Source organism: Pantoea sp. AG1095 (assembly GCF_003208415.1).
Lineage (GTDB): Bacteria > Pseudomonadota > Gammaproteobacteria > Enterobacterales > Enterobacteriaceae > Pantoea > Pantoea leporis.
The window spans coordinates 172,165-229,835 of record NZ_QKMJ01000006.1 but is presented as its reverse complement, the minus strand read 5'-3'; the positions used below and the strand labels follow the sequence as shown (position 1 = coordinate 229,835).

The following is a 57,671-nucleotide window of genomic DNA, read 5'->3' as shown; positions in this document are numbered from 1 at the left end:
TGCATCCGCTGTGCGTTGAACTCTGGCCGCGCCTGCCACAGCCGGAACTGTTGCTGATGGCTGCGCTGCTGCACGATATCGCCAAAGGCCGCAACGGCGATCACTCCATTCTCGGCGCGCAGGATGCGCTCGACTTTGCCGAACTACACGGACTGAACTCCCGCGAAACGCAGCTGGTTGCCTGGCTGGTACGTCATCATTTATTGATGTCAGTCACCGCGCAGCGCCGCGATATTCAGGATCCCACCGTGATTCAGCAATTCGCCGAAGTGATGCAGAACGAAAATCGCTTACGCTATCTGGCGTGCCTGACGGTTTCCGATATCTGCGCCACCAATGAAAGCTTGTGGAACAGCTGGAAGCAGAGCCTGTTGCGCGAGCTGTTCTTCGCGACCGAAAAACAGCTGCGCCGCGGCATGGAAAACAGCCCGGATCTGCGCGAGCGCGTGCGCCATCATCGTCTGCAAGCGCTGGCGCTGCTGCGGATGGAAAACCTCGACGAAGAGCGTTTGCACCATATCTGGAGCCGCTGCCGCGCCGACTATTTTCTGCGCCACACACCGAATCAGCTCGCCTGGCATGCGCGTCATTTAATTCATCACGATCTCAACAAACCGCTGGTGCTGGTCAGCCCGCAGGCCACGCGCGGCGGTACCGAGATCTTTATCTGGAGCCCGGATCGTCCGCACCTGTTTGCGGCGGTGGCCGGCGAGTTGGATCGCCGCAATCTCAGCGTGCATGATGCGCAGATCTTTACCAGTCGCGATGGCATGGCAATGGACACCTTTATTGTGCTGGAGCCGGATGGCAGCCCGCTGGCCGCCGATCGCCATCCGCTGATCATTCAGGCGCTGGAACAAGCCATCACGCAAAACGAATGGGTGCCGCCGCGTACGCGTCGCCAGTCTGCGCGCCTCAAGCATTTCAGTGTCGATACCGAAGTCAATTTCCTGCCGACGCACACCGACCGCCGCAGTTATCTGGAATTGGTCGCGCTCGATCAGCCCGGCTTACTGGCGCGCGTGGGTGAAGTGTTCGCCGATTTGGGCGTGTCGCTGCACGGCGCACGCATCAGTACGATTGGTGAACGGGTTGAGGATCTTTTCATCCTCGCCGATAGTGAGCGACGTGCGCTTGGGGTGGAAATGCGCAATGTGTTGCAACAGAGGTTGACAGAGGCCCTTAATCCAAACGATAAAGTGTGACCGCAATCGATTAATCAAATTTATTTACCGTGCCAGTGCGATGCTGGCACCCGTATTACAGACTTAGGAAATCATTATGCAACAGTTACAGAGCGTTATCGAATCTGCCTTTGAGCGCCGCGCCGACATCACGCCATCTAGCGTAGACAGCGCGACCCGCGATGCTATCACCCAGGTTATTGGCCTGCTGGATAGCGGTGAACTGCGCGTGTCTGAAAAGATCAACGGTGAGTGGGTAACGCATCAGTGGCTGAAGAAAGCAGTGCTGTTGTCGTTCCGCATCAACGACAATCAGGTCATGGAAGGGTCGGAAACCCGCTTCTACGACAAAGTGCCAATGAAGTTTGCTGGCTGGGATGAAGCGCGTTTCAAAGACGCCGGTTTCCGCGTTGTGCCACCTGCTGCCGTGCGTCAGGGCGCATTCATCGCACGTAATACCGTGCTGATGCCTTCCTACGTCAACATCGGCGCTTACGTTGATGAAGGCACCATGGTTGATACCTGGGCGACTGTGGGTTCTTGCGCGCAGATCGGTAAAAACGTCCACCTGTCAGGCGGCGTGGGCATCGGTGGCGTGCTGGAGCCGCTGCAGGCTAACCCAACCATCATCGAAGATAACTGCTTCATTGGCGCACGTTCAGAAATCGTTGAAGGCGTGATCGTCGAAGAAGGTTCCGTGATCTCCATGGGCGTTTACATCGGCCAGAGCACCAAAATCTTTGACCGCGAAACCGGCGAAGTGCATTACGGCCGCGTACCTGCGGGTTCCGTGGTGGTTTCCGGTAATCTGCCGTCTAAAGATGGTAGCTACAGCCTGTACTGCGCGGTAATCGTGAAGAAAGTTGACGCTAAAACGCTCAGCAAAACAGGCATTAACGAACTGCTGCGCAGCATCGACTGAGCTTCTCCTGCCTGAAGATCTTCCCGACGGGCCTGCGTACAGGCCCGTAATTATTTGTTTACACTCCCGCCAGAATTACCTGTTTCGCGCCGCGAATTAACACGTGCGTTTATTTTTCAAACAGTTCATAATCCGCGCCAAGTTAACTCCGGTCGCGCACTGTTCATCCCGGTTTTTGTGTCTACAGTTGATTAAGTATGCCGTAAGCGTTCCGGTTGCCGCGTTTCTGCTGCATCCCGAATGATGATGATAGTCCTGCGCGCTCACCCACTCTTAGATGGAATATAAACGCTATGTACGACAACCTGAAAAGCTTAGGTATCAGCAACCCTGACGACATCGACCGTTACAGCCTGCGTCAGGAAGCTAACAACGACATTCTTAAAATCTACTTCCGCAAAGACAAAGGTGAATTCTTTGCTAAAAGCGTGAAATTCAAATATCCACGTCAGCGCAAAACCGTTGTCGCCGATCACACCAGCCAGGGTTACAAAGAAGTGCAGGAAATCAGCCCGAACCTGCGTTATGTGATCGATGAGCTGGACCAGATTTGCCAGCGCGACCAGGTTGAAGTGGATCTGAAGCGCAAAATTCTGGCAGATCTGCGCCATCTGGAAAGCGTGGTTTCGAACAAGATCGCTGAAATCGAATCAGACCTTGATCAGCTGACCCGCAACAACCGTTAATTTCGCGCTTTAAATAACAGGCCAGCCGATGCTGGCCTTTTTTTATGGCTGCTGATAAGGAAGCGAAAGCAGCCAGGTATCACGCTGTGCCTGCCTCACCGCCCCACTCTTTTGATCTTTCCATTGCGTCTGCATGATCCACTGTTGATAACGCGGCTGCTGCAGGCTGTTATCGGCCATTGAAAGCAGCGGAATGATGCGCTGGCTCACGCGATCACGATTTTTCCACGGCCAGAGTTTAGTGGCATCGCTGTACGGCGCCATCATGTCGAGCGCAGCCAGCAACGATCCGCCCGGCTGCTGGCTATGCCATAAATCGCCTAACCCTGCTTTACCGGCTAGCTGCGCCAATGCGCTAAGCGCCTGCAGATTGAAGTAGCTGTAATGGAAGGATCGCGTGCGCGCTAACTCTGCTGGCTGGCTGCCATCGGCACGAATTTGCAGCGCAATTTTATTGCGCGCCAACTCTACCATCGCTGTGACTGTCTCACGATCGCCCAGATACCACGCGATTCCCGCCACCTGCGTGCAATACCAACTGCCATGATTATTCATCGCCGCCGCTTCTTGCAGTGCTAGCGGATTGTGCCGCAGCCAGTGCAGATACTCGCTAAACCACTGCTGCATCGCTTGCTGATCGGCAGGCTGCCAACCGGGCGCATTGCGTAGCAAAGTCAGCGCATCCACCACGCGCGTGGCAAAGTAGCGCCCATCGAGCACGCCATCATGGCGGCCCGCGGATCGGCCCGGAATGCCTTGAGCAAAGTTAAGATTAGGGTGCATACGGCTGGTGGGATTGATAAACCAGTGACGCATCATCGCCAGCGCTTTGTCGGCATAACGTTGATTGCCAGTGAAGTACCACGCCAGCGTCAGGGCCTGAAAATCGGCGGTAAAGCGCGCCAGCCGCACGCCATCACTTTGATCATTCTTACTGGCAGGATTCACTTCGCCATCACGACGCTGCCACGGCAGGCCGTCGGCGCTGCTGGCATCCGGCCACCAATAGGCGCTCAGGCTTAAATAATCCTGCTTCGAGCCGCTCGGCGGCATCATACCTTTATCGGTGACGCTGGGATTGGGGTGTTGTAGCGCGTTATCCGCTTGCTGTTTAAGCTGATGCCAGGCGTCGAGCGTTGGCGGCGCGGCCTGATGATGTGCCAGCTGCTGCTTAACTTTCTGCAGATCGTTTAACGAGAGAAAGGCCGGATCGTTAGCCACACTTAGCGCGCTATACAGCCACAGCAGCGCAATCCACAGGTTTCTCATTAACTTTGCTCATCCAGTTGAAGAGCCACGTACAGCAGCAAGCGATCGTCAAAATTGCCCAGATCGAGCCCGGTAAGCTCGGAAATACGGTTGAGGCGATACTCCAGCGTGTTGCGATGAATGAATAGAGCGCGTGCCGTGGCGCTGGGTTGCACGTTGTGGCTGAACCACGCCACCAGCGTGCGTCGCAGCAAGCCATTGTTGTCCATGCTTTTCAGCTTTGCCAGCGGGCGTGCCAGTTCGTTGGCCTGCCAGCCGCCGCGTAAACTGTCGAGCAGCACCGGCAGCACCAGATCCTGATAAAAATAGCTGCGCTGTTCCGGCATGCGCTGTTTGCCCACCATCATGGTGGTACGCGCGGTGCGGTACGAACGTGCGATGCTGCCGGGACCGGTAAAGTAGTTGCCGAGCGCGATGCGCATTCGCACCTGGCCGCTCTCCTTCATGCGTTGCAGCAGTTGATCCACGCGACGACGATGATCGTCCTGATCGTAGCGGCCATGTACATTCAGTGCCGGTTTCAGCACCACCATTTCGGTGAGTGAAACAATCGCAATCAGGTTGTCGCGCTCTGGCGTGGTCAGCAGCGTTTGCAGCTGTTGCAGCTCGGACATGGCGCTATCAACGCCGAGCTGGCCGCTGTCCACTTCCACCACCGCCACCACGCGCGGTTGATTGAGATCGATGCCGAGCCGCTGCGCCCATTCGCTGAGCGCTGGCGATAAGGTTTCGCTGCGCACCAGATTCAGCACCAGCTCTTCTCGCAAGCGGCTATCTTGCGCCAGCATGTGTAGCAAACGCGCCTGTTCCAGCATCATTTCGGCGGTCATACACACCAATTCGCCGTAGTGACGCAGCGTTGCCGGTTGGCCGGTCAAACCGATCACGCCGACGATATCGCCATCAATACGCAGCGGCAAATTGATGCCAGGACGCACGCCGTGCAGATGTTTTGCCACCGCTTCGTCGATGTCTACCACGCGCCCTTGTGACAGCACCAAAAGCGCGCCTTCGTGCAATTCGCCAATGCGTTCACGATCGCCACTGCCGATGATGCGACCACGCGCATCCATCACGTTGACATTGCTGTCAATAATTTGCATGGTGCGGGCAACAATATCCTGAGCCAGTCGCGCATCGAGATGATAGGTGGCCATCAAACACTCCGGAGATAAGGACGAACAGACAGAATACGCATCCGTTACGGCGCTGACATTGTGCAACTGCACATAGCCAGCGGGATTATGCGGGATTTGCGGTAAGCGTCACATTCAGTACCGGACATTTGCACAGACACAAAAAAGGCGAGCCAAAGCTCGCCTGTTATCAACAACCTGAAACTTACTGCATCAGCAGATACAGGCTGCTGTCACCGCGCTGTACGTTCAGTGCCAGCACCGAAGGTTTGGTGTCGAGCACTTTACGCAGCTCGCCAAGATTAGCCACGGCTTGCTGGTTGACACCCAGAATCACGTCACCTTTCTTCAAGCCAATACGCGCCGCTGCGCTGCCAGGCTTGACGCTATCGACGCGCACGCCTTTCTGGCCGTTGGTATCAATATTGCTGAGATCGGCACCTTCAATACCGGTGTAAATGGTGGCGGACTGCACTTTATCCTGCGAGCTCTGCTGCAGTTCAACGGTGACGTTCACCGGTTTGCCTTCGCGCAGCAGACCCAGCTGCAGCTTGGTACCGACCGGCAGCGAGCCGACTTCGGCACGCAGCGCTGCAAAGCTGGTCAGCGCTTTACCGTTCATCGACACCACCACGTCACCCGCTTTCACGCCGGCTTTCGCCGCAGCAGAGTTCGGCAATACCTGGCTAACAAAGGCGCCACGCTGCGCATCGACTTTCATCGCTTTCGCCAGCTCTGAGTTCAGCTCGGTGCCCATAATGCCCAGCTCGCCGCGTTTCACCTGACCGTACTCCACCATCTGCGCGGTAAGGTTTTTCACCATTGAGCTAGGGATCGCAAAGCCGATACCGATGTTGCCGCCGTCCGGCGCCAGAATCGCGGTGTTAATCCCGATCAGCTCGCCGTTAAGGTTTACCAATGCGCCACCGGAGTTACCACGGTTAATCGCCGCATCGGTCTGAATGAAGTTTTCGTAATTTTCAACGTTCAGGCCGCTGCGGCCCAGCGCCGAAACAATCCCCGAAGTCACCGTTTCGCCAAGGCCGTACGGATTACCAATCGCCACGGTGTAATCACCGACGCGCAGGTTGTCGGAGTCGGCAATCTTAATTGCGGTGAGGTTTTTCGCATCCTGCAGCTGAATCAGCGCGATATCTGATTGTGGATCTTTACCGATCACTTTGGCGTCGTAACGACGTCCATCGCTGAGCTGCACCTGGATTTTGGTCGCGTTATCCACCACGTGGTTGTTGGTCACCACATAGCCTTTATCCGCGTTAATTACCACACCGGAACCCAGCGCACGGAACTGCTGTTTCTGCGCGTTAGCACCGCCATCCGCGCCGCCGTCACCACCGCCGTTTTGACACATGGGTGAGCTTTGGAACGGTGAACCGTCCTGGCAGAACGGAGAATTATCACCAAAGAATTGCTGGAACTGCTGCGGCATACGCGGCGTTTTAACCGTCGTCGAGCCTTCCACACTGATACTCACCACGGAAGGCATGACTTTTTCCAGCATGGGTGCCAGGCTTGGCAACTGCTGGCTGGAAGAAGAAGCGGTCTCTGCGGCAAATACACTCACAGGGCTCAACGTCGCCGCGCCGAAACTCAGCGCCAACGCCAGCATAATTGTGTTTTTTTTCATTTATCTGTGTCTCTCTAAGAATTACGGCCAGACCATTGCTGTGGTCGTGATGATGAGATTAAGTTTTTAGCGCGAAGTTCCTAATAAAGTTTTAGGTAAAGGTAAAAAATTGTTCTTCATCTTTACAATTGTGCGCTTATTCAACCGCCATTAAACGACGATATTCATCCCAGGCATAATTGTCCGTCATCCCACTAATGTAGTCCTGAATCAGACGCGCACGATAATAACGTTCCCACAACAAGCGCTGATATTTATGCTCAACAATTAATGAGCGCATGTGTTGTTGATAGGCCTTTCGATGTTTGCCGGAAAGCTTATGAAACAAGCGGGTTTCAATCGGATGCTTTGCCAGAAAATCCTCGTTCATCAAGGTGGTAAATTGCTCGTAATCCAGCAACAGCAGTGACTGATATATTTCGAGCAAACCTTTAATTACCCGATAACCCTGCAATTCCAGTTGTTCAACTTCCGGATGATTAAACACCTGCTGACGCGCAACCGTTTTAAATAGTTTTAGCAAGCGACCTTCTTCACCATCATCTTCCAGTAAAGCGTGATTAAAATCACCTTCGAAAATAGCCGGTAAGTTGTCGATGAAACGCTTAACCGCATGGCTAACCAGCACGTTTTGCACGTTAACCCGCAATGACATAAAGAATTGATCGCTGATACTGCGGCGTTTTTTCTGATTAGCCTCTTTCCAGGCATCACCGATAGTACGGCTGAAAACATCGCCGTTTTTTACCGCGCCCCAGGCATCCAATAAATGCTTATACAACGTTTCAACATGGAAGATGTCTTTTTCTACGGCGTCATCCAAATCGGCAATGCAATAAGAGATATCGTCGGCGGCTTCCATTATCCAGGTAAGCGGGAAACGATGGTGCTGTTTAATATTGGTCGCTTCACGCAACTCAGCCACATATTCTCGCTCAGATAAATAGAAGCCCGGCTTTTTCATTAACACGCTAAATTCAGCCGGTTTATCGCCTTGCCACCATGCGGGCGCGGTATATTTCAAAATACAGGCGACTTGCGCATAGCTGAGATTGAGTTGCAGCAGCGTATGCACCAGGCGAATCGCCTGCGCGTTACCCTCGAAATGGCATAAATCTTGACGAATCATTGCATTCAACTGGTCAAAAGCGGTGCGCTCAGCCTCATCGGCAACGCCCGCCACCAGCGGATCGACCAGCTCGGCAGGCAGATTTTCGTCGAACCAGTCATTGATCGCCGCCTCGCCAAAATGACCAAACGGCGGATTGCCGACATCGTGCAGTAAACAGGCCATCTCAATCAGGCTTTCGAAGGCACCTTCAAACTCATCCAGCCCATAATTCGCCAGCCCGCCGCCCTGGGTTTTCAGCGCTTGCAGAATCTCTTTGGTGATATATCGCCCGGTTTGCTGCACTTCCAGCGAGTGCGTTAGACGCGAACGCACCGCCGCATTGCGCTCGAGCGGGAATACCTGGGTTTTCTGTTGCAGGCGACGAATGGCGGCGGAGTTAATAATACGTCCGCGATCGCTTTCAAAGTGGCGGGTAATAAAGTATTCCCCTTCGGGATCTTTGCGGCTGGTATAAGGGCGGGTGAAACTGATCTTCTTCCTGAAATTGATCGTCGCCATAATTACCCCTTATTTTTTCGTGAATTCTTCCTCAATCAGCCATGTTAGACTATGCCTCACTTTTGCGGGTTACATCCATTAAATTAGCGAGATTCTTATGAAAGTAGGCTTTATTGGCGCGATGGAGCAGGAAGTTACACTGCTGCGTGACAAAATCGAAAACCGCCAGACACTGACGCTGGCCGGCTGCGAAATTTACACCGGTACGCTGAATGGTGTTGAGGTGGCGCTGCTGAAATCAGGCATCGGCAAAGTGGCTGCCGCGCTCGGCACCACCTTGCTGCTTCAGCTGTGCAAGCCGGATGTGGTAATCAACACCGGTTCTGCCGGCGGATTGGCGCCAACGCTGAAAGTGGGCGATATCGTGGTGTCGGATGAAGTGCGCTATCACGATGCCGACGTCACCGCCTTCGGTTACGAGCCAGGCCAGATGGCCAGCTGCCCCGCCGCTTTCGTGGCGGATGACAAACTGATTGCCGCCGCTGAAATGGTTATCAAGCAGCTCGACCTCAACGCGGTACGTGGTTTGGTAGTGAGCGGCGATGCGTTTATCAACGGCGCTGCACCACTGGAACGCATCCGCACCACCTTCCCGCAGGCGATTGCGGTGGAGATGGAAGCGACCGCAATTGGTCACGTTTGCCATCAGTTCAAGGTGCCATTTGTGGTGGTGCGCGCCATTTCTGACGTCGCCGATCAGGAATCACACCTCAGCTTCGACGAGTTCCTCAGTGTTGCGGCAAAACAATCTTCTTTGATGGTAGAAAACCTGCTGGTTCAGCTGGCGCGTGGCTAAAAACCTGCTGCTTGGGCTGTTGCTGCTGTGCAACAGCCTGTTCGCTGCCGCGCCGCGCGTCATCACTCTTTCGCCGCATCTGACGGAACTGGCCTTCGCCGCAGGCATTACGCCGCTCGCCGTCAGCGCCTTCTCCGATTATCCCGCGCAGGCCAACGCGCTGGAACAGGTGGCGAACTGGCAAGGCATTAAAGTGGAACGCATTCTGCAACTGAAGCCGGATGTGGTGCTGGCGTGGCGCGGCGGTAATCCACAGCGGCAAATTGAACAGCTGCAGCGTTTCGGGGTCAAGGTTGAGTGGATCGATCCGCAAACCATTGACCAAATGATCGATGCGCTGGCGGCGTTACAGCGCTGGAGTCCGCAGCCGCAGCAAGCCATCGATGCGGCGCAGGCATTACGCGCGCAGGAAGCGGCGCTGCGCAAGCAGTATCAGCAAAGTACGCCGCTGCCGCTGTTTTTGCAGTTTGGTCAGCAGCCGCTGTTTACGGCTTCGCGTAACACCATGCAAAATCAGGTCATTGAGCTGTGCGGCGGCAGGAATATTTTTGCCGATAGCAGCGTTAGCTGGCCGCAGGTGAGCCGCGAACAGGTGCTGATGCGCCATCCGCAGGCGATTGTGATCGGGGGTGATGCCGCTCGGGCCGCCAGCATCGCGCAATATTGGCAGCCGCAATTGGATGTGCCGGTGATCGCCATCAATGACGACTGGCTGAGCCGTCCGGGGCCTCGCATGCTGCTGGCAGCGAAACAGCTGTGTGCAGATTTACATCCGACAAAAAAAAGCACTAATTAAGATTAAAGATTCGGCATAAATTGTCGTAAATCATAATACAAGGCACAGCGGCCACGTATGCTCTGTGCCCATTTTTAGCGCTAAGCGCAATTTTGTCTTCACCAGGAACTATTTATGACCAGAGCACTGCTGCTGGCCATAGGGCTCGTGATCGCTGCACCTCTGAGTGCGGCCACGTCAACCGGCTCTATTGCCGCTACCTTAACATTATTCTCGCGTTGCGATATCTCACGCCAGAGTGAACACTCTCTGCCCAAAGTGGATTGTGGACGTCACTTCAGCGCGCAGCCGCGCATTACCGAACGAGTATTAAAACGCGATGCTAAACGCCGCGAATCTGCGCGTTTAGTGACTATTGAGTGGTAGGAATCTGGCTACCAGAACGGCAGCCAGAAGCAGCATTAGATGCTGAAGGAAGAACCACAACCGCAGGTGGTTTTGGCATTCGGGTTGGTCACGATAAAACGTGAACCTTCCAGGCCTTCGGTGTAATCCACGGAACCGCCCACCAGATATTGCAGGCTCATCGGATCCACCACCAGCGCCACGCCTTGTTTCTCGATGGTCATGTCACCGTCATTCATTTGATCGTCAAACGTGAAGCCGTACTGGAAACCGCTGCAACCGCCGCCGGTAATGTAAACGCGCAATTTCAGCTCGGGATTTTCTTCATCAGAAATCAGGTTTTTCACTTTTTTTGCTGCTGCATCAGTAAATTGCAAAGGCAGCGCTGCTAAGTCGTCACTCATCTTTTACTCCGGGTAAACGTCGAGGTCAGAAAACGACCTTAATCTCGCTATTATCTGCCAGCCGTCCAGTGCAATCAAGTGTCACGCTTGACACTGCGTGCCGCCGCATGCGCAGGAAAGTATATACCCTAAACTTTAGCGCAAGCCGTTATTCCCGTAGAATGGCGCCAGATTTTTCCCGAACAGCAGGAGCAGAACAATGAGTAAGTCAGAAAACCTGTATGCCGCAGCGCAACGCCTGATCCCCGGCGGTGTGAACTCCCCGGTACGTGCATTTACCGGTGTGGGCGGTGTGCCGCTGTTCATCGAACGCGCTGACGGTGCGTATCTGTATGACGCTGACGGCAAAGGCTATATCGATTATGTCGGTTCGTGGGGCCCGATGGTGCTGGGTCATAACAACGCCAACATCCGTAACGCAGTGATTGAAGCGGCTGCGCGCGGTCTGAGCTTCGGCGCGCCAACCGAGATGGAAGTGAAAATGGCTGAGCTGGTGTGCGAGCTGGTGCCCAGCATGGACATGGTGCGCATGGTTAACTCCGGCACCGAAGCCACCATGAGCGCCATTCGCCTGGCGCGCGGCTTCACCCATCGCGACAAAATCATCAAATTCGAAGGTTGCTATCACGGCCACGCCGACTGCCTGCTGGTGAAAGCCGGCTCCGGCGCGCTGACGCTCGGCCAGCCAAACTCGCCGGGCGTACCGGCCGATTTTGCTAAGCACACGCTGACCTGCACCTATAACGATCTCAGCACCGTGCGTGCGGCTTTCGAGCAGTATCCTGAGGATATTGCCTGCATCATCGTTGAGCCGGTAGCGGGCAACATGAACTGCATTCCACCGCAGCCAGACTTCCTGCCAGGCCTGCGTGCGCTGTGTGACGAATTCGGTGCGCTGCTGATTATCGACGAAGTGATGACCGGCTTCCGTGTTGCATTAGGCGGTGCTCAGGCCTATTACGACGTGACGCCAGACCTGACCTGTCTCGGTAAAATCATCGGCGGCGGCATGCCGGTCGGTGCCTTTGGTGGTCGTCGTGATGTGATGGATGCGCTGGCACCAACCGGTCCGGTTTATCAGGCCGGCACCTTGTCCGGTAACCCGATTGCCATGGCGGCGGGCTTCGCGTGTCTGTCGCAAATTGCGCAGCCAGGCACCCACAGCACGTTGACCGATCTGACCACGCAGTTAGCACAAGGCCTGCTGGCCGCAGCGAAAGCCGAAAATATTCCGCTGGTGATCAACCACGTGGGCGGTATGTTCGGGATTTTCTTCACTGATGCCGATGAAGTGACCTGCTATCAGGACGTCACTCAGTGTGACGTTGAGCGCTTTAAGCGTTTCTTCCACCTGATGCTGGAAGAAGGCGTTTACCTTGCGCCATCTGCTTTTGAAGCGGGCTTTATGTCGCTGGCGCACAGTAATGAAGATATTCAACGCACCATCGATGCGGCACGCCGCAGCTTCGCGAAACTTTAAAACCGTCTGAATGGCGCACTCTACCGTCGTTGTGGAGTCGCCATTCAGGGTTACCCTGATTACGCCCGCCGCAACAGCCAGATAAAATACGGCGCACCAAAGAAGGTCGCCATCAACCCGGCTGGAATTTGATCCGGAAACGCCAGCATCCTGCCGCACCAGTCGGCGAAAATCATCAAGCCGCCGCCCAACAAACCGGCCATCAACACCTGTGGTAACGCACGGCGGAACCCGAGCATGCGCACAATATGCGGCGCCATCAGCCCGATAAAGCTCAGCGGCCCAATAGTTAACGTGGCCGTGGCAGTTAATGCCGCCGCCAGCAGCAGCAGGCTGAGGCGCGAGGTAGTGAGCGCCATGCCCGCTGAACGCGCGGTAGCGCTGCCGAGTGGTAACAACGTTAACCAGCGACTTGCCAGCGGCGCCAGCGCCATCAGCACCACACCCACCACCGCGCTTTGCACGGCCTGCTGCATATTGATGTTGTAGGTTGAACCGGAAATCCAGCTCAGCAAGCCCGCCATGCGCGGATCGCCGCTGGCCAGCAGCACCATCAAAAGCGTGACAAACGCGCTGTTAAGCGCCATGCCCGCCAGCAACATGCGTTCTGGCGAAAAGCCGCCGCGACTCGCCACCAGCATAATAATCATCAGCGTCAATGCCGCACCCAGCGCACCGGCAGGCAACAGCCACGCCACCGCATCGCCCGGCACGAAGAACATCATCACCACCACGCCGCACGCCGCACCCGAGCTAATGCCCAACACTTCCGGGCTCGCCATCGGATTACCGGTAAGCCGCTGAATCAGCGCACCCGCCACGCCGAGCATCATGCCCACAATCAGCGCGGCCAATACGCGCGGTGCGCGCCACGGCAGCAGCTGCTGCAGCATATCGCCGCCCACCCACGCAAAGCCGTGCGCATCGCGGCCAAAGGTAATACCAACCCAACTCAATACGCCCAGAATCAGCAATCCGATCAAACACCAGCGTAAGACCTTCTGCCGCTCAGCCGGCACGCTATCGCCCTGATTTAGCGCCGGCGGCACCGATCCGGTACGCAGGCGCGGCAGCAACCAAAGCAGAATCGGCACGCCGATAAGCGCGGTCGCCGTGCCGGTAGACACTTCACGCCAGTGGCTGGTCAGCCATAGCACGCACTGATCGGCCAACCACAGCAGCAGCGCACCGATCAGCGGCGCCAACATCATCCGGCTGATCAGGCGACGCCCGCCGAGCATCTTCGCCAGCAGCGGCGCGAAAAGGCCGATAAAGCCGATGATACCTGCAACATTGACCAGTTGCGCGCTAAGTAAAATTGCCAGCGCCAGCGCAGCAATACGTGCCGCCGACAGCGCCAGACCGAGGTTTTTCGCTACGCCATCGTCGAGCCCCATCAGCGTCAGCGGACGCAGCAGCGCCAGCGCCACCACAAACGCCAGCAGCAGACGCGGCCACAGCTGCGCCACATTGTGTCCATCCAGCTGGTTGAGCGCGCCGGTGCTCCACAAGAACATGTTCTGCAGCTGATCGTGATTGAAGATCGCGAAGATTTGATTCACCGAACCGGCGTATAAACTCAGCACCAGCCCAGCCAGAATCAGTGTCACCGGCGACAGACGTTTGCCCCAGGCCACGCCGAATACCAAAATACCGACAATTACCGCGCCGCCCATCGCCGCAAACTGCTGCGTGAACTCGCCGCCCGGCAAATGCCATAACGTCGCGACGGTAATTCCCAGCTGAGCGCCCGACGACACGCCAAGCGTGGTGGGTTCCGCCAGCGGATTGCGCAGCACCTGCTGAAACAGCAAACCGGCCAAGCCAAGGCCCGCGCCAACCAGCAGCGACAGCGCCAGTCGCGACAGCAAACTGTGATGAAACACCACTTGCTGGATGTTGTTGACGTCAGGCGCAAAAAACGCCTGCGACCATTGATCGATCGGCAGCGCCTGGCGCAGATTGATCACGGTTAAGGCCAGCGCCAGCAGAAACACCGTACTCAATAGCGCGACGGGAAAAAGACGATTGCGCATCAGTGCGACTCCAGCGCGTGTTCCAGCACGCGGACAAATTTCAGCGCCGAAGAGGTCGCGCCGTAATACCATACCGCCGGCACGCGCTGGAAACGCTGCGCGCGCACAAACGGCAGCGCCTGCCACAGCGCGGTGGCCATCACCTGCTGCATATCGCGATCGTTATCGTGATCGAAGCAGATCACCTGCACATCACCCACTTCCGCCAGCCGCTCCAGCCCAACGACTGCACTGCCCCAGAAGTTGGTTTCGCCCTGCCAGGCATTGCTCAAGCCAAGGATCTCCATCACCTCAAGGAACAAACTGTTTTTACCGAAGGTAATCGCGTGGCGGCTGTCCATCAGCGACATCAGCAGCACCGGACGATCGGCCCACGGCCTGAGGCGTTCACGCGCCGCCGCCAGCTGTTCATCCACATACTGCAGATGCTGCACGGCCTGCGCTTCACGGCCAAGACGTGCGCCGAGCGCCTGCAATGAGTGACGCGCGGTGCTGAGCGGTTTGCCGTCGCCGCTGTTGAGGTCAAAACCCATGGTTGGCGCGATGCGCCGCAGCTTATCCAGCGCCGGACCATAACCATTGGAGTGCAGGATGAGTGAAGGTTCGAGCTGCGTCATCAGCTCCAGATTGGGCTCGGTGCGTAAGCCAAGATCGATAACGCTGGACGGCAGCTGCGGATCGCCGACCCAAATGTTGTAGTTGTGCATGTCGGCCACCCCGAGTGGCGTCACGCCGAGCGCCATCAGCAGCTCCACCGGCAGCCACTCCAGCGCCAGAATGCGCTGCGCATCCGGTACGGCGGCACGCAGCGGCAACGCAGACATCAACGGGGAAAGCGCCAGCGCCGTCAGCAGGCGGCGGCGAGAAATGTCGAACATGGCGAGGCCTTAATAAACGAAACTGACGGGCGCGCCGCCCAGCGGATGCGGCAAAATGCCCATCGGAATACCGTAAATGTTGCCCAGCACATCGGCCTGCATGATCACCTCGGGGCCTCCTTCGGCAATCACTTCGCCACCGCGCAATGCCACCAGACGATCGCAATAGCGCGCCGCCATGTTGAGATCGTGCAGCACCGCAATCACCGTTAGCCCACGTTCGCGGCTGAGACGCTGAATCAGCGCCAGCACATCAACCTGATGGGCGATATCCAGCGCCGAGGTCGGTTCATCCAGCAACAGGCAGCGACTGTTCTGCGCCACCAGCATCGCCAGCCAGGCACGCTGGCGCTCGCCGCCAGAAAGGCTATCCACCAGACGCCCGGCAAAAGGCTTTAATCCCACCAGCGTAATCGCCTCTTCCACCCGATCGCGATCTTCCTGACCATAGCGGCCCAGCGCGCCGTGCCACGGATAGCGGCCAATCGCCACCAGCTCGCGCACCGTCATGCCTTCCGCCGCGGGCAGTTGCTGCGGCAGATACGCCACCTGACGCGCAAAATCTTTGCTGCCCCAGTTATCTACCGCGTCCTCATTCAGCAACACGCGCCCTTCACTCGCCGCATGGTGACGACCGAGCATTTTCAGCAGCGTGGATTTGCCAGAACCATTGTGACCAATCAGCGCGGTGACTTTGCCCGGTGCAAAGGTAAGAGACAGCGGATGCAGCAGCGTGCGGCCTGGCACACGAAAACTGACGTTATCCAGCCTGAAGGTGGTTTCTGCGTGGTGCGGATGCTGCATGATAATCCCTGGTTAATCTGTAGGTCGCCATTGATGGCGACCTACGTAACACGATTAGAAACGGAAAGTCGCAGTACCGACAATCTGACGCTCAGCGCCCCAGTAGCAGGCGTAGTCGCGGTAGCAGCTGGCGACATATTCACGATCGAACAGATTATTGACGTTAACGCCGATGGTGGAACCCGGCATGCCAAAGCGTGCGAGGTCGTATTTCAGCGCGGCATCAACGGTGGTGTAACCGGCTACGTCGAAGTTTTGGTTCACATCGTCGCCGCTGGCGTACAACCCTTTGCTCTCACCCACATAACGCACACCCGCACCCACCGTCACGCCCGACAGCGCCGTTTCATGGAAGGTGTAATCACTCCACAGCGATGCCATATGCTTCGGCACCTGCACCGGTGTTTTGCCTTTCAGGTTAGTGTCTTCGGTGTATTCCGCATCAGTGTAGGTATAAGACGCGGTCATATTGATGTTGGCATTCAGCGCGGCTTTGGCTTCCAGCTCCACGCCACGCGAGCGGATTTCACCACTCTGAATGCTGGCATTTGGGTGGTTAAGGGTATCCGGATCGGCCGTCAGGTTTTTGGTTTTGGTCAGCTGATACACCGCCGCCGTCAACACCACCGGACGATCTTTAGGAACGTATTTCACACCGGCTTCATACTGCTTCGCGCGGGAAGGATCAAAGGCTTGACCATCATAAGTTGAACCTGAGTTCGGAATGAAGGCTTCGCTGTAGCTGAAGTAAGGTGCGATACCGTTATCAAACACATAGTTCAGCCCGCCACGCCAGGTGAAAGCCTGATCGTTCTGGCGATCAACGCTATTGGCTACGCGATCATAGACCGAGTTCATCGCGTAATCATAACGACCGCCGAGGGTTAACACCCAGCGGTTCCACTCCATCTGATCCTGCGCGTATAAACCGGTTTGGCGCTGCTTATTGAGGTGCTGATAAGGATTAGGGAACGGCGTCACGCTGTCGTCGCCATATTGTGGATTAACGGCATTCAGCGGTGATGCGGTACCAAATTGCGCATCAATATCATTACGCGTGCGCTGGAAATCGACACCCAGCAACAGTGTGTGATCAATTTGACTGGTGGTGAATTTGGCCTGCGCCTGGTTATCGACTGCAAACTGGTTGAGCTTTTCATCAGAAACCGCTGAACCGCGGGTGATTTGCTGTGTTGCGGCATTAAAACCATTGCCATAAATGCTGCGATAATCCGTTCTCAGATCCGCATAGCGCAAATTCTGCCGCACCGTCCAGGTGTCGTTGAAACTGTGCTCGAAGTTGTAGCCCACCATCCTGGTGTTGCGCGAAATCTTGTTGCTGTCTTCGCCTTCATCAAAGTTAGTTGGCAGCTTGTAACTACTGCCGTCAGGACGCGTGATGCCCACCACGGTGCCCTGACGCGGCAACCAGCCGTAATAGCCGGTTTCCGGTTCGTTCTGGAAGTAGGTCAGCAAATCGAAACGCGTATTCTCATCCGGACGCCAGCTGAATGATGGCGCAATGGTGTAGCGCTTCTCTTTGTTCATATCCTGCTGCGCATCGGCGCTGCGCGCGAGACCGGTCAGGCGATAGCTGTAAACGCCGTCATCATCCAGCGAGCCGCCGAAATCGAAACCCGTGGAGAACTGATTGTTTGTGCCCATCTGGAACTGCACTTCACGCAGCGTCTCCTGCGTCGGACGCTTACTCACCAGCGACACCACGCCGCCCGGATTGCTCTTGCCGTACAGCACCGAAACCGGACCGCGCAACAGTTCGGCGCGTTCAAGGAAATAGGGATCGATAGCAAACTCAGAGTAGTTATCACCCTGCAGTTTCAGGCCATCAAGATATTGGTTGGTGTTGGTTTCGCTGAAGCCGCGAATAGAGAGCGCATCGATAACATTGGAGCTACCGCGGTTACCGGTCAACACGCCTGGCGTGTAGTTGAAAGCCCCTTTCACGCTGGTGACGTTTTTCATCGCCATCTCTTCCTGCGTGACTACCGAGATTGACTGCGGGTTCTTCTCGATCGGCGTATCGGTTTTGGTGCCGGTGGCGCTGCGTTTGGCCGCAATGGTTGGCGACGGGCCCCACGCTTTCTCTTGCTCGACTCCGCTGCCGCCATCAGCGCTAACCACCACGGTATCTTCTGCCAACGCCTGCACGCTGAACGTACCCATAGTCAGTGAAATAAACCAAGCCAGCGAACGCGGGCGTAAGAAACAAGGATTAGTGTTTCGCGTATTCATAAGTGAGGTCTCTCGAAAAAAGTCGATGCAGGCGAATACAAACGAGAATGATTATTATGACGCACGGATTTTAGGCGAAATAGCGTCATATTCGCAACGATTAATGCCTGTAAGCGCGGCGTTTACAGCCAGATCGCGCATATTCATGATCGCAAATAATAAATCAGCAATAAAAGGAGCGGAGGCCGGCAATCGGGAAATTGCATTGCCGCACAGAGGAAGTTTATTTCATCCCGACGGAGCGCCAAACCAACGATAACAAGTAAAATCATAAACTTAAAAAAATGGCCCGCTAATTGCTTATGTCCTGCATTCTCCTTCCCGCAGACACACTCATGACCGCTATAAACTGGAACATTGTTGATCGCGTTGTCTTCATCAATTTGAAGAAACGCAAAGACCGATTAACCCGCATCACTAAACAACTTAAAAAGCTGGGTTTAACCGCTGAAAAAATCGTTCGCCTGGAGGCGATCAAGCATGAAAAGGGCTACATCGGCTGCACGCAATCGCATATCGCCGCGCTGGAGATGGCACGCGATAACGGCTGGGAGCGCGTGCTGATTCTGGAGGATGATTTTAGCTTCAATGAAAGCCAGAAGAACTACGACAATCTCAACCGCTACTTTGCCGCCCTGCCGCAAATCAACTGGCAAGTGGCTTTTCTGGCGGCCAATTATCGCCGAGTCACGCCGTTAAAGAGCGTGGACTATATCGTGCGCGCTAACTTCGCATGGTGCGCATGCGCCTATATCGTAAATCACCGCTATTACACCACGCTGATTGAAAACTATCACGAGGCGCTGCAGGCGCAATTGCAAGGTGGTGCGCAGGCACAATATGCCCTTGATGTGCACTGGAATAGCCTGATGCAGCAGGATCTTTGGCTGGGCGTATTCCCCAACGCCGGTGTACAACGGCTCGATAAAAGCGATATCGAAAATAGAACGGTAGATTACCGCGCACTCTTCAGAAAACCGTTGAGTCAAATCGTTGCGCCCGCCAAATTCACACCCTCCACTTCAGGCCCAATTAAAGTCGACTTTTACTTCCAGTGGCCACCGGGTTGGACGAACTTTGAATCGGTGATTGAGGCGATGCAGGCCAATCCCGCGTTCGATTGCCGCATCGTGGTGGTGCCTTACCTGAACTGGAAGGCGAGCGATGTTAACGGCGATATTCAGCGTGAGATTCTGGGTGAAAGAGGGTTGGATTACACAGGATTTGAAGACTATCAGTTGGAGCAGCGTCAGCCCGATGTGGTGTTCTTGCAAAACCCTTACGACGAAGCACGCCCCGAAGCCTTTCGCAGCGACTACCTGCATGAGCGCGGCGTGAAAATCGCTTACATCCCTTATGCGCTCGATACCGGAATTGGCGCAGAGAGCATGGTGTATCAATATAATTTGCGTTGTCAAAATCTGGCGACGTGGATATTTGCCCGCTCGGAAAAACATAAAACTGAGTTTGCGCTGCAGTGTCAGGCAGGAAATCGCCATGTGCACGTTACCGGCCATCCTAAATTTGACCACTATCAGCGTCGTTTCCATCTCACGGATAACCTGCCGGCTCAAACGGTAACCACCTTCCTGTGGACGCCGCATTTCGTATTGCCTGGCGACCAGAAGATGTACACCACCTTCAGCCTTTACTGCTCGGCGTTCTTAAAACTGATTGAGCGTCAGGACATTCATCTGATCATTCGCCCCCATCCGCTGCTGAGCCAATGGATAGGTGAAGCCAACCCAACGGCACAAAGTCTTTATCAGCAGTTACAGCGCGCGTCGCAGCAACACACCAATCTGGAGTGGGATCTCGGGCATGATTACACGCTGACTTTTGCGCGTTCCGATGCACTCATTGCGGACGCCGGTTCCTTCCTGCTGGAATATCTGCCGTCGAAAAAACCCATCCTCTACCTCACTCACGAAACCTGTCACGGTTTGAACCGCACTGCAGAATTCATTTATGACGCCTACGACGTTGCCTGGTGTGAAAAGGATATTTTCACCTTTGTAGACAACATTGTCGCGGGTCACGATGCAATGAAAGTGCGCCGGGAACAAGTCCTGCGTGAGGAACTGCAGATAGAAGAGAGAACAGCGGGCGAGAAAATCGCTGAAATTATTTGTTCATCACTCAGACCGCAAGCGGCGGAATAAAAAATGAAAAATGTAGCCATAATACTTTCTGGCGGTACAGGCACCCGCTTTGGCAGCGACAAGCCAAAACAATTCGCCAAGTTAGCGGGACGTGCCGTGATTGAATACACCATCGAACGTTTTGAAAAATCGGCCGACATTGATGAAATTATTATCGTCTCACAAAATGAGTACATCGATTACATGTGGGAGTTGGTGGCAAAAAATCAGTGGCACAAAGTGAGTAAAGTGGTGAACGGCGGTAAGGAACGTTTTGACTCAACATATTCCGCGCTGAAAACCCTTATCAACTATGACGGTCATTGTAAAATCTTACTGCATGATGCCGTGCGTCCATTAATTAGCGACACTATTATTCGCAAATGCGTAGATGCACTTGAATCCTTTGACGCCGTAGATGTGGTGATCCCCTCAGCAGATACTTTAGTAGAAGTTCACGATGATGGCTGCATTGCCAATATTCCTCATCGTGCCAGCATGCGCCGAGGCCAGACCCCTCAGGCATTTCGTCTGGAAAAAATTCGCCAGGCTTATGAGAAAGCAGCGGCCATGGGTAAGTTTACGTTTACCTGCGACTGCGGAGTATTGCGTAATATGCTGCCTGAAACGCGTGTTATTACCGTAGAGGGCGATGAGAACAATATTAAAATCACCCATCCACTTGATCTCTTTATCGCAGAAAAATTGCTGCAGGAGAAAAGCTCACACGCATTGAATTCTGCAAATCTCGATTTCCTGCGCGATAAGCATATGGTTATTTTTGGTGGAGGTAGCGGAATTGGTCTGGAGATGATGAAAGTTGCCACGCTGTGTGGGGCCAAAGTACATATTGCCAGTCGTTCACATAATGATATCGACATTACTCATCTCGACAGCGTAAAAAACTATTTAACTAACATTGTTGCCGAGCATGGCAATATTGATTTTATCGTCAACACTGCGGGTGTCTTGATTAAGAAACCGCTCTCCACGCTTACTCAGCAGGAAGTGATGGCGCTGATTAACATTAATTATCTGGGAGCCGTAAACGTGGCAATTGCGGCAAAAGAGCGGTTAATCTGCAACTCCGGCATGTTATTGAATTTCACATCCAGTTCTTACACTCGTGGACGGGCTTTTTACGCCCTTTACTCATCGGCAAAAGCTGCGGTAGTCAATCTGACTCAGGCGCTGGCGGAAGAGTGGATTGAGGATAAAGTCAAAGTGAACTGCATCAATCCTGAGCGTACCGCCACACCGATGAGAACCGTTAATTTTGGCGAGGAACCTGCAGATTCACTGCTACATGCACGAGACGTTGCAGTAAAAAGCCTGGAAGTTCTCGTGACGCAAAGTACTGGTATGGTTATTGATATTCGCAAAAGTAACTGTAAGAATCAGCCCAGCTAACCACCTATCCCAATAAAAAAGGGCGCCGCAGCGCCCTGTGTTTTCTCAGCAACTTATTTGCTGCCGAACATATCTTTAATCCAACCCGCCACGCCGTCAGAATCTTTCTGCTCATTCTGTGGCTGCTGCTGTTGTTGCTGCTGTTGCTGCTCTTGTTGCTGCTGCAACTGCTGCTGTTGTTGCTGAACCTGCTCTTGCTGCTGCTGACACAGCGCGTTCGGATCCAGCGACCACACCGGCAGCGAACGCCATGTGCTGCTGCCCGTACCGCAGATAAAGTTACCGGCAGAATCGATATTCATCTGCGTGATATCTTCCGGCGGCGTCAGCACCAGCGGCATTGGCGCCTGGTTGTCGAGATAGCGACGATAAAGCTGCATTGCCCCGCTGGCACCGTACAGCTTCGAGGTTTGGTTGTTATCGCGGCCAACCCAGGTAATCGCCACTTCTTTGCCATCAATACCGGCGAACCAGCTATCGATCAGGTCATTGGTGGTACCGGTTTTGCCAGCCAGATGCGCTTTAGGATAACGCGCACCCAGCGCACGCGCAGTACCGTGATCGGCGACCTGCTGCATGGTGTAGAGCGTCAGATACGCCGCCTGCGCCGGTTCAACACGCTGCGCCTGCGGATAGCTCTGATACAGCACCGTGCCATCTTCCGCAATCACCGAACGCACCGCCGACAGCTCAGCGCGGTTACCGCCGCTGGCGATCGACTGGAACGCCTGCGCCACTTCAATCGGCGTCAGGTTCAGCGCACCGAGAAGCATTGACGGCACCGGATGCAGCTGATCTTTCGGCACGCCGAGCTTGTTCCAGGTATCGACCACCGCATCCAGTCCCAGCGTCATACCGAGGTTGACGGTTGGCACGTTCATCGAGTTGGTCAGCGCATCCACCAGCATCACTTTGCCGCTGAAACGACGATCGTCATTCATCGGTTTCCATATGGTGCCGTTCGGCTGTTTCAGCGCAATCGGTTCATCGGCGATCCAGCTGTTGAGGCGATAGCTGTTCGGCTGGCTCAGCGCGGTGAGATAGGTGGCCGGTTTTGCCAGCGAGCCAATCGAACGACGTGCTTGCAGCGCGCGGTTGTAACCGGCGAACTGCGGATCGGCACCGCCGACCATGGCGCGCACTTCACCGCTGAAGCGGTCCACTACCACCATCGCGGTTTCCAGATCTTTCAGGCCACGCTGTTTTTTCAGCGTTGGAATGCCTTCAATCACCGCTTTCTCTGCGGCATCCTGCGAAATCGCATCCAGCGTGGTGAAAATCTTCACGCCGGAGAGATCTTTCATTTTGTCGCCGAGCTTAGCCTGCAGCTCATTACGCACCATCTGCATAAATGCCGGCTGAGGCGTGATCACGCCGCCTTTTGGCTGCACGCCAAGCGGACGCGCCGACAGCATGTCATACAGTTCCTGATCGATGACGTTCTGCTGCTGCAACAAACGCAGCACCAGATTACGTCGCTCCAGCGCCAGTTTCGGGTTACGCCACGGATTGTACAGCGACGCGCCTTTCACCATGCCGACCAGCATCGCTTGCTGATCGAGGCTCAGCTCATCCACCGGACGACCGAAGTAGTAAAGGCTCGCCAGCGGGAAGCCGCGAATCTGATCGTTACCGGTCTGGCCGAGATACACCTCGTTGAGATACAGCTCGAGGATGCGATCTTTGCTGTAGCGCGCATCCATGATCACCGCCATATAGGCTTCACGCGCTTTACGCCACAGCGAACGCTCGTTGGTGAGGAACAGGTTTTTCACCAGCTGCTGCGTCAGCGTGCTGCCGCCCTGCACCGCTTTACCGGCGGTGATGTTGGCGAGGAACGCACGACCAATCGAATACGGGCTAATGCCGTCGTGCTCGTAGAAGTGGCGGTCTTCAGTGGCGATCAAGGTGCTCACCAGCAGATCCGGGAAACCGGCGCGCGGCACGAACAGACGCTGTTCACCGTTCGGCGACTGCAACATGGTGATCAGGCGCGGATCGAGGCGGAAGAAGCCAAAATCGCGGCCGGTATCAAGGTTTTTAATCTCGCTCAGCTCATTGTTGCTAAAGGTCAGGCGCGCGTTGATCTGCCCCTCTTTGCTGTCCGGGAAATCAAACGGACGGCGCAGCAGATCAATGGTGTTGCCTTTGACGCTAAACTCGCCCGGACGGGTAATGCGCGACACTTCGCGATACTGCGTGCCTTCCAGCAGCGCAATCATCTCTTTTTTGTCGTACGACATGCCCGGTTCAAGGCTGACCATGCGGCCATAAACGGCAGCAGGCAGTTGCCACACTTTACCGTCGATGCGGCTGCGGATTTCCGAGTCGAGATAGACGCCCCAGGCGGCCATCACCACCACAAAGACCAGGAAGAGTTTAATCAACCAGCCCAACCAGCGACGTTTGCCGCGTGGCGGACGTTTTTTACTTTTTGGTGGCACCGGTCCACTCTCCTCATCTTCTTCGTCAAAATCGTCCTGATCGATATCATCATCAAGTTCCCTGCGGCGACCCCGCCGCGCACTGCTGCGCGGCGGCTTTGGCGCTTTTCCTTTGCGCCCGATAGGTTCGCGATCGTTCCCAGACATGCTTTTATTCTCCAGGTATTGCTACGGCGGCGGCCGTTACTCTAACTGCTTTCTCATGCGACGCATGGCAGAACCCTCTGAATTCGATCCACAGCGTTTCACGATGAAAATTTCTTGGTCCGCCTTGTGGGTAAGGCGTTGGCCGGATCGTCCGGCCACGGATGCTTTGGATAGCGCCCTTTCATCTCTTTCTGCACTTCGGGATACGCACCACGCCAGAACGCCGCGAGGTCACGGGTGATCTGCAGCGGACGATGCGCGGGCGAGAGCAGCTCTAACACCAGCGGTACGCGGCCATCGGCCACCGCCGGATTCTGTGCTTCGCCAAACATCTCCTGAATCCGCACCGCCAGCGCGGGTGGCTTCTCTGCATCGTAGCGGATCGGCAGGCGGCTTCCGGTCGGCACAGTGTAATGAGTTGGCAGCACAGTATCCAGCCGCTGACGTTGTGACCATGTCAGCAAATGTAATAATGCGCTGACAAGGTTGATGCTCTGCAATCCTTTCAGATCGCGTACCGCGCTCATCTCCGGCAGCAGCCAGCTTTCAAGCGTATCGAGCAGGCTTTCATCGTCCAGTGCCGGCCACGCCTCTTCCGGCAGCCACTGCGCGGCACAGTGCACCCGCAAGCGTAGCTGTTCAGCGTCTTCTTTCCAGCCCAGCACCGACAATCCTTTTTCGCGGATCCAGCGCAGCATCGCCGGATGCAATATTTCCGCCTCCGGGCGCGCCTGCGGCTGCGCTTTTAGGACCAGCGCGCCGATCAGTTCGCGCTTCCAGGCACGTAAAGTGCCTTTATCTTCGTCCCACTCCACGTCGGTACGCTGCTCAATTAAGGTGGGGCATTCGCGGCGCAGCGCGTCGATATCCACCGGCAGCGCCAGTAACATGCGCGCCTCGGCGGCGCTGGCGCCCTGCAGCAGTGTCGGTGCAATCAGCCACTCATAGCGGCTCAAACCATCCTGCTCGTTAAGCATCGCGCCAATGCCGTTCGCCAGCTGATAGCGCGCGCTGTCGCCACGACGCTGCGCCAGACGATCGGCAAAACCGGCGGCCAGCAGCTGCGGGAACAGGTCGGGATTAATGGTGCCGCCGCTGGCGTTGAGGCGCTTCTGCCACTGACGCGCGCGGCGCTGCCAGTGCGACTGCGGATGGTTAAGCGCTTCACGCAGATCGGCGCTGCCGCTGCGTGGCGGATCTTCCAGAATCGCCACCAGCAGCGCGGCGCTGGCGATGGCATCGTTGTTTTGCCCGGCAGCCACCAGAATCGCGCTCAGGCGCGGATCGCTGCCTAGCGCGGCCATTTTTCGACCGCGCGCGTTGAGCTGGTGATTCTCCAGCGCGCCTAGCTGGGTTAACCGCTCGCACGCCGCACGCACGTTGCGCGGCGGCGGCGCGTCAAGCCACATAAGCTGCGACGCATTCTGACATCCCCATTGCAGCAGATCGATCTGCAGCGAGGTCAAATCGCTATTGAGAATTTCCGGTTCACTCTGCGCCGCCGCACGCAGCGCCTGCTCTTGTGGCAGTAAGTGCAGGCAGATGCCAGGTTCCAGACGACCAGCACGACCGGCGCGCTGCGTCATCGACGCCTGGCTGATACGCTGCGTTTGCAGCCGCGTCACGCCGCTGCGCACGTCAAACTGCGCCGAGCGCTCCAGCGCGCTATCGACCACTAAGCGGATACCTTCGATGGTCAAGCTGGTTTCGGCGATGTTGGTCGCCAGCACCACTTTGCGGCGGTCCGCCGGAGACGGCAGGATGGCACGGCGTTGCGCCTCCAGCGACAGCGCGCCATATAAAGGAGAAAGATCCACCTCGTCACTGACCCGCGCTTCCAGCTCGCGCTTAACCCGTTCGATCTCCGCCACGCCGGGCAGGAACAGCAGCAGCGATCCTGACTCTTCGCGCAGCAGTTGCGTCACCTCGCGCGCTACCGCTTCTTCAAAACGTTGCTGGCTGTTGAGCGAAGCATAGCGGCGCGTGACAGGGAAACTGCGGCCCTCAGAGACCACAAAGGGCGCATCCGGCAGCAGCTGACGCAAACGCTGATTATCGAGCGTGGCAGACATCAGCAGAATTTTCAGATCGTCGCGCAATCCTTGCTGCACATCGAGCAGCAGCGCCAGCGCGAGATCGGCCTGCAGGCTGCGTTCATGGAATTCATCGAGGATCACCAGCGAGACGCCTTCCAGCATCGGATCGCGCTGCAACATGCGCGTCAAAATGCCTTCGGTGACCACTTCGAGGCGCGTGTTGGCACCGCAGCAGTTTTCACCGCGCATGCGATAGCCAACGATGCCGCCCGGCTGCTCGCCAAGCTGTTCTGCCAGACGCTGCGCCACGTTGCGTGCCGCCAGTCGGCGCGGCTCCAGCATGATGATGCGGCCGGGCAATGGGGTGTGTTGCAGCAGTTGTAATGGCAGCCAGGTTGATTTACCTGCGCCGGTCGGCGCCGCCAGCAACACCTGCGGCGACTGCGCCAGCGCGTCCAGCAACGCAGGCAGCACCTCGCTTACCGGTAACTCACTCAAACTCAACTCCCAAAATGCCTGTGCTAAGATGGCGCGCATTGTAGCACTCTGAGGCGCGGATTACCGGAGGCTAACCTGGCAACGCAACGTCTGTTTTTTGCTCTTGAACTGCCCGCTCCGCTCCAGCAACAGTTGGTGCAGTGGCGCGCGGATAATTTTGCTGCCGAAGCCGGGAAACCGGTGGCGGCGGCCAACCTGCACCTGACGCTGGCGTTTCTCGGTGAGGTCAGCGATGAGACGTCACGCAAGCTGCAGCGGCTGGCCTCACGCATCGAACAGCCCGGTTTTGCCCTCGATTTGGATGACGCCGGTCACTGGCCACGTCCCGGCGTGGTGTGGCTGGGTTGTCAGCGGGCGCCGCGCGAATTACTGCAGCTCGCCAGCCTGCTGCGCGCACAAGCCGCACGTCATGGCTGCGCACAGAGCCCTCAGCCGTTTCATCCGCACGTCACGCTGTTGCGCCACGCAGCGTCACAGATCGCGCTGCCGCCGCGCGGTTTTCACTGGCGCACCGATATCCGCCATTTTGCGCTGTTCGCTTCGAACGTGACGCGCGGCCGCACACGTTATCAGGCGCTGGCCCGCTGGCCGCTACTATCATCCACAGGAGAGTAAATGGAATTCGATCCGCCGCTTAAACCCGCCCGCTTGATTGCCCGTTACAAACGCTTTTTAGCCGATGTGGTTACGCCAGAAGGTGAAACGCTGACCATTCACTGCGCCAATACCGGCGCGATGACCGGCTGCGCCACGCCGGGCGATACCGTGTGGTATTCGACATCCAGCAGTGCCACGCGGAAATATCCGCACAGTTGGGAACTCACCGAGACCCAACAAGGCCACTGGATCTGCGTGAATACGCTGCGCGCCAATCAGCTGGTGCGCGAGGCGCTGACGCTCGACACGATTCCGGAATTATCCGCTTACAGCCGCTGCCAGCCTGAAGTGAAATACGGCACGGAAAAAAGCCGAATTGACTTCCTGCTGCAAGCGGATGGCCGATCCAACTGCTATATTGAAGTCAAGTCCGTCACCCTTTTACAGGCAGGTAAAGGCTATTTTCCGGATGCGGTGACGGCTCGTGGACAGAAACATCTGCGCGAATTGAGCACCATCGTGGCAGAAGGTCATCGAGCCGTTTTGTTGTTCGCAGTTCTGCATACGGGGATTGAGGACGTTTCCCCGGCACGCCATATCGACGTGCACTACGCAGAACTACTGGAACAGGCGCAGCGTGGTGGTGTGGAAGTTTTAGCGTATCAAGCTCAAATTTCACCGTTAAAGATATTACTTACGCAACCGATTAACGTAGCGTTGTAATATTTAAAGCAATTTGGTGTGATAGGAATGTTCTGGGCGAGGCGCTGAATACGCGATTGTTCAGAGGCTTGTCAAGTAGTGGTCAGGAATAATTGCCAACCTTGATGGCTTCTGCTATTTATAGCGGCCTGTTTTTTCCCTTTATGGGAATCGATAAGCCCTAAATCGTTTAGGTTGCAGGCACACAGTCAACACACATGCAACTTGACGTATCTAGGGAAGTGCGTGTTATCCAGGAGAAACAACATGCAAGAAGGGCAAAACCGTAAAACATCGTCCCTGAGTATCCTCGCCATCGCTGGAGTGGAGCCGTATCAGGTGAAACCGGGCGAAGAGTATATGAACGACGCCCAGCTAGGCCATTTCCGTAAGATTCTGGAAGCCTGGCGCAACCAACTTCGGGATGAAGTAGATCGCACTGTGTCACATATGCAGGACGAAGCTGCCAACTTCCCGGATCCGGTCGACCGTGCTGCGCAGGAAGAAGAGTTCAGCCTGGAATTGCGTAACCGCGATCGTGAGCGCAAACTCATTAAAAAGATTGAGAAAACGCTCAAGAAAGTGGATGACGACGATTTCGGTTACTGCGACTCCTGCGGTGTAGAAATTGGTATTCGCCGCCTTGAAGCGCGTCCGACTGCCGATCTCTGCATTGACTGCAAAACGCTGGCAGAAATCCGCGAGAAGCAGATGGCTGGCTAATGGCCGTAAGCAAATTGCTACCGCACAGCCGGGAAAATCCCTGTTTTCCCGACGTGCGGTACACTTCGTTATGAATCCTTCAAACTGCATTGGGCGTTTCGCTCCCTCCCCTTCTGGTGACCTCCATTTTGGTTCGCTGATTGCTGCGTTAGGCAGTTACCTGAGTGCGCGCGCGCAACAGGGACGCTGGCTGGTGCGCATCGAAGATATCGATCCCCCGCGTGAAGTTCCCGGTGCCGCAACGCGTATTTTGCAGCAGCTGGAACATTATGGTCTTTACTGGGATGGCGACGTTTTATGGCAGTCACAGCGCCACGATGCCTATCGCGCCGCGCTAAGCTGGCTGCAAACGCATCGACAAAGTTACTTCTGCACCTGCACGCGTAGCCGCATCCAGCACCTGGGCGGTTTTTACGATGGTCACTGCCGCGATTTGCAGCTGCCGCCGGACAACGCCGCGCTGCGCCTGCGTCAGCATGCGCCGGTTAGCGGCTTTGACGATCGCCTGCGTGGCCATTTACAGGCTGAAGCGCAGCTGGCGCAGGAAGATTTTATTATCCATCGCCGTGATGGGCTGTTTGCCTACAATCTTGCGGTGGTGGTTGATGACCATTTTCAGGGCGTAACGGAAATCGTGCGCGGCGCGGATTTGATTGAGCCCACGGTGCGCCAGATTGCGCTGTATCAGCAGTTTGCCTGGCCAGTGCCGGATTATCTGCATTTGCCGCTGGCGATCAATCGCGATGGCAACAAGCTTTCCAAGCAGAATCATGCGCCCGCGCTGCCCGCTGGCGATGCGCGGCCGCTGCTGGTGCAGGCTTTACGCTTTCTTGGTCAGCCGGTTTCGGCTGGCTGGCAGGATGAATCGCTGGAAAGCCTGTTGAAACAGGCCGTCGCGCAGTGGAATATCCGCCTGATTCCGTTGCAGAACGGTCTTAAAGAGGATGAAACGACATCACCATTCCTAAATGGTTCTCAACAGGCTATGATTAGCCGCTGATTTTATTAACACCCTTTTTCTCACTGTCGAGGTGTCCCATTTTTACCCGAGTCGCTAATTTTTGCCGGAGAGTCCTCAAGCGTGATGAGGAGGCGCCTGAAGAGGTGGAAGCTGAAAGTCCTGGTCAGATGACTGTCATTCCACGAGAAAGCCACAACATCTCACGCAAAGATATCAGCGAAAACGCCCTCAAAGTGCTCTATCGTCTGAACAAAGCCGGATTCGAAGCCTACCTGGTTGGCGGCGGCGTGCGCGATTTGCTGCTCGGCAGCAAGCCGAAAGACTTTGATATCACCACCAACGCCACGCCTGAACAGATGCGTAAGCTGTTCCGCAACTGCCGTTTGGTGGGTCGTCGTTTTCGTCTGGCACATGTGATGTTCGGTCCGGAAGTGATCGAAGTCGCCACCTTCCGTGGTCATCATCATGAAGAGAGCGAAGAAGATCGCAACAGCTCGCAGCGCGGCCAAAACGGCATGCTGCTGCGCGACAACATTTTCGGCAGCATTGAAGACGATGCACAGCGCCGCGATCTCACCATCAACAGCCTCTATTACAGCGTGGCCGATTTCACCGTACGTGATTACGTCGGTGGCTTGCACGATTTGCACGAAGGCATCATTCGCATGATTGGCGATCCGGAAACGCGCTACCGCGAAGATCCGGTGCGCATGCTGCGTGTGGTGCGCTTCGCCGCCAAGCTGCAGATGCGTATCGCGGCAGAAACGGCCGAGCCGATCCCGCGTCTGGCGACGCTGCTGAATGACATTCCGCCGGCGCGCATGTTTGAAGAGTCGCTCAAGCTGCTGCAGGCTGGTTACGGCTACCGCACCTATCAGATGATGCGTGAATATCAGCTGTTCCAGCCGCTGTTCCCGATGCTGACGCGCGGTTTCACCGCCGAAAGCGACAGCCTGATGGAACGTATGCTGGCGCAGGTTCTGAAAAATACGGATACCCGCTTGCAAAATGATATGCGCGTCAATCCGGCTTTCCTGTTTGCCGCGATGTTCTGGTATCCGCAGCTGGAATCCGCCGAACGCATTGCGCAGGAAAGCGGCCTGACTTATTACGATGCTTTCGCCTTGTCGATGAACGAAACGCTTGATGAAGCCTGCCGCGCGCTGGCGATTCCCAAGCGTATCACCACGCTGATTCGTGATATCTGGCAGCTGCAGCTGCGCATGTCGCGTCGTCACGGCAAACGTGCGTGGAAGCTGATGGAGCATCCTAAGTTCCGTGCCGCTTATGATTTGATGGCGCTGCGTGCCGACGTGGAAAACAATCCTGAGCTGCAAAAGCTGACGCATTGGTGGGGCGAGTTCCAGGCGGCGGCACCGGTGCAGCAGAAAACCATGATGACCACGCTGGGCGACGATCCGGCCCCGCGCCGTAAACCGCGCCGTCCGCGTCGCCGTCCAACCGGGCCTCGCACAAACAGTCCGCAATGACCCGCGTTTACCTCGCTTTAGGCAGTAATCTGGCCGATCCGCTGCATCAGGTTGATGCAGCGTTGGCCGCGCTCGATGCCATTCCGCATACCTCGCGCATCGCCACATCTTCCCTGTATCGCACGCCGCCGTACGGCCCGCCGGATCAGCCTGATTACCTTAATGCGGCAGTGGCGCTGGAAACCGCGCTGGACGCTGAGGCGCTGCTCGATCATACCCAGCGCATTGAGCTGGAACAGGGTCGCGTGCGCAAAGCTGAACGCTGGGGACCGCGCACGCTGGATCTCGATATCATGCTGTTTGGCAACCAGACCATTAACACGCCGCGCCTGACCGTGCCGCACTACGACATGCACAATCGCGCATTTATGCTGGTACCGCTGCTGGAAATTGCCCCGCAATTGTCGCTGCCGAATGGACAAGCCTTATCTGTGATTCTTGCCACCCTGGATCGCAGCGCTATCCGTTTGTGGTCTGAGTAAGCCGTAGTACACTGCGCGCATCAGAAAACTCTGGAGCGTGTGATGAAACCAACAACCCTCTCCCATTTACGCCAACTTAAAACCAGCGGGCGCAAATTTGCCACGCTGACGGCGTACGACTTCAGTTTTGCCCGCCTGTTTGCCGATGAAGGCATTCAGGTAATGCTGATTGGCGATTCGCTCGGCATGACCGTGCAGGGCCATGAATCGACCTTGCCGGTCACCGTGGACGATATCGCCTATCACACCGCCGCCGTGCGCCGTGGCGCACCGCTGGCGCTGCTGATGGCCGATCTGCCGTTTATGAGTTACCCCACGCCAGAACAGACGTTTACTAACGCCGCACAGCTGATGCGCGCCGGCGCCAATATGGTGAAGCTGGAAGGCGGCGAGTGGCTGGCAGAAACCGTGCGTATGCTAACCGAGCGCGCCGTGCCGGTGTGCGGCCATTTGGGCCTGACGCCGCAGTCGGTGAACATCTTCGGTGGCTACAAAGTGCAGGGCCGCGATGAAGCCGCCGCTGAACGTCTGCTGGCCGATGCGCTGGCGCTGGAAGCCGCCGGTATGCAGCTGCTGGTGCTGGAGTGCGTACCGGTGGCGCTGGCGGAACGCGTTACGAAAGCGCTGTCGGTGCCGGTGATCGGCATCGGCGCGGGCAACGTCACTGACGGCCAGATTCTGGTGATGCACGACGCCTTTGGCATTACCGGCGGTCACATTCCCAAATTTGCCAAAAATTTCCTCGCAGAAACCGGCGACATTCGTGCAGCGATTCGCCACTATATCGCCGACGTTGAAGCGGGCCTCTATCCAGCCGCTGAACACAGTTTCCAGTAAATCAGGAGATTTGCAGTGCTGATCATTGAAACACTGCCGATGCTGCGTCGTGAGATTCGTCGCTGGCGTCAGGCAGGTAAACGTATTGCGCTGGTGCCCACCATGGGTAACCTGCACGACGGTCATCTGACGTTGGTCGATGAAGCGCGCGAGCGCGCTGACGTTGTAGTGGTCTCGATTTTCGTCAATCCGATGCAGTTTGATCGTCCCGACGATTTAGCGCGCTATCCGCGCACGCTGCAGGACGACTGCGAGAAGCTGAATCGTCATAGCGTGGATCTGGTGTTTGCGCCCGCGCCCGCCGATGTCTATCCCAAAGGCCTGGATAGCCAAACCTTTGTGGAAGTGCCGGGTTTATCATCGCTGCTGGAAGGCGCCAGCCGTCCGGGACACTTCCGCGGCGTCTCCACCATCGTCAGCAAACTGTTTAATCTGGTGCAGCCAGACATCGCCTGCTTCGGCGAGAAGGATTTCCAGCAGCTGGCGATTATCCGCAAGATGGTGGCGGATATGGGCTTCGATATCGAGATTGTGGGCGTGCCAACGGTACGCGCAAAAGATGGCCTGGCGTTGAGTTCGCGCAATGGCTATCTCACCGCCGACGAGCGTAATATTGCAGCCGGTCTTAGCCAGGTGATGAACAGCATGGCCGAACGTCTGAGCAACGGCGAGCGCCATGTTGAAGAGATTATCGAGCAAGCGGAAGTGGCGTTGCGTGAGAAGGGTTTCCGTCCGGATGGACTGGCGATTTGCGATGCCGAAACCTTACAAGCGCTGAACGTGGACAGCCAGCGCGCGGTGATTTTGATGGCCGCATGGCTCGGCAATGCGCGTCTGATTGATAATCAGCAAGTGGATCTGACGGAGTAGTTTTCCGTTGTTTATTGGCAGCTTAACAAGGTTAGACAGTTATGATTCGCACCGTACTTCAAGGCAAACTGCATCGCGTTAAAGTCACTCAGGCAGATTTGCATTACGAAGGTTCCTGCGCCATTGACCAGGATTTCCTCGACGCCTCCGGCATTCTGCAATACGAAGCCATCGACATTTACAACGTCACCAACGGCCAGCGTTTTTCCACCTACGCGATTGCCGCTGAACGTGGCTCGAAGATCATCTCAGTCAACGGTGCCGCCGCACGCTGCGCCTGCGCTGGTGACATCATGATCATCTGCTCTTACGTGCAGGTCGAAGATGAAGTCGCACGCAGCTGGCAGCCGAAAGTTGCCTACTTCGAAGGCGATAACGAAATGAAGCGCCTCGCTAAGGCGTTGCCAGTTCAGGTGGCTTGATATAACAAGGGCGCGGTTTTCACACCACGCCCTTTTCTTTGGTTGCCATGAATGGCGATCTTTTTGAAGATCACTCCCAAATCTACGTACGTAACCCACGCCCACGCTGAATCAGCGAATACACCAGCACATAAAACACCACGATAAAGGCGATCAGCACAGATAGCGTGAACACCAGCGGCACATCGTTGATGCCGAGGAAACCGTAACGGAAGCCGCTGATCATATACACCACCGGATTCAGCTTCGACACCGCTTGCCAGAACGGTGGCAGCAGCGTCAGCGAGTAGAACACGCCGCCGAGATAGGTTAACGGCGTCAGCACGAAGGTGGGAATCAGGCTGATATCGTCAAAAGTGCGCGCGAATACCGCATTCAGTAGACCCGCCAGTGAGAACAGAATCGCCGTCAGCAGCAGCGTCAGCGCCACCATTGACCACGAATGCACGTGGAACGGCACGAAGAACAACGAAATCGCGGTAACCAAAATCCCCACGCACACGCCGCGCGCCACGCCGCCGCCGACATAACCGGCGATAATGATGTGCGTTGGCACCGGTGCCACCAGCAGCTCTTCAATGTTGCGCTGGAACTTGGCGCTAAAGAACGACGATGCCACGTTGGCGTAAGCGTTAGTGATCACCGCCATCATAATCAGGCCCGGCACGATAAACTGCATGTAGCTGAAACCGTGCATATCGCCGATGCGTGAACCGATCAGATTGCCGAAGATAATGAAGTAGAGCGTCATGGTGATCACCGGCGGCACCAGCGTCTGAATCCAGATGCGGGCGAAGCGATTGATCTCTTTGCTCCAGATGCTCTTGAGCGCCACCCAATACAAGTGCGTCATGCTTTCACTCCTGTTTTTCCCTGTGTCAGGCTGACGAACAGCTCCTCAAGGCGGTTAGCTTTGTTACGCATGCTCAGCACCTGCACGCCCTGCGTGCTCAGCTGGCTGAACACGCTGTTCAGACCTTGCTCACGCATCACTTCCACTTCCAGCGTCGAGGTATCGACCAGTCGATACTGGAAGCCCTCCAGCTGCGGCAGCGGGCTACGCGGCGCCAGATCGAGGATAAAGGTTTCGGATTGCAGCTTGGAGAGCAACCCTTTCATCGAGGTGTTCTCCACCAGCTCGCCGCTCTGAATAATACCGATATTGCGGCACAGCATTTCCGCCTCTTCCAAATAGTGCGTGGTGAGGATGATGGTGGTGCCTTTAATGTTCAGCTCTTTCAGGAAACTCCACATCGAACGGCGCAGTTCGATATCTACGCCCGCGGTCGGTTCATCGAGGATCAGCAGCTTCGGCTCATGCATCAGCGCACGCGCGATCATCAGGCGGCGCTTCATACCGCCCGAAAGCATGCGCGCACGTTCGTTGCGTTTGCCCCACAGGTCGAGCTGATTGAGGTATTTTTCCGCGCGCTTGTTAGCTTCAGCGCGTTCAACACCGTAATAACCAGCCTGATTGACCACGATCTGCATTACGGTTTCAAACGGGTTGAAGTTGAACTCCTGCGGCACCAGCCCAAGCTGGCGCTTGGCGTTGACCACATCTTTTTGCAGGTCATAGCCAAACACGCGCACGCTGCCGCCGGTTTTATTCACTAACGAGCTGATAATACCGATGGTGGTGGATTTACCGGCGCCGTTTGGCCCCAGCAGGGCGTAAAAGTCGCCCGCTTCCACGTTGAGATCGAGTCCTTTCAGCGCCTGTACGCCGCCGGGATAGGTTTTGGTCAGCCCGGAAATTTCCAGTGCATATGTCATTGCGAATCCATACCTTGTTGTAGAGACATCAAAGGCCTATGAAAATGGTAATGCGCACGAGCGATGTCGCGGTCATTAACATTAAGAAATCAATGGAGTTTAGCAGAGAGTCGAGCCAGCCCATAAACCGTTGGCTTACGGGCTGCGCAGTGTATCGCAGGCGGGGAAGTTTAGCCTTGGACGATTGTGCGGTTATTCACCGGTCGGGATAACTTTGCCGATATACGGCAGATGGCGATAGCGCTGGGCGTAATCGATACCAAAGCCGACCACGAACTCATCGGGAATGGTAAAGCCAACATATTCAACCGTGACGTCCACTTCACGACGCTCTGGCTTATCCAGCAAGGTACAAATCGCCAGTGACTTTGGCTCGCGCAGGCGCAGGATTTCACGCACTTTGCTCAGCGTATTGCCGGAATCGATGATGTCTTCCACGATCAGCACATCCTTGCCACGAATATCTTCATCAAGATCTTTGAGGATTTTCACATCGCGGCTGCTCGACATGCCGCTGCCGTAGCTTGACGCCGTCATAAAGTCGACTTCATGCGGCACGTCGATGGCGCGGCACAGATCGGCCATAAACATAAAGGAGCCGCGCAGCAAACCCACCAGCACCATTTCGCTGCCGCTGTTGCGGTAGTGCTCGTTGATCTGCTTGCCCAGTTCGGCAATTCGGGTTGCGATCTCTTGCTCGGAGATCATCACGTCGACGGTATGTTTCATTGCATGCGTCCAGTTACGGTTTTTGGAAAGCCACGAAGTCTATCATAGACGAGCCAGCGTCTAACGCCGCGCACAGAACGCAAACGATTCCGTGGCGAAATTTATCGCGCTGGCGTTAACTGTAGGAACACGTCCGCCCCTTTACCGCCGAGTTCTGGAGTTCCTATGACCGCTTCATCCAGTAAAAAAACCAAGATTGGTACGCGCGATCTGCACCCGGAAACGCAGATGCTGAATTACGGTTACGATCCGCAGTTATCGGAAGGCGCGGTGAAACCGCCAGTGTTTCTTACCTCCACCTTCGTGTTTAACAGCGCCGAAGAGGGGCAGGACTTTTTCGATTTCGTCGCCGGGCGCAAGCAGCCGCCGGAAGGCAAAACTGGTGGGCTGGTCTATTCACGCTTCAATCATCCCAACAGCGAAATCGTAGAAGATCGGCTGGCGGTGTATGAAGGCGCGGAAAGCGCGGCGCTGTTCTCTTCCGGCATGTCGGCGATTGCCACCACGCTGCTGACGTTTGCGCGTCCGGGCGAAGTGATTCTGCATTCCCAGCCGCTGTACGGCGGCACCGAAACGCTGCTGAGCAAAACGCTGCACGATTTGGAGATCAAAGCGGTGGGTTTCAGCGATGGCACCGATGAAGATAAGGTGCATGAAGCGGCGAAGCTGGCATGGCAGCGCGGACGCGTGGCGCTGATTCTGATTGAGACGCCCGCCAATCCCACCAACAGCCTGGTGGATATTCAGTTGATGCAGCAGGTGGCGGATGTGATTGCGCAGCAGCAAGGTTCACGGCCGATTCTCGCCTGCGATAACACGCTGCTCGGGCCGGTGTTTCAACAGCCGTTGCAGCATGGCGCAGATTTGTCGCTCTATTCACTGACCAAATATGTCGGCGGCCATTCGGACCTGATTGCCGGTGCGGTGCTGGGTAGCAAAGCGTTGATCGGCAAGGTACGTTCGCTGCGCAGCGCCATCGGCACGCAGCTGGATCCGCACTCCAGCTGGATGATTGGCCGCTCGCTGGAAACGCTGTCGCTGCGTATGGAGAAAGCCACCAGCAATGCCGAAAACGTGGCGGCGTTTTTACGCGATCATCCGCAGGTTGAAAAACTGCATTGGCTGCCGTATCTGGCGGCAGAAAGTCCGGCGGGCAAAACGTATCAGCACCAGTGCAGCGGCGCGGGTTCAACCTTCTCGTTTGATATCCGTGGCGGGCAAGCGGCGGCGTTCCGTTTCCTTAATACGCTGGAACTGTTCAAGCTGGCGGTGAGCCTCGGCGGCACCGAATCGCTTGCCAGCCATCCTGCCAGCACCACCCATTCGGGCGTGCCGCAGGATGTGCGGCAACGTATTGGCATCACCGATGCGACCGTGCGCTTGTCGATTGGTATCGAACATCCTGACGACCTGATCGAGGATATCCGCCTGGCGCTGGAGGCGTCGGTTAACTGACGCTAAAACCGAGCATCATGCCGGTATCTTCATGCTCCAGCAGATGGCAATGCGCCATGTACGCATTGTCGGCGTTAGCGACATAGTTGAAGCGCACCAGCACTTCGCTGCGCCAGCCGTTAACGCTGACGATGTCCTTCCAGCCTGCGCGATGCGGCGCAGGCGGCTTGCCGTTTTCTGACAGGATGCGGAACTGCGTGCCGTGAATGTGGAACGGATGCAGCATGTGATCGCCTTCACCGGAAATCGTCCACTTCTCCACTTTGCCCAATTCCACGTTGAACATCGGCTTGGTCATATTAAATGCCTGACCGTTAATCTTGTTGCCATTATGGAAATCATAGGCGGCAGTTTTGCCGTGGCTGCCGTGATCCATCGCCATATCGCCATGATCCATCGGCTTCGCGCTATCACTCATCGCCATGTTGCCATGATCCATTTTCATGCCGCCCATGGCTTTATCGCCGTAACGATCCATCAGCGCCTGCATACCTTGCTGATCAAGCTGCGGATCCATCATCAGCTGCAGCCAGCGGCTTTGCAGGCCTTCGGTGGCGGGAATAGGCGGCAGATCCACCAGCTTGTCCGGCAGCGTACCGCTGGCCATCACGCGCAGCGGCAGAATGTTGACCAGCGGCAGCGGTTGGTCAAACGGCGCCAGCGTCATGCCCATCTGCGTCACCGGCAGCGTCACCACGTCGAAGGCTTTGCCATCTGACGTATCCACCAGCACTTCAAAACGCTCGCCCGGCAGCAGCGGCAAGCTATCCACTTTCACCGGCTCGGCCAGCAAACCGCCGTCGCTGCCAATCACATACAGCGGACGTCGATCGCTGGTGGCGATATGCAGCGAACGCGCGTTACAGCCGTTAAGCAAACGCAGACGCAGCCAGCCGCGTGGCACCGCATGCTGCGGATATTGCACGCCGTTGGTGAGCATCATGTCGCCAAACCAGCCGACGGCGGCACGCATGATATCGAGCTGATAATCGATTTGCGTTCCCGCTTTATTTAGCTGCTTATCCTGGAAAATCAGCGGCACATCGTCTTCGCCCCACTGCATCGGCAAACGCAGCTTGCCGGACGCTTCATCTTCCAGCAGCACCAAACCCGCCAGACCTTGCGCCACCTGATAACCGGTTTTGCCGTGGTGATGCGGATGGAACCAGCAGGTCGCGGCGGGTTGATCAGGGGTGAAACTGACCTGACGCGTCGCGCCGGGCGCAATAATCCCTTGCGGGCCGCCATCAACATCGCCGGGGATCTCCAGCCCGTGCCAGTGCAAGGTGGTGGCTTCCGGCAGTTGGTTATGGATGTTCACCGTGACGGCTTTTTCGCGTTGCAGACGCAGCGCGGGTCCGAGCAATCCACCGTTGTATCCCCAGGTAGGCACCGCTTTGCCATTCCATTGGCTGCTACCGGTCATGGCGGTCAAGGTGTATTGCCCGCGGGCATCAGGCTGCAAAATGGAGGGAATCGGTAATAATGGGCGCGTGGCGGCCATTAGTGAGCGGCTCCACAGCGGCAGCGCACCGGCGGCGCTGAGTGCGGCAGTCAACTTTAGAAAATGACGACGTTGCATATTCTTATCCTTGTCGTGAATAAGGGCACAGCGTAAACCTTTACCCTGCGGGAGGGTCAAGCCCTGAAACAGATTGCACTGATAAAAAGGGTGGGAATGGCCCGAAAGGGCAAATTTAGCGGAATAGCGGCAATAACTGTGCTAACGTCAATAAATTGTCCCTTGTTGAGAATGATTATGACGAAAAGCATCAAGATCCTGCTGCTGGCGGGACTCCTTGGCTTCTCCTCCACCAGTTTTGCCCTGAGCGAATCCGAAGCAGAAGATCTGGCCGACCTCACCGCCGTGTTCGTTTATCTCAAGAACGATTGTGGCTATCAGGATTTGCCGGACGCACAGATTCGTAAAGCACTGGTGTTTTTCGCCCAACAGAACCGTTGGGATTTAAGCAACTACAGCAATTACAACATGAAGTCGCTGGGCGAAGAGAGCTACAAGGATTTGAGCGGTATCGCCATTACCAACGACAAGAAGTGTAAGTCGCTGGCGCGCGATTCGTTGAGTTTGCTGGCTTACGTTAAGTAATCATTGCCCGCAGGTTGGTGCTTGCTGTCCCCCTCCTCGGTCCTCCCCCACAAGTGGGGGGAGGAAGATGCTGCAATATGTCAGTTCGAGAGTTGCATGTGGCAGCGTCTCCTTCCCCCGCTGGCGGGGGAAGGCCGGGATGGGGGACAGCCAGCACAATCTCAATCTAAATCTAAACCGTCAACTCCAATCCAATACCCCGCTCGCGCAGGTCGCGGCACACCGCTTCATCCAGACGGGCATCCGTTACCACATCGGTCAGGCTATCAATCGGCGCGGCGCAATACAGCGACCATGAACCGTATTTACTGCTATCAGCCAGCAGAATGCGGCGGCGCGCGTTGGCCAGCAGATCCATCTTCAATCCGGCTTTCTCTTCGGTTGGCGTGGTAATCCCGCGTTCGATGCTCCACGAGTTGCAGCTGACAAAGGCAATATCAGGATTGATGCTGCGCAGCAAACGGCGACCGTGTTCGCCAATGCACGACTGGCTGGAATCGTCGATACGTCCACCAATAATGGTGGTTTCGATTTGCTTAAACTCCGACAGAAACAGCGCGATATGCAGATCGGCGGTGATGACCCGCAGCTTGAGGTGCGTCAGCTGGCGCGCCAGCTCCAGCATGGTGGTGCCGGCATCCAGCACCACCGCATCACCCGACTGCACGTAGCTGGCGGCAAACTGCGCGATGGCCTGCTTCTCGGCGAGATTACGCTGCATCTTCTCCAGCGTGGTCGGCTGATTGGGGATAAAGCGATTCAGTGTAACGCCGCCGTGGCTGCGGCTGATAACGCCCTCTTTATCCAGCTTGATCAGATCGCGGCGGATCGTCGCTGGCGAGGCAGAAATCGCGCTCACCAGTTGTTCAACAGTGACCAAATTATGGCTCTTCAGATAATCCATAATCTGGTCGAGACGGCTTTGTCCCTTCATATTTCCCTATGCAAGCTGCATCGCGAGTTTAATGGAGATCGCCATGCTCGCAGAGTTCGCTTTACCTGTCCAGGCGATATCAAACGCGGTGCCGTGGTCCGCCGAGGTGCGGATAAACGGCAGGCCCGCAGTGATGTTAACACCATCGTAAAAGCCTAGTAATTTCAGAGGGATATGGCCTTGATCGTGGTACATCGCTACCACCATATCGTACTGTCCTTCCTGACACTGCAGGAACACGGTATCGGGCGGACACGGGCCACTGACATCAATGCCCTGCGCTTTCATGGCTTTAATGGCAGGCGCGACGATGGTGATCTCTTCATCACCAAACAGACCGTTTTCACCGGCATGCGGATTAACGCCTGCCACCGCGATGCGCGGCTGGTCGAAACCGACGCGGCGCAGGAAGCTGTCGGCCATGCCGATCACCGTTTGAATGCGCTCGCCGTTTAAGGTATCGAGGAACTTACGCAGCGCAATATGCGTGGTGACGTGAATCACTTTCAGCTTATCGGTATAGAGCACCATGGCGTAATTTTTGGTGTTGGTTAGTTGCGCCAGCAGTTCGGTGTGGCCGGGATAGATATGCCCCGCCGAGTGCAGCGCCTCTTTATTTAACGGTGCGGTGGCGATCGCCTGCACGTCGCCAGCCAGCGCCAGTTCGGTGGCGCGTTTGACGCAACGCCAGGCCAAATCACCTGCTGCTTTCTGCACCACGCCAGGCTGCAGCGCGGCGGCATCCGCCAGCGGCTCATCAATCACATTGATCATGCCGGGCGCGAAATGCGCATCCTTTACCTGGTCGAGCACGCGCAGTTCAGCCTGCGGCGTGACATGTAAACCCATCACCCGACGCAGCGTGTTAGCACAACCGACCACGACGGCAGGCACGCCCGCTAACTCACCTTCTGCCAGCGCTTTAATGATGATCTCCGGGCCGATGCCCGCCGGATCGCCCATGGTAATCGCAATAATTTTACTCACTCGACTTCTCCTCAATAAAACGAATGGCTTCTACCAGGGTGTTTTCATCACCAAAGCCACCTGCTTTGGTCATCACCGGCAGGTGTAATTCACTGTTAAGCAAAACCCCGTGCGGCACGCAGCCCGCCACAAGGCCCTGAATCTGAAAACCGCGGGCACCTGATGCCTGGGCCACGGCAATCGCCACATCGCCGCCAGAGAGATAAAGCCCAGCAGGCTGCACCTCGCGGCACACGCGGCGGGTTAACTGCGCGAGAAACTGGCAGATGCGTTCGCCCAATAGCTGACGAGAAACCTGATGCTGTTGGCACAACTGCGCAATCTCATGACGCTGCCCGGCATGTTGGGTAGTGCGTACCACGCAATGCGCGCCGTCGTGCAGCGCCTGCTGCATCTCTTGCTGCCACCGTTCAGCCTGCGGCCAGGCCGGTTGGGCAAACAGCTGACGGATATCAATGTCGATAATGCGGATGTCACGCTGGCTGGCGAGGCGTGTAATCTGCTGCTGCGCAATGGCGCTCATCGAACCGACCACCGCCAGCACCGGACGCGACTGACGTGCCGCCAGCAACGCGCCGAGCGCATCGCTGAGCCCGGATGCTCCGGCCAACAACGGACGCGTCTCCAGCGTGGCTGCCGCGGCCATCAACAAGGCAATGTCGGCGTCCTGCTCGATATCCACCACCAGCAAACCTTGCTTGCTGGCCAGCACCTGCGCCAGTTGATCGCTGCGCAGCGTGGCGAGATCGAGGGTTTCACCCGGCAATGTGCTCTGCATCTGCAGACACGTCAGCACATGGCCGCTGGTGACCGGCGTTTTGGGATCGCTGGCGAATTCGCTGTCGATCAAACGCTGCTGATGGATCCACACGTCACCCGCACGCGTGGTGCGTCCGAGCTTCGGCACCGCCGGCACCACTAAGGCTAATGTTTTACCGCTGGCCTGCATCGCGGCTTCGATCTCCGCGCCGGGATTGCCGCGCAGCGTGGAATCGATCTTCTTAAATAACCAACCGTCGTTAGCGATGGCCTGATGTTGCTCAATGGCAGCTCGCGTGCGTTGGGCCGCTTCTTGTGCGCTGGTTGCACGGCTATCGGTGCTGATCACCAGCACATCGGCAGCACCAGCGTCGTGTGGCGTGCTGCTCTCAAACAGCACATGCACACGCGCCCCGGCTTGTGCCAGCCCGCTGCCCGCGTCATTGGCGCCGGTAAAGTCATCGGCAATCACTAAGACTGGCGTTTTCCATGGCGGTGAAGTCATGCTCTCTCCTCTTCCGGCCGCTGCCGGGCTGTAATGATTATATTCAATCATGATTGATTATATGTGAGCAAGATCAAATTAATCGAAATCAAATTGCCCTATAAAATTAGGCACTGCAGTGATGAAACTCGCGCCGATTGAGCAAAATCAATCATTCCGCGCAAAAAACGTAAGGGTAAGAGATGAATATCAACAGCACCGTGATCAGTGGCTTTCAGGCGCTTAATGACCTCAGCTATTTACTGCAAGGTAAAGACAAAGCGCTGCTGGTGACCGATAAGAATATTGAAGCCATTCCGGCGGTACAAAAGCTGATCGCCCAGCTCACGCAGCAGATTGCCAGCCTGAGCATCGTCAACACGGTGCCGCCAGAGCCTAGCCAGCACGATGTAGCAGCCATTGTCGCCGCGCTGCCGAGCACCGATGTGGATCTGGTGATTGGCATCGGCGGTGGTAGCGTACTGGATGTCGCTAAGCTGCTGTCGATTCTATGTGTCGAAGATGCGCCGACACTGGAGGCGTTACTGGCCGGTGAGAAGCCGCACACGCGCACCACTTCGCTGCTGATTCCGACCACCGCAGGTACTGGCTCGGAAGCCACGCCCAACGCGATTCTGGCGATCCCCGAGAAAGAGACCAAAGTCGGCATTATCACGCCGGTGATGCTGCCAGATTATGTCGCGCTGGTGCCAGAACTCACCACCAGCATGCCACCGCACATCGCTTCTTCCACCGGTATCGATGCGCTGTGCCATTTGATTGAGTGCTTTACCGCGACCGTGGCGAACCCGGTGAGCGATAACTATGCGCTGATCGGCATGAAAAAGCTGTTTGCCAGCCTCGAAACCACTATCGCCGAACCCGACAATCTCGAAGCGCGCCTGAATATGCTGTGGGCATCTTATTATGGTGGCGCGTCCATTGCGCATGCCGGTACGCATCTGGTGCACGCCATGTCTTATCCGCTGGGCGGCAAATATCACCTGCCGCACGGCGTCGCCAACGCCATTCTCCTCGCGCCCTGCATGCGCTTTGTACGACCGGCGGCGGTGAGCAAATTCGCTCAGGTTTACGATCTGCTGTCGGATGCCGACATCACGCTGGACGACGAAGCCAAATCCCACGCGCTCGTGGCGTATTTTGCCGCACTGGTGAAGCGCCTGAAGCTGCCCGCCAGCCTGGAAGAGCTGGGTATCGGCCCGGATCATTTGCCGTATCTGGTGGAAGCCGCGCTCGACGTGCAGCGCCTGATGAAGAATGTACCGATGAAAGTGGGCGCCGAAGACGTACGAAACGTCTACCTGACGCTGTTTCCGGCTTTGAATCACTAAGGATCATCGAGGACAACATGAGTAAGAAAATTCAGGGCGTGTTAACCGCCATCGTCACCACCTTTGATCGCGACGGCGCATTCAACCCAGCCGCCCAGCGCGAGCAGGTACAACGCCAGTTAAGCGCCGGCAACGGTATCTTTTGCGGCGGCACCAACGGCGAATTCTTCGTGCTGAACGAACAGGAGAAGCTGGCGGTAACGCAGACCTGCGTTGATGAAGTGAACGGCAGCGCACCGGTGGTGGCGCACATTGGCGAGATCTCCACGCGTGAAACCATTCGCCTTGGGAAACAAGTGGCGAAGCTGGGCGTGGATGCGGTTTCGGTCATCACACCCTATTTCGTGCCGCTAAAGCAGGAAGAGCTGATTGCCCACTATCGCGCGGTGGCTGACGCCATCGACGTGCCGCTGTTCCTTTACAACATTCCGGCGCGCACCGGCAACACGCTGCAACCGGAAACCGTACGCACGCTGGCCGCACACCCAAACATCATCGGTATCAAAGACAGCGCCGGCAGCTATGAGAGCCTGAGCGGCTTTCTGCAAGCGGCTGCAGGCATCAACGGTTTTGATGTGCTGAACGGCCCGGATTCGCTGATCCATCAGGGCTTTGTCGACGGCTGCTCGGCCTGCATTTCTGGCCTTGCTAACGTGGCGCCTAAAGAGATCAACGCGATTTGGGCGCGCTTCCATGCTGGCGATATCGAAGGTTCGCGCCTGGCGCAAGAGAATGTGACCGGTCTGCGCACCGATCTGTATAGCGTCGGCTTCTCTCCCGCCGCAGTGAAAAAAGCGGTGACGCTGCTTGGTTTTGAGGTTGGTGACAGCCGCTACGCGGTGAGTTTCTCTGCCGAAGAAGAGCAGAAAATCCGCCAGATTGTGAATCAGTATTTGCAGTAATTAGAGTCATCACTATAGCAGCGTGAAGCCGATTTCAATTGCCGCACAAGCCGTAGCGGCGCGATTTTTCGCGCAATAAATTGCGCCGCTACGATGCATGCGATCCGCGGGAACGGTATTTATTTTCAACATCGGGAAGAATTATGAAAGTCATCTGTACCTCACCGTCGTTTGCAAAATATGACGCGACGCCGATAACCACGCTGCAACAGCACGGTTTTGAGCTGATCACGCTGCCCGCCGATGCGCCGCTGAGCGCACTCCAGCCGCATCTGGCGGACACCGTGGCGCTGATCGTGGCTTTTACCGACATCAACGAAGAGCTGCTGGCGTTAGCACCGCAGCTGAAAATCGTCTGTAAGCACGGCGTTGGCGTCGACAACATCAATCTGGATGCCACGCGTGTACGCGGGATTTACGTCACCAACGTGCCGGATGCCAATAAACATGCTGTCGCTGATTTCGCCTTTGCTTTGATCCTTAACAGCGCGCGTCAGATCACCCAAGCCGCCATCGAAACCCGAGCGGGCAGCTGGCCGCGTATTTTTGCCACCGACGTGTACGGTAAAACGCTGGGCATCATCGGGCTGGGCAATATTGGCAAGCAGGTCGCGCTGCGCGCCAGAGGTTTCAACATGCGGGTGATCGCGTTTGATTTTTATCCTGATGAGCCGTTTGCTGCTGAACACGGCATCGAATTCGTCACGCTGGATCAGCTGACCGAAACCAGCGATTTCATCACTCTGCACATGCCGCTTACCGACAAAACGCAGAATCTGTTTGATGCCGCGCGCCTCAAACGCATGAAGAAAAATGCCTTCCTGATTAATGCCTCACGCGGCGGCGTAGTGAATGAGCAGGATCTTTATCAGGCGCTGCTGGATAACGTGATCGCCGGAGCAGCGGCTGACGTGTTTGTGCAGGAACCGCTGACCGAGCATCCGCTGTTTACGCTTAGCAACTTCATTCCCACTTCGCATATCGCCGGTTACACCGACGGTGCGATCAGCGCGATTGGTGAACGCTGCGTGACGCAAATTGTGCAGTGCATCCAACAGGGCGAACGCCCAATCAACGTGATGAACGGGCTGGAATAACACGCCGCCTTATCCTGTAACCTTTTTCGAGTGGATAATTACTATGACTAACTCTGCGCGCTCGAGTCGTATCCGTTGGTGGATTGCTGGCCTGATGTGGCTGGCCATCGCCATTAACTACATTGACCGCACCGTTCTCTCGGCAGCGGCTCCGCATCTGATCAAAGAACTCGATATCAATCCTGAAATGATGGGCTTCATCATGGCGGCGTTCTTCTGGTCTTATGCGCTGTTGCAGATCCCGGCGGGCTGGTTTGCCGATCGCTTCGGCCAGAAAAAAGGGCTTGGTATCGCCGTCGGCTGGTGGTCGATCGCCACCATGGCGATGGGACTAGCGACCGGCTTTAAATCGCTGCTGGCGCTGCGTTTAGCACTCGGCGTCGGTGAGGCCGCCGCCTATCCCAGCAACGCGGGCATTACCGCGCGCTGGTTCCCGGATCGCGAACGCGCCACGGTTTCTGGCCTGTTCGACAGTGCCTCCAAATTTGGTGGTGCGGTGGCCATGCCGCTGATCGTCTTTATGATCGCCCTGTTCGACTGGCGTCTGACCTTCCTCGCTATAGGCGCGCTGGGCTTGTTCTGGGTGATTGCCTGGTACTTTATTTACGCCGAGAATCCGGAAGATCATAAGTCGATAAGCCAGCAAGAAGTGCGCTTCATCCGTAATGGCCAGACGCAAAAGCACGGCGACAAAAGCGTGCGTCCGATGAAGTGGTACAAGCTGCTGCGCTATCGCAATATCTGGGCAATGTGCATTGGCTTCTTCACCATCAACTACACCTCCTATTTCTTTATTACCTGGTTGCCGACCTATCTGGTGAAAGATAAAGGCATGGATTTCCTCAAAATGGGGATGGTGGCTGCGCTGCCGCTGATCTGTGGCATGGTGATTGAAGTGCTGGCGGGTTGGGCATCGGATCGGATGGTGCATAACAAAGTGCTGTCGCTGACCGCTACACGCAAACTGTTTCTCACCATCGGCCTGCTGATGGCGCTGTGTATCGGATTTGCCCCGTTCACCGATTCGGTGTTTATGACCGTGCTGCTGCTGTGTATCGCCAAATCCGGCACCACCGTGGCGGCATCACAAGTGTGGGCCTTGCCGGGCGATGTCGCACCGCAAAACAGCGTGTCGATTGTGGCGGGGCTGCAGAATACCGTTTCAAACATGGGCGGCGCGGTGGGTCCAATCATAACCGGCGCGATTGTTGGCGCAACCGGTCACTTTACCTGGGCGCTGGTGTTCTCGGCGGTGCTGGTGGTGATTGGCATTCTTAACTATCTGTTCCTGATGGGTAAAGTTGAACCTATCGTCGATGAGGAACAGGTGACGCATGCGCATTCCGTGGCAAGTGGCGCGGCGCGGTAATCGTCTGGGTCGCCATCAATGGCGACCTTACTGTTTAGTTATTTACCGGCAATAAACAGCCGATAAGCGGCAATCACTGCAAGAAAATCGTCGACGCCACAGAAAGAGAGGCTCTCTTCGTCGTAATAAGTCATGCCCTCTTCCATGCCGTCATCTTCCAGCGCCAGCTGGTTGGCACGAATCATCACCTCTTCATCATCCAGCCACAGCGTGTATTCATGCCCGACACGCTGCCACTGATTGATGGTGCCTTTCACCTGTTGGGCGGCGGCCTCAACTTCATCCAGCAACGGCAGATTGTCTTTGACCTCTTCGTTGAACCAGTGCCCCACCGCTTCGTGGTCCATCGACATACGCACTTTGACCTGACCGGTCAAATCACGCAGAAATTCATATTCCATGATTGCCTCATACTGATGACGCGCTGTGCAGCACAGTGTTAGTGCATTTTGTGCGCAGCACGCTGAATAAAGTGGGATCGCGCTCGCATTATGCCTGGAGATGTCAGCGGAAAAAAGGGCATAAAAAAAGGGACGATTTTCATCGTCCCCTTGTTCATCCCGATAACCGATTAAACGGCAGTCTGGAAGATCACTGTGTCGGCTTTGTCAGTGTATTGTCCCAGCTGATCAAAGTTGAGGTAGCGATACGTGTCAGCCGCGGTCTTATCAACCTGCAGCATGAACTGCTGATACTCGTCCGGCGTTGGCAGCTTGCCAAGCAGCGAAGCGACCGCCGCCAGCTCTGCTGACGCCAGGAAGACGTTCGCACCGGTACCCAGACGGTTCGGGAAGTTACGGGTTGAGGTGGAAACCACCGTCGCGCCGTCTGCCACACGCGCCTGGTTACCCATGCACAGTGAACAGCCCGGAATTTCGATACGCGCACCGCTCTTACCAAAGACGCTGTAATAGCCCTCCTCGGTCAGCTGTGCGGCGTCCATTTTGGTTGGCGGCGCAACCCACAGACGGGTTGGCAGCTGGCCTTTATGGGCATCCAGCAGTTTACCGGCCGCGCGGAAGTGACCGATGTTGGTCATGCACGAACCGATGAACACTTCGTCAATCTTCTCGCCCTGCACGTCAGACAACCAACGCGCGTCATCTGGATCGTTCGGTGCGCACAGAATTGGCTCTTTGATCTCGGCCAGATCGATATCGATCACTGCCGCGTATTCAGCATCCGCATCGCCTTCCAGCAGTTGCGGATCGGCCAGCCATTTCTGCATGCCTTCAATGCGGCGCTCCAGCGTACGACGATCGCCGTAGCCTTCCGAGATCATCCACTTCAGCAGCACGATGTTCGAGTTGAGATACTCGATGATCGGCTCTTTATCCAGCTTGATGGTACAGCCGGCAGCAGAACGCTCAGCCGAGGCATCGGTCAGCTCAAATGCCTGCTCAACTTTCAGTTTCGGTAGACCTTCGATTTCCAGCACGCGGCCAGAGAAGATGTTTTTCTTCCCTTTCTTCTCAACGGTCAGCAGGCCAGCTTTAATCGCATACAGCGGAATGGCGTGTACCAGATCGCGCAGGGTGATACCCGGCTGCATTTCGCCTTTGAAGCGCACCAGCACCGATTCCGGCATATCCAGCGGCATCACGCCCGTCGCAGCAGCAAACGCCACCAGACCAGAGCCTGCCGGGAAGGAAATACCGATTGGGAAACGGGTGTGTGAGTCACCGCCGGTACCAACGGTATCTGGCAGCAGCATACGGTTCAGCCAGCTATGGATAACGCCATCGCCCGGACGCAGCGACACGCCGCCACGGTTCATGATGAAGTCTGGCAGCGTATGGTGCGTGGTCACGTCAACCGGCTTCGGATAGGCGGCGGTGTGGCAGAATGACTGCATCACCAGGTCAGCGGAGAAGCCGAGGCACGCCAGGTCTTTCAGTTCATCACGGGTCATTGGACCGGTGGTGTCCTGAGAACCGACAGAGGTCATTTTTGGTTCGCAGTAGGAGCCCGGACGGACACCCTCTACGCCGCACGCGCGGCCGACCATTTTCTGCGCCAGCGAGTAACCGCGGGTGCTAACAGCCACATCTTTGGCTTGCACGAACACATCGCTATGCGGCAGACCCAGCGATTCGCGCGCTTTGGTGGTCAGGCCGCGACCGATGATCAGCGGAATACGACCGCCAGCACGGACTTCGTCCAGCAGCACGTCGGTTTTCAGCTCAAAGGTCGCCAACAATTCGTCGGTTTCGTGATTGCGCACTTCGCCTTTGTACGGGTAAACGTCAATGACATCGCCCATGTTCAGACGATCAACGTCGAGCTCGATCGGCAAGGCGCCCGCATCTTCCATGGTGTTGAAGAAGATTGGAGCAATTTTACCGCCGAGGCACAGACCGCCGCCCTTTTTGTTTGGCACGTAAGGGATATCATCGCCCATAAACCACAGCACCGAGTTGGTGGCGGATTTACGTGAAGAACCGGTACCGACCACGTCGCCGACGTAGGTCAACGGGAAGCCTTTGGTCTGCAGTGCTTCGATCTGTTTGATCGGGCCAATGTTACCCGCATCGTCGGGTTCGATGCCTTCACGGGCGTTTTTCAGCATTGCCAGCGCGTGCAGTGGAATATCCGGACGTGACCATGCATCCGGCGCCGGAGAGAGGTCGTCGGTGTTGGTTTCGCCGGTCACTTTGAACACGGTGGTGGTAATTTTTTCAGCCAGTTTTGGACGCTTCAGGAACCATTCGGCATCGGCCCATGACTGGATAATTTTTTTCGCGTGTGGGTTACCCGCTTTGGCTTTCTCTTCGACATCGTAGAAGTTATCGAACATCAGCAGCGTGTGAGACAGGGCTTCGGCAGCAATCGGTGCTAAGGCTTCATCTTCTAGCGCTTCAATCAGCGCATGGATGTTATAACCGCCCTGCATGGTGCCCAGCAGCTCAACGGCTTTTTCGCGAGTAACCAGAGGAGAGTGGGCTTCGCCCTTAGTGACAGCTGCCAGGAAACCGGCTTTTACGTACGCCGCTTCATCAACACCTGGTGGGACACGGTTGACCAACAGGTCGGTCAGGAATTCTTCTTCACCCGCTGGCGGGTTTTTCAGCAGTTCAACCAGCGCGGCCATTTGGGAAGCATCTAACGGCTTAGGTACGATTCCCTGGGCAGCACGCTCGGCAACGTGCTTACGGTATTCTTCTAGCACGACGTTCTCCTCGCTCTCATTGTATAGCTTTCCGGTGCACCCCTTGATGCTGTCGAACAGTAGGGTGAGGTGCCCGGTTCCGCGTGGGGCAGCATAGCAGCATTTCGCCTGATTGTTAATCTGTTTACAAAAAAGCAACATTCGTGCGTTTTTTAGCAGCTTCATCTGCAAATTGAGCGGGATCACATAAAAAAGCAGGCTATGAAAGCCTGCTTGTTCTCATGTACGCAGAAGAGTGTTAACGATCAACCAGCACGAATTCGCTGTCGTTATAGCGTTCGCCCAGAATATTTTTCTCGCTAAACCACTCGTCCAGCGTGGCGACATCCGCATGACGTAATGCTAAATCGGCGGCGGCGCAGTTCTGTTCCAGATGGGCGATTTTGCTGGCACCGGGAATCGGCACAATAAACTCGCCTTTTGCCAGCACCCACGCTAACGCTAGCTGGGCAGCCGTCGCGTCATAACTTGTAGCCATCTCGGTAAGTTGATTTACTAACTTCTGGTTATGAGCCTGCGCACCCTGCTGAAAGCGCGGTAGCGAACGACGGAAATCATCTTCCGCTAAGGTGGCGGCAGCCGGGAATTTGCCGGTCAGAAAGCCGCGTCCCAGCGGGCTGTAAGGCACAAAACCGACGTTCAGTTCACTACATGTGGCGAGGACATCTTGCTCCGGATCGCGTGACCACAGCGAATATTCACTTTGCAGCGCCGAAATCGGATGCACCGCATGCGCGCGCCGCAAGGTGGCGGATGATACCTCAGACAAGCCGAGATATTTCACCTTCCCTTCCCGCACCAGATCGGCCATCACGCCCACCACGTCCTCGATTGGCACCGCCGGATCGAGACGATGCTGATAGAGCAGTTCGATAGTTTCCACACCAAGACGCTGCAAGGAACCTTCGACCGCATGACGAATATGCGCCGGATCGCTATTCACCCCGGTAATCCGCTGCCAGCCTTCGCCCTGATCGGTAATGCGAAAACCAAACTTGGTGGCGACTTTGATATCGCTGCGCCCTTTTATTGCTTTTGCCAATAAGCTCTCGTTGGTGAATGGACCATATACTTCGGCGCTATCGAGAAAATCGACCCCCAGCTCAAATGCCCGCGCCAGCGTGTTCAGCGCCTGTTTCTCATCATTTTGCCCATAGGCGAAGCTCATGCCCATGCAGCCTAATCCCAGCGCCGACACCACTAGTCCCTGATTGCCTAATTGACGTTGTTGCATTGTTTAATCCTCTTCGCTGTTGGTGTTAATGTTATAAACCTCAGCAATCACGGCAACAATTGAGGCATTCTTGCCGATTTAGTGAGTAAAACTCAGCAATGAATAAATACCGTGCGTCTATGCAGGAACTGGAGATGTTTGCTGCCATCGCGCAGCATCTGAGCTTTCGCAAAGCAGCGGAGGAGCGCAACGTCACGCCTTCCAGCCTGAGCCACGCGATGCGCCATTTCGAAGCGCGTTTAGGGGTGCGGCTGCTCAATCGCACTACGCGCAAAGTGGCGCTGACTGAAGCCGGTGAACGCTTTTTACAGCGCATTCAGCCTGCGCTTGCCGATTTGTCGCAAGCGGTGGATGAGCTCAACGACTGGCGCAACGATCCACGCGGCGTATTGCGCATTAGCATGCCGCGCTCGGCGGAAGCGCTGTTCTTCGATACGCTCATTTTGCCGTTCTTGCTGCGCTATCCCGAGATCACACTGGAGATCGACAGCAACGATTCACTGCTGGATATCGTAGAGGCCGGATTTGATGCCGGCGTACGCTACGGCGATGTGCTGGCCCAGGATATGGTGGCGGTGCCATTTGGCGCACCAATGCGGGCGCTGGCGGTGGCAAGCCCGGCTTTTATTGCACAGCATGGCGTACCGCATCAGCCTGCTGAACTGTTGCAATATCCCTGCATTGAAAGACGCTTTCCCAGTGGACGACGTTATCGCTGGGAATTCTGGCAGGATGGCCGCAAACAGGAAGTGGCGGTGAAAGGGTCGCTGGTGCTGGATAACAATGAGCGGATATTACACGCAGCGCGCGCGGGCGTAGGCATTGCCTTTCTGCATCAAGGTACGGTGCGGGAAGATTTAATTCGCGGTGACTTAGTAGAAATACTGGCGGACTTCACTCAGGTAGAAGAAGGATTCTGGCTCTACTATCCGAGCCGTAAATATCTTTCTGCTCCGCTAAGGCATTTTATTGATTGGCTTAAAGAAATTAATAGATAATTAAAAACATCCATTACTCGATCTATTTAAATGGTTAGATAATATATGAATCCATTAATCATAAATAATTTTAGAATTAAGGTGAAATATAAAAAGTTTGGCGTACACTGCCTGCGGGCGCTTGAGGCAACTTGCTTCAAGCTGAAAAGATTGGGGTAGGTTGTGGAGAGTGAACCCGTGAGATTAATTTTCATTAACCACACGGGTGAGCGACTTAACACCCTAACACCTAGACAATGTCAGGGTAGTCGCTTGCTCGTGCTAAATCAAGAGGAACGTGACTATGAAGTCTATATTCAGCAAGCTGATTATCAGCGGACTCATTCTATTAGGATTGTGTCTGGTTAATCGCAGTTCACTCTGTGAATTACGATTACGGATATTCACTGCTGAATTATCGGCTGTTATGGCTTACGAACCACAACAGTAAAACTTCACTAGCGGGAGTTCGCTCCCGCTATTTCGGCATTGCGCATGTGTTAGCTCTCGCGCCTTTTTTATTTGTTTATGTAAATAGAACCACTAATAAAAAACGGCTCCTTAAAGGAGCCGTTAATTTATTCAAAGCGCAAACTTATTTCTTTTTCGCTTTAGGGTTCGGCAGGTCCGTGATGCTACCTTCGAACACTTCGGCAGCCAGGCCGACAGACTCATGCAGCGTTGGGTGCGCGTGAATGGTCAGAGCGATATCTTCGGCATCACAGCCCATTTCAATCGCCAGACCGATTTCACCCAGCAGCTCGCCGCCGTTGGTACCGACAATCGCACCACCGATAACACGGTGAGTCTCTTTGTCGAAAATCAGTTTAGTCATACCGTCTGCACAATCAGACGCGATAGCACGGCCTGAAGCGGCCCACGGGAAGGTGGACACTTCGTAGCTGATGCCTTTCTCTTTGGCTTCTTTCTCGGTCAGACCAACCCAGGCAACTTCTGGCTCGGTGTAAGCAATGGATGGGATCACTTTCGGGTCGAAGTAGTGCTTCAGACCCGAGATCACTTCCGCCGCTACGTGGCCTTCGTGCACACCTTTGTGCGCCAGCATTGGCTGACCCACGATGTCACCGATAGCGTAGATGTGCGGTACGTTGGTGCGCATCTGCTTGTCGACGCGGATAAAGCCGCGATCGTCCACTTCCACGCCTGCTTTACCCGCATCAAGGCCTTTACCGTTCGGTACGCGACCAATCGCCACCAGCACCGCATCATAACGCTGTGCGTCAGCTGGCGCTTTTTTGCCTTCCATTGATACGTAGATACCATCGTCTTTCGCTTCAACAGCGGTCACTTTGGTTTCCAGCATCAGGTTGAATTTCTTGCTGATACGCTTGGTGAAGACTTTGACCACGTCTTTATCGGCAGCCGGGATCACCTGGTCGAACATCTCAACCACGTCGATCTCTGAACCCAGCGCTTTATAAACGGTGGCCATTTCCAGACCGATGATGCCGCCGCCCATAACCAGCAGACGCTTCGGCACTTCTTTCAGTTCCAGCGCATCGGTTGAATCCCACACGCGCGGATCGTTGTGCGGAATGAATGGCAGTTCGATAGGACGAGAACCGGCCGCGATAATCGCGTTATCGAAGTTAATGGTGGTTGCGCCACCTTCACCTTCGACCACCAGCGTGTTAGCACCGGTGAATTTGCCGAGGCCAGTCACCACTTTCACTTTACGACCTTTCGCCATACCCGCGAGGCCGCCAGTGAGCTGGTTGATCACCTTCTCTTTCCACGAACGAATTTTGTCGATGTCAGTTTGCGGCTGGCCAAACACGATACCGTGCTCTTCCAGGGCTTTTGCTTCGTCGATCACTTTGGCGACGTGCAGCAGCGCTTTTGACGGGATACAGCCTACGTTCAGACAAACACCGCCGAGGGTGCTGTAACGCTCAACGATTACGGTTTCCAGACCTAAATCAGCGCAACGGAAGGCTGCAGAGTAACCTGCAGGACCTGCCCCAAGTACCACGACTTGAGTTTTAATCTCTGTACTCATCATGACCTCTTGTTTGATTACCGGCAGTCAGGAAAAAGCTTTTCCCAAGCTCTAATGCCCTATATCCGCCGGGACATTTCACCGCGAGAGTTTACAGAATTGTTAACAAACTGCCAACCGCGGCAACATTGAATGCTTACAACAAGGCCGGCTTTCGCCGGCCTTGATTAACTTCACATCACCAGACGGCGAATGTCGGACAGTGTGTTGTTGATGATGGTGATAAAGCGCGCACCATCAGCACCGTCGATCACGCGGTGGTCGAAGGAGAGTGAGATCGGCATCATCAGACGCGGCTCAAACTCTTTACCGTTCCACACCGGCTCCATCGCTGACTTGGAAACACCGAGGATAGCCACTTCCGGCGCGTTGACGATTGGCGCGAAGTGCGTGGTGCCCAAGCCGCCAAGGCTGGAGATGGTGAAGCAACCGCCCTGCATGTCGCTGGCAGTCAGTTTGCCATCACGCGCTTTCTTCGAAATCGCCATCAGCTCGCGAGACAGTTCAGTGATGCCTTTCTTGTTCACATCTTTGAACACCGGAACCACCAGACCGTTTGGCGTATCAACCGCCACACCGATGTTGATGTATTTCTTCAGCGTCAGTTTCTGTGCATCTTCAGACAGTGAACTGTTGAAGCGTGGCATCTGCTCAAGAGCAGCGGCAACGGCTTTCATGATGAACACCACTGGCGTGAATTTCACATCCAGTTTGCGTTTCTCTGCTTCGGCATTCTGCTGTTTGCGGAACGCTTCCAGATCGGTGATATCGGTTTTGTCGAAGTGTGTAACGTGCGGGATAACCACCCAGTTGCGGCTCAGGTTGGCACCGGAGATTTTCTGGATACGGCCCAGTTCCACTTCTTCAATTTCGCCGAACTTACTGAAGTCCACTTTCGGCCAAGGCAACAGACCTGGCAGGCTTCCGCCGCTGGCTGCTGCAGCCGGAGCCGCTTCAGCGCGTTTCACCGCGTCTTTGACGTAAGTCTGCACGTCTTCTTTCAGGATGCGACCTTTACGGCCGGTGCCTTTGACTTTCGCCAGGTTAACACCGAACTCGCGCGCCAGACGACGAATCACCGGCGTCGCGTGTACGTAAGCATCGTTCTCAGCGAACTCGCCTTTCGCATCCGCTTTCGCTGCTGCTGGGGCCGCTGCCGGTTTCGCGGCTTCTGCCGCTGGAGCCGCTTCCTGCTTAGCCGCAGGCGCCGCAGCCGGTGCCGCGCCTTCCACTTCGAACACCATGATCAGTTTACCGGTGCTGACTTTATCGCCAGTCGCCACTTTCAACTCTTTCACGATACCGGCGAACGGTGCAGGCACTTCCATTGAGGCTTTGTCGCCTTCAACCACGATCAGGGATTGCTCAGCAGTGACTTTGTCGCCCACTTTCACCAGGATCTCGGTGACTTCAACTTCGTCGCCACCAATGTCTGGGACGTTGACGTCTTTAGCGCCAGAAGCCGCAGGTGCTGCTGCTGGAGCCGCTTCCTGTTTAGCTGCTGGAGCAGCCGCCGGCGCTGCGCCTTCTGCTTCGAACACCATGATCAGTGAACCGGTGTTCACTTTGTCGCCGGTGGAGATTTTGATCTCTTTCACCACGCCCGCGAACGGTGCCGGGACTTCCATTGAGGCTTTGTCGCCTTCAACGGTGATCAACGACTGCTCAGCCGTTACGGTGTCGCCCACTTTCACCAGGATCTCAGTGACTTCAACTTCGTCGCCGCCGATGTCCGGTACGTTGACTTCTTTGCTGACCGCAGCAGCGGCAGCAGCTGGAGCAGGAGCGGCTTCCGCTTTCTTCTCTTCGGCTGGCGCTGGCGCCGCTTCTGCGGCACCTTCTGCGTCAAAAATCATAATCAGCGAGCCGGTTTCTACTTTGTCGCCGGTCGAGATTTTGATCTCTTTAACCACGCCCGCCTGCGGCGAAGGCACTTCCATGGAGGCTTTATCGCCTTCCACGGTGATCAGCGACTGTTCAGCTTCAACTTTGTCGCCCACCTTTACCAGGATTTCGGTGACTTCAACTTCGTCTGCCCCGATGTCCGGTACGTTAATTTCGATAGCCATTACTCTCTTACCTCTTATGCCAGACGCGGGTTAACTTTATCGGCGTCGATATTGAATTTGGTGATGGCTTCAGCCACCACTTTCTTATCGATTTCACCGCGTTTAGCCAGCTCACCCAGCGCAGCCACAACCACATACGATGCATCCACTTCGAAGTGGTGACGCAGGTTTTCACGGCTGTCAGAACGACCGAAGCCATCGGTACCCAACACGCGATAATCGCT

The 57,671-nt window shown here is 55.8% G+C and carries 50 protein-coding genes (2 of these 50 only partly in view); 26 read left to right on the top strand and 24 right to left on the bottom strand.

The window, feature by feature from the left end:
- The 3 genes from glnD to DEU53_RS14650 all read left to right on the top strand — a co-directional run.
- Window positions 1–1,205, top strand: partial view of a bifunctional uridylyltransferase/uridylyl-removing protein GlnD gene (gene glnD, locus DEU53_RS14660; protein WP_110867586.1) — the final stretch only. It extends 1,450 nt beyond the left edge of the window; the window shows 1,205 of its 2,655 coding nt (coding positions 1,451–2,655); its start codon lies off the left edge, out of view; the stop codon is at window positions 1,203–1,205.
- A 76-nt stretch (window positions 1,206–1,281) separates the two neighbouring features.
- Window positions 1,282–2,106, top strand: a complete 825-nt coding sequence (dapD, locus tag DEU53_RS14655; RefSeq protein WP_110867569.1) for a 2,3,4,5-tetrahydropyridine-2,6-dicarboxylate N-succinyltransferase — start codon at window positions 1,282–1,284, stop codon at window positions 2,104–2,106.
- Between the two features lie 293 nt (window positions 2,107–2,399).
- A complete protein-coding gene (locus DEU53_RS14650) occupies window positions 2,400–2,792 on the top strand; it encodes a DUF3461 family protein (protein ID WP_007893894.1) in 393 nt (130 codons plus the stop codon).
- Between the two features lie 42 nt (window positions 2,793–2,834).
- Here the strand turns inward: DEU53_RS14650 and DEU53_RS14645 are convergent, their stop codons facing one another.
- The 4 genes from DEU53_RS14645 to dgt all read right to left on the bottom strand — a co-directional run bounded on the left by DEU53_RS14645 (window position 2,835) and on the right by dgt (window position 8,475).
- The gene (locus DEU53_RS14645; protein ID WP_110867568.1) at window positions 2,835–4,061 is read right to left on the bottom strand and encodes an alginate lyase family protein; all 1,227 of its coding nucleotides are present in this window, start codon (window positions 4,059–4,061) and stop codon (window positions 2,835–2,837) included.
- Window positions 4,061–5,218, bottom strand: coding sequence for a CdaR family transcriptional regulator (locus DEU53_RS14640; RefSeq protein ID WP_110867567.1), 1,158 nt, complete (start codon window positions 5,216–5,218; stop codon window positions 4,061–4,063). Before DEU53_RS14640 ends, DEU53_RS14645 begins: the two co-directional genes overlap by 1 nt.
- A gap of 184 nt (window positions 5,219–5,402) precedes the next feature.
- Window positions 5,403–6,845, bottom strand: coding sequence for a serine endoprotease DegP (gene degP, locus DEU53_RS14635; RefSeq protein ID WP_101762052.1), 1,443 nt, complete (start codon window positions 6,843–6,845; stop codon window positions 5,403–5,405).
- 136 nt (window positions 6,846–6,981) lie between these two features.
- Window positions 6,982–8,475: a dGTPase gene (gene dgt, locus DEU53_RS14630; RefSeq protein ID WP_110867566.1), complete on the bottom strand. Its 1,494-nt coding sequence runs from the start codon at window positions 8,473–8,475 to the stop codon at window positions 6,982–6,984.
- 97 nt (window positions 8,476–8,572) lie between these two features.
- On the opposite strand from dgt, the gene mtnN reads away from it, so the two are divergent.
- The 3 genes from mtnN to DEU53_RS14615 all read left to right on the top strand — a co-directional run bounded on the left by mtnN (window position 8,573) and on the right by DEU53_RS14615 (window position 10,433).
- A complete protein-coding gene (mtnN, locus tag DEU53_RS14625) occupies window positions 8,573–9,271 on the top strand; it encodes a 5'-methylthioadenosine/S-adenosylhomocysteine nucleosidase (RefSeq protein WP_110867565.1) in 699 nt (232 codons plus the stop codon).
- Window positions 9,264–10,067: a vitamin B12 ABC transporter substrate-binding protein BtuF gene (btuF, locus tag DEU53_RS14620; protein ID WP_110867564.1), complete on the top strand. Its 804-nt coding sequence runs from the start codon at window positions 9,264–9,266 to the stop codon at window positions 10,065–10,067. Before mtnN ends, btuF begins: the two co-directional genes overlap by 8 nt.
- Before the next feature lie 114 nt (window positions 10,068–10,181).
- A complete protein-coding gene (locus DEU53_RS14615) occupies window positions 10,182–10,433 on the top strand; it encodes a hypothetical protein (protein WP_101762055.1) in 252 nt (83 codons plus the stop codon).
- A gap of 35 nt (window positions 10,434–10,468) precedes the next feature.
- Here DEU53_RS14615 and erpA read toward each other — a convergent pair whose 3' ends face one another.
- Window positions 10,469–10,816, bottom strand: a complete 348-nt coding sequence (gene erpA, locus DEU53_RS14610) for an iron-sulfur cluster insertion protein ErpA (protein ID WP_007893884.1) — start codon at window positions 10,814–10,816, stop codon at window positions 10,469–10,471.
- 199 nt (window positions 10,817–11,015) lie between these two features.
- Here erpA and hemL point away from each other — a divergent pair, with 199 nt between their 5' ends.
- Window positions 11,016–12,296, top strand: a complete 1,281-nt coding sequence (hemL, locus tag DEU53_RS14605; protein ID WP_110867563.1) for a glutamate-1-semialdehyde 2,1-aminomutase — start codon at window positions 11,016–11,018, stop codon at window positions 12,294–12,296.
- A 59-nt stretch (window positions 12,297–12,355) separates the two neighbouring features.
- Here the strand turns inward: hemL and fhuB are convergent, their stop codons facing one another.
- The 4 genes from fhuB to fhuA are packed head-to-tail and all read right to left on the bottom strand — an operon-like array spanning window position 12,356 to window position 18,267.
- Entirely contained in the window at window positions 12,356–14,332 is a 1,977-nt protein-coding gene (gene fhuB, locus DEU53_RS14600) for a Fe(3+)-hydroxamate ABC transporter permease FhuB (protein ID WP_110867562.1), read from the bottom strand.
- A complete protein-coding gene (fhuD, locus tag DEU53_RS14595) occupies window positions 14,332–15,210 on the bottom strand; it encodes a Fe(3+)-hydroxamate ABC transporter substrate-binding protein FhuD (protein ID WP_110867561.1) in 879 nt (292 codons plus the stop codon). The genes fhuB and fhuD overlap by 1 nt, the downstream gene beginning before the upstream one ends.
- Window positions 15,211–15,219: 9 nt before the next feature.
- Complete coding sequence (fhuC, locus tag DEU53_RS14590; RefSeq protein ID WP_007888799.1) at window positions 15,220–16,014, bottom strand: Fe3+-hydroxamate ABC transporter ATP-binding protein FhuC; 795 nt, start codon at window positions 16,012–16,014, stop codon at window positions 15,220–15,222.
- A gap of 54 nt (window positions 16,015–16,068) precedes the next feature.
- Window positions 16,069–18,267 carry a ferrichrome porin FhuA gene (fhuA, locus tag DEU53_RS14585; RefSeq protein ID WP_110867560.1) on the bottom strand — a complete coding sequence of 733 codons (2,199 nt, stop codon included), beginning with the start codon at window positions 18,265–18,267 and terminating at the stop codon, window positions 16,069–16,071.
- Between the two features lie 335 nt (window positions 18,268–18,602).
- Here fhuA and DEU53_RS14580 point away from each other — a divergent pair, with 335 nt between their 5' ends.
- Window positions 18,603–20,429: a glycosyltransferase family 25 protein gene (locus DEU53_RS14580; protein WP_110867559.1), complete on the top strand. Its 1,827-nt coding sequence runs from the start codon at window positions 18,603–18,605 to the stop codon at window positions 20,427–20,429.
- A 3-nt stretch (window positions 20,430–20,432) separates the two neighbouring features.
- Entirely contained in the window at window positions 20,433–21,818 is a 1,386-nt protein-coding gene (locus DEU53_RS14575) for a bifunctional cytidylyltransferase/SDR family oxidoreductase (protein WP_110867558.1), read from the top strand.
- A gap of 53 nt (window positions 21,819–21,871) precedes the next feature.
- Here DEU53_RS14575 and mrcB read toward each other — a convergent pair whose 3' ends face one another.
- Both mrcB and hrpB read right to left on the bottom strand, forming a co-directional pair.
- Window positions 21,872–24,409: a bifunctional glycosyl transferase/transpeptidase gene (gene mrcB, locus DEU53_RS14570; protein WP_110867557.1), complete on the bottom strand. Its 2,538-nt coding sequence runs from the start codon at window positions 24,407–24,409 to the stop codon at window positions 21,872–21,874.
- A gap of 98 nt (window positions 24,410–24,507) precedes the next feature.
- The gene (gene hrpB, locus DEU53_RS14565; protein ID WP_110867556.1) at window positions 24,508–26,982 is read right to left on the bottom strand and encodes an ATP-dependent helicase HrpB; all 2,475 of its coding nucleotides are present in this window, start codon (window positions 26,980–26,982) and stop codon (window positions 24,508–24,510) included.
- Window positions 26,983–27,018: 36 nt separating this feature from the next.
- Here hrpB and thpR point away from each other — a divergent pair, with 36 nt between their 5' ends.
- The 9 genes from thpR to panD all read left to right on the top strand — a co-directional run bounded on the left by thpR (window position 27,019) and on the right by panD (window position 34,027).
- Window positions 27,019–27,558, top strand: a complete 540-nt coding sequence (gene thpR, locus DEU53_RS14560; protein WP_110867555.1) for an RNA 2',3'-cyclic phosphodiesterase — start codon at window positions 27,019–27,021, stop codon at window positions 27,556–27,558.
- Window positions 27,559–28,263, top strand: a complete 705-nt coding sequence (gene sfsA, locus DEU53_RS14555; RefSeq protein WP_101762065.1) for a DNA/RNA nuclease SfsA — start codon at window positions 27,559–27,561, stop codon at window positions 28,261–28,263.
- A gap of 246 nt (window positions 28,264–28,509) precedes the next feature.
- On the top strand, window positions 28,510–28,965 hold the full coding sequence (gene dksA, locus DEU53_RS14545; protein WP_007888770.1) for an RNA polymerase-binding protein DksA: 456 nt from the start codon (window positions 28,510–28,512) through the stop codon (window positions 28,963–28,965).
- Window positions 28,966–29,035: 70 nt separating this feature from the next.
- Window positions 29,036–29,965 (top strand): tRNA glutamyl-Q(34) synthetase GluQRS, encoded by a 930-nt coding sequence (gluQRS, locus tag DEU53_RS14540; protein ID WP_110867554.1) that lies wholly within the window; start codon window positions 29,036–29,038, stop codon window positions 29,963–29,965.
- Window positions 29,966–30,003: 38 nt separating this feature from the next.
- Window positions 30,004–31,416: a polynucleotide adenylyltransferase PcnB gene (gene pcnB / locus DEU53_RS14535; protein WP_206098210.1), complete on the top strand. Its 1,413-nt coding sequence runs from the start codon at window positions 30,004–30,006 to the stop codon at window positions 31,414–31,416.
- The gene (folK, locus tag DEU53_RS14530; RefSeq protein ID WP_110867553.1) at window positions 31,413–31,898 is read left to right on the top strand and encodes a 2-amino-4-hydroxy-6-hydroxymethyldihydropteridine diphosphokinase; all 486 of its coding nucleotides are present in this window, start codon (window positions 31,413–31,415) and stop codon (window positions 31,896–31,898) included. Before pcnB ends, folK begins: the two co-directional genes overlap by 4 nt.
- Window positions 31,899–31,940: 42 nt before the next feature.
- Window positions 31,941–32,735 (top strand): 3-methyl-2-oxobutanoate hydroxymethyltransferase, encoded by a 795-nt coding sequence (panB, locus tag DEU53_RS14525; protein WP_110867552.1) that lies wholly within the window; start codon window positions 31,941–31,943, stop codon window positions 32,733–32,735.
- Window positions 32,736–32,750: 15 nt separating this feature from the next.
- Window positions 32,751–33,605, top strand: coding sequence for a pantoate--beta-alanine ligase (gene panC, locus DEU53_RS14520; RefSeq protein WP_101762070.1), 855 nt, complete (start codon window positions 32,751–32,753; stop codon window positions 33,603–33,605).
- Between the two features lie 41 nt (window positions 33,606–33,646).
- Window positions 33,647–34,027 carry an aspartate 1-decarboxylase gene (gene panD / locus DEU53_RS14515; protein WP_007888760.1) on the top strand — a complete coding sequence of 127 codons (381 nt, stop codon included), beginning with the start codon at window positions 33,647–33,649 and terminating at the stop codon, window positions 34,025–34,027.
- Between the two features lie 82 nt (window positions 34,028–34,109).
- Here the strand turns inward: panD and DEU53_RS14510 are convergent, their stop codons facing one another.
- The 3 genes from DEU53_RS14510 to hpt all read right to left on the bottom strand — a co-directional run bounded on the left by DEU53_RS14510 (window position 34,110) and on the right by hpt (window position 36,532).
- A complete protein-coding gene (locus tag DEU53_RS14510; protein WP_101762076.1) occupies window positions 34,110–34,880 on the bottom strand; it encodes an ABC transporter permease in 771 nt (256 codons plus the stop codon).
- Window positions 34,877–35,803 (bottom strand): ABC transporter ATP-binding protein, encoded by a 927-nt coding sequence (locus tag DEU53_RS14505; protein WP_101762077.1) that lies wholly within the window; start codon window positions 35,801–35,803, stop codon window positions 34,877–34,879. Before DEU53_RS14505 ends, DEU53_RS14510 begins: the two co-directional genes overlap by 4 nt.
- A 192-nt stretch (window positions 35,804–35,995) precedes the next feature.
- Window positions 35,996–36,532, bottom strand: coding sequence for a hypoxanthine phosphoribosyltransferase (gene hpt / locus DEU53_RS14500; protein WP_110867551.1), 537 nt, complete (start codon window positions 36,530–36,532; stop codon window positions 35,996–35,998).
- A 165-nt stretch (window positions 36,533–36,697) separates the two neighbouring features.
- Here hpt and DEU53_RS14495 point away from each other — a divergent pair, with 165 nt between their 5' ends.
- Window positions 36,698–37,987: a cystathionine gamma-synthase family protein gene (locus tag DEU53_RS14495; RefSeq protein ID WP_110867550.1), complete on the top strand. Its 1,290-nt coding sequence runs from the start codon at window positions 36,698–36,700 to the stop codon at window positions 37,985–37,987.
- Here the strand turns inward: DEU53_RS14495 and cueO are convergent.
- Window positions 37,980–39,569 carry a multicopper oxidase CueO gene (gene cueO / locus DEU53_RS14490; protein ID WP_110867549.1) on the bottom strand — a complete coding sequence of 530 codons (1,590 nt, stop codon included), beginning with the start codon at window positions 39,567–39,569 and terminating at the stop codon, window positions 37,980–37,982. The two genes, DEU53_RS14495 and cueO, sit on opposite strands and share 8 nt — an antisense overlap.
- A 177-nt stretch (window positions 39,570–39,746) precedes the next feature.
- Here cueO and DEU53_RS14485 point away from each other — a divergent pair, with 177 nt between their 5' ends.
- Window positions 39,747–40,094: a YacC family pilotin-like protein gene (locus DEU53_RS14485; protein WP_007888732.1), complete on the top strand. Its 348-nt coding sequence runs from the start codon at window positions 39,747–39,749 to the stop codon at window positions 40,092–40,094.
- 172 nt (window positions 40,095–40,266) lie between these two features.
- Here DEU53_RS14485 and DEU53_RS14480 read toward each other — a convergent pair whose 3' ends face one another.
- Genes DEU53_RS14480 through DEU53_RS14470 form a run of 3 tightly spaced genes read right to left on the bottom strand, consistent with a single transcriptional unit; the run spans window position 40,267 to window position 43,279 of the window.
- Window positions 40,267–41,028, bottom strand: a complete 762-nt coding sequence (locus DEU53_RS14480) for a DeoR/GlpR family DNA-binding transcription regulator (RefSeq protein WP_110867548.1) — start codon at window positions 41,026–41,028, stop codon at window positions 40,267–40,269.
- 6 nt (window positions 41,029–41,034) lie between these two features.
- Window positions 41,035–42,015: a D-threonate 4-phosphate dehydrogenase gene (locus tag DEU53_RS14475; protein WP_110867547.1), complete on the bottom strand. Its 981-nt coding sequence runs from the start codon at window positions 42,013–42,015 to the stop codon at window positions 41,035–41,037.
- On the bottom strand, window positions 42,008–43,279 hold the full coding sequence (locus tag DEU53_RS14470; RefSeq protein ID WP_110867546.1) for a four-carbon acid sugar kinase family protein: 1,272 nt from the start codon (window positions 43,277–43,279) through the stop codon (window positions 42,008–42,010). The genes DEU53_RS14475 and DEU53_RS14470 overlap by 8 nt, the downstream gene beginning before the upstream one ends.
- A 182-nt stretch (window positions 43,280–43,461) precedes the next feature.
- Here DEU53_RS14470 and DEU53_RS14465 point away from each other — a divergent pair, with 182 nt between their 5' ends.
- From DEU53_RS14465 to DEU53_RS14450, 4 genes are all read left to right on the top strand, one after another.
- Window positions 43,462–44,610 (top strand): iron-containing alcohol dehydrogenase, encoded by a 1,149-nt coding sequence (locus tag DEU53_RS14465; protein ID WP_110867545.1) that lies wholly within the window; start codon window positions 43,462–43,464, stop codon window positions 44,608–44,610.
- A gap of 17 nt (window positions 44,611–44,627) precedes the next feature.
- Window positions 44,628–45,512, top strand: coding sequence for a dihydrodipicolinate synthase family protein (locus DEU53_RS14460; RefSeq protein ID WP_110867544.1), 885 nt, complete (start codon window positions 44,628–44,630; stop codon window positions 45,510–45,512).
- 143 nt (window positions 45,513–45,655) lie between these two features.
- Entirely contained in the window at window positions 45,656–46,609 is a 954-nt protein-coding gene (locus tag DEU53_RS14455) for a phosphoglycerate dehydrogenase (RefSeq protein ID WP_110867543.1), read from the top strand.
- 43 nt (window positions 46,610–46,652) lie between these two features.
- Window positions 46,653–47,978 carry an MFS transporter gene (locus DEU53_RS14450; RefSeq protein WP_101762087.1) on the top strand — a complete coding sequence of 442 codons (1,326 nt, stop codon included), beginning with the start codon at window positions 46,653–46,655 and terminating at the stop codon, window positions 47,976–47,978.
- Between the two features lie 38 nt (window positions 47,979–48,016).
- Here DEU53_RS14450 and yacL read toward each other — a convergent pair whose 3' ends face one another.
- From yacL to DEU53_RS14435, 3 genes are all read right to left on the bottom strand, one after another.
- Entirely contained in the window at window positions 48,017–48,379 is a 363-nt protein-coding gene (gene yacL, locus DEU53_RS14445; protein ID WP_101762088.1) for a protein YacL, read from the bottom strand.
- Window positions 48,380–48,549: 170 nt separating this feature from the next.
- The gene (gene acnB, locus DEU53_RS14440) at window positions 48,550–51,147 is read right to left on the bottom strand and encodes a bifunctional aconitate hydratase 2/2-methylisocitrate dehydratase (protein ID WP_101762089.1); all 2,598 of its coding nucleotides are present in this window, start codon (window positions 51,145–51,147) and stop codon (window positions 48,550–48,552) included.
- Window positions 51,148–51,385: 238 nt separating this feature from the next.
- Window positions 51,386–52,381 carry an aldo/keto reductase gene (locus DEU53_RS14435; protein ID WP_110867542.1) on the bottom strand — a complete coding sequence of 332 codons (996 nt, stop codon included), beginning with the start codon at window positions 52,379–52,381 and terminating at the stop codon, window positions 51,386–51,388.
- 98 nt (window positions 52,382–52,479) lie between these two features.
- Here DEU53_RS14435 and DEU53_RS14430 point away from each other — a divergent pair, with 98 nt between their 5' ends.
- Together DEU53_RS14430 and DEU53_RS23325 are read left to right on the top strand one after the other, a co-directional pair.
- The gene (locus DEU53_RS14430; protein WP_110867541.1) at window positions 52,480–53,379 is read left to right on the top strand and encodes a LysR family transcriptional regulator; all 900 of its coding nucleotides are present in this window, start codon (window positions 52,480–52,482) and stop codon (window positions 53,377–53,379) included.
- A gap of 283 nt (window positions 53,380–53,662) precedes the next feature.
- Entirely contained in the window at window positions 53,663–53,809 is a 147-nt protein-coding gene (locus DEU53_RS23325) for a Hok/Gef family protein (protein ID WP_110867540.1), read from the top strand.
- Between the two features lie 144 nt (window positions 53,810–53,953).
- On the opposite strand, the gene lpdA is transcribed toward DEU53_RS23325, so the two are convergent.
- The 3 genes from lpdA to aceE all read right to left on the bottom strand — a co-directional run.
- Entirely contained in the window at window positions 53,954–55,378 is a 1,425-nt protein-coding gene (gene lpdA / locus DEU53_RS14420) for a dihydrolipoyl dehydrogenase (RefSeq protein ID WP_008108560.1), read from the bottom strand.
- A 173-nt stretch (window positions 55,379–55,551) separates the two neighbouring features.
- Window positions 55,552–57,447 (bottom strand): pyruvate dehydrogenase complex dihydrolipoyllysine-residue acetyltransferase, encoded by a 1,896-nt coding sequence (gene aceF, locus DEU53_RS14415; protein WP_110867539.1) that lies wholly within the window; start codon window positions 57,445–57,447, stop codon window positions 55,552–55,554.
- Between the two features lie 14 nt (window positions 57,448–57,461).
- Window positions 57,462–57,671 carry the 3' end of a pyruvate dehydrogenase (acetyl-transferring), homodimeric type gene (aceE, locus tag DEU53_RS14410; RefSeq protein ID WP_110867538.1) on the bottom strand. Its footprint extends 2,457 nt past the window's final position, so only the last 210 of its 2,667 coding nucleotides appear in the window; its start codon lies off the right edge, out of view — the gene reads right to left on this strand; its stop codon occupies window positions 57,462–57,464.

Coding starts and splice junctions, on each gene's coding strand:
- DEU53_RS14615 (WP_101762055.1), top strand. CDS start 10,182: ATGACCAGAGCACTGCTGCTGGCCATAGGGCTCGTGATCGCTGCACCT.
- DEU53_RS14470 (WP_110867546.1), bottom strand. CDS start 43,279: ATGACTTCACCGCCATGGAAAACGCCAGTCTTAGTGATTGCCGATGAC.
- gluQRS (WP_110867554.1), top strand. CDS start 29,036: ATGAATCCTTCAAACTGCATTGGGCGTTTCGCTCCCTCCCCTTCTGGT.
- fhuA (WP_110867560.1), bottom strand. CDS start 18,267: ATGAATACGCGAAACACTAATCCTTGTTTCTTACGCCCGCGTTCGCTG.
- DEU53_RS23325 (WP_110867540.1), top strand. CDS start 53,663: ATGAAGTCTATATTCAGCAAGCTGATTATCAGCGGACTCATTCTATTA.
- aceF (WP_110867539.1), bottom strand. CDS start 57,447: ATGGCTATCGAAATTAACGTACCGGACATCGGGGCAGACGAAGTTGAA.
- DEU53_RS14575 (WP_110867558.1), top strand. CDS start 20,433: ATGAAAAATGTAGCCATAATACTTTCTGGCGGTACAGGCACCCGCTTT.
- dgt (WP_110867566.1), bottom strand. CDS start 8,475: ATGGCGACGATCAATTTCAGGAAGAAGATCAGTTTCACCCGCCCTTAT.
- hemL (WP_110867563.1), top strand. CDS start 11,016: ATGAGTAAGTCAGAAAACCTGTATGCCGCAGCGCAACGCCTGATCCCC.
- cueO (WP_110867549.1), bottom strand. CDS start 39,569: ATGCAACGTCGTCATTTTCTAAAGTTGACTGCCGCACTCAGCGCCGCC.
- DEU53_RS14455 (WP_110867543.1), top strand. CDS start 45,656: ATGAAAGTCATCTGTACCTCACCGTCGTTTGCAAAATATGACGCGACG.
- DEU53_RS14460 (WP_110867544.1), top strand. CDS start 44,628: ATGAGTAAGAAAATTCAGGGCGTGTTAACCGCCATCGTCACCACCTTT.
- mrcB (WP_110867557.1), bottom strand. CDS start 24,409: ATGTCTGGGAACGATCGCGAACCTATCGGGCGCAAAGGAAAAGCGCCA.
- folK (WP_110867553.1), top strand. CDS start 31,413: ATGACCCGCGTTTACCTCGCTTTAGGCAGTAATCTGGCCGATCCGCTG.
- DEU53_RS14430 (WP_110867541.1), top strand. CDS start 52,480: ATGAATAAATACCGTGCGTCTATGCAGGAACTGGAGATGTTTGCTGCC.
- DEU53_RS14495 (WP_110867550.1), top strand. CDS start 36,698: ATGACCGCTTCATCCAGTAAAAAAACCAAGATTGGTACGCGCGATCTG.
- DEU53_RS14650 (WP_007893894.1), top strand. CDS start 2,400: ATGTACGACAACCTGAAAAGCTTAGGTATCAGCAACCCTGACGACATC.
- panD (WP_007888760.1), top strand. CDS start 33,647: ATGATTCGCACCGTACTTCAAGGCAAACTGCATCGCGTTAAAGTCACT.
- DEU53_RS14640 (WP_110867567.1), bottom strand. CDS start 5,218: ATGGCCACCTATCATCTCGATGCGCGACTGGCTCAGGATATTGTTGCC.
- DEU53_RS14465 (WP_110867545.1), top strand. CDS start 43,462: ATGAATATCAACAGCACCGTGATCAGTGGCTTTCAGGCGCTTAATGAC.
- DEU53_RS14435 (WP_110867542.1), bottom strand. CDS start 52,381: ATGCAACAACGTCAATTAGGCAATCAGGGACTAGTGGTGTCGGCGCTG.
- degP (WP_101762052.1), bottom strand. CDS start 6,845: ATGAAAAAAAACACAATTATGCTGGCGTTGGCGCTGAGTTTCGGCGCG.
- erpA (WP_007893884.1), bottom strand. CDS start 10,816: ATGAGTGACGACTTAGCAGCGCTGCCTTTGCAATTTACTGATGCAGCA.
- fhuC (WP_007888799.1), bottom strand. CDS start 16,014: ATGCAGCATCCGCACCACGCAGAAACCACCTTCAGGCTGGATAACGTC.
- DEU53_RS14505 (WP_101762077.1), bottom strand. CDS start 35,803: ATGACATATGCACTGGAAATTTCCGGGCTGACCAAAACCTATCCCGGC.
- hpt (WP_110867551.1), bottom strand. CDS start 36,532: ATGAAACATACCGTCGACGTGATGATCTCCGAGCAAGAGATCGCAACC.
- DEU53_RS14645 (WP_110867568.1), bottom strand. CDS start 4,061: ATGAGAAACCTGTGGATTGCGCTGCTGTGGCTGTATAGCGCGCTAAGT.
- sfsA (WP_101762065.1), top strand. CDS start 27,559: ATGGAATTCGATCCGCCGCTTAAACCCGCCCGCTTGATTGCCCGTTAC.
- yacL (WP_101762088.1), bottom strand. CDS start 48,379: ATGGAATATGAATTTCTGCGTGATTTGACCGGTCAGGTCAAAGTGCGT.
- dapD (WP_110867569.1), top strand. CDS start 1,282: ATGCAACAGTTACAGAGCGTTATCGAATCTGCCTTTGAGCGCCGCGCC.
- DEU53_RS14485 (WP_007888732.1), top strand. CDS start 39,747: ATGACGAAAAGCATCAAGATCCTGCTGCTGGCGGGACTCCTTGGCTTC.
- hrpB (WP_110867556.1), bottom strand. CDS start 26,982: ATGCGCGCCATCTTAGCACAGGCATTTTGGGAGTTGAGTTTGAGTGAG.
- fhuD (WP_110867561.1), bottom strand. CDS start 15,210: ATGTTCGACATTTCTCGCCGCCGCCTGCTGACGGCGCTGGCGCTTTCC.
- DEU53_RS14510 (WP_101762076.1), bottom strand. CDS start 34,880: ATGACGCACTTGTATTGGGTGGCGCTCAAGAGCATCTGGAGCAAAGAG.
- DEU53_RS14580 (WP_110867559.1), top strand. CDS start 18,603: ATGACCGCTATAAACTGGAACATTGTTGATCGCGTTGTCTTCATCAAT.
- DEU53_RS14450 (WP_101762087.1), top strand. CDS start 46,653: ATGACTAACTCTGCGCGCTCGAGTCGTATCCGTTGGTGGATTGCTGGC.
- fhuB (WP_110867562.1), bottom strand. CDS start 14,332: ATGCGCAATCGTCTTTTTCCCGTCGCGCTATTGAGTACGGTGTTTCTG.
- DEU53_RS14480 (WP_110867548.1), bottom strand. CDS start 41,028: ATGAAGGGACAAAGCCGTCTCGACCAGATTATGGATTATCTGAAGAGC.
- lpdA (WP_008108560.1), bottom strand. CDS start 55,378: ATGAGTACAGAGATTAAAACTCAAGTCGTGGTACTTGGGGCAGGTCCT.
- dksA (WP_007888770.1), top strand. CDS start 28,510: ATGCAAGAAGGGCAAAACCGTAAAACATCGTCCCTGAGTATCCTCGCC.
- mtnN (WP_110867565.1), top strand. CDS start 8,573: ATGAAAGTAGGCTTTATTGGCGCGATGGAGCAGGAAGTTACACTGCTG.
- panB (WP_110867552.1), top strand. CDS start 31,941: ATGAAACCAACAACCCTCTCCCATTTACGCCAACTTAAAACCAGCGGG.